This is a genomic window from Solibacillus sp. FSL K6-1554, from assembly GCF_038005185.1.
GTDB classification, from domain to species: Bacteria; Bacillota; Bacilli; order Bacillales_A; family Planococcaceae; genus Solibacillus; species Solibacillus silvestris.
On the sequence record NZ_JBBOSS010000001.1, the window covers coordinates 70,172 to 127,842 of the forward strand.

Consider the following 57,671-nt stretch of genomic DNA (forward strand, 5'->3'; position numbering starts at 1 on the left):
CGGCTCATCGCATCCTGGGGCTGTAGTCGGTCCCAAGGGTTGGGCTGTTCGCCCATTAAAGCGGTACGCGAGCTGGGTTCAGAACGTCGTGAGACAGTTCGGTCCCTATCCGTCGTGGGCGTAGGAAATTTGAGAGGAGCTGTCCTTAGTACGAGAGGACCGGGATGGACATACCGCTGGTGTACCAGTTGTCTTGCCAAAGGCATCGCTGGGTAGCTATGTATGGACGGGATAAGTGCTGAAAGCATCTAAGCATGAAGCCCCCCTCAAGATGAGATTTCCCATTACGCAAGTAAGTAAGACCCCTGAAAGACGATCAGGTAGATAGGTTCGAGGTGGAAGTGCGGTGACGCATGCAGCTGACGAATACTAATCGGTCGAGGACTTAACCACATTTTATTGCTCAATTCAATGAAACGTTTATCCAGTTTTGAAAGAATGATCTTTCTAAGGGTTTCAAGACACAAGCTAGTCGAGGAAACGACTGAGTGATTGAAGGAGCGTACTTAAGTACGTGACTGAAAGAACGAGGGAAGTTGACGAAGGATAGCGCCGTGAATTGGAAGCCGAAAATAGTGAAGTGATGATGGCAAAGAGGTCACACCCGTTCCCATACCGAACACGGAAGTTAAGCTCTTTAGCGCCGATGGTAGTTGGGGGCTTCCCCCTGTGAGAGTAGGACGTCGCTTCGCACAACGCAAACCCGCTGAGGAATCAGTGGGTTTTTTGTTTACTTAAAATCTGTATGCGCTGTAACCATGAGTATGCAAATTCAAGCAAGTACAAAGACCGAGAGCAAAGAAACTTTTGATAATTGAACATAGACATATGAAGTGCCAAAGTCTAAATGCAGTGACGAATGTAGATATTGTTATAGAAAAGATAGTAGTTTGTTTAAAAATTTATTAAGTAACCAATATATGTTTTATGACTAGCTAATGATCAATGTTAGCTAGTTTTTCATTTCTAACGCCAATGGTGGTTTGAGAGGTCGAGACGTCTTATAATAGAGGAACAATGGAAAATGAGGTGAATATGGTGAATAGTAATCGACCAATTGTTCAAGCATTAAAAAAGTTTGTTGCGGATGAGCCGCAATCTTTTCATGTGCCTGGACATAAAAATGGGTTGCTGTCGAATTTGCCTGATGAAATAAAACAGGCATTAAAATATGATGTAACTGAACTGACAGGTTTAGATGACTTCCATCATCCAGAAGAAGCCATTCAACAGGCAGAGCAACTCCTCGCAACTACATATGGGGCAAATCGGAGTTTCTTTTTAGTAAATGGTTCCACAGTTGGGAACTTAGCAATGATCTATGCAACTTGTGAAAAAGGAGATACTGTACTTGTTCAAAGAAATGCACACAAATCTATTTTTCATGCATTGGAACTTGTTGGGGTGAAACCTGTATATGTTTCACCAAAGTGGGATATAAAAAGTCAGACTGCGGGTTGTATTGATTTGGATACATTAGAGCAAGCGATAGCAACTTATCCGCATGCCAAGGCCGCTATCTTTACGTATCCGACTTATTATGGGGTGACAGCAGTTGATTTTGCAGAGCAAATTGAATTATGCCATGAGTATCATATTCCTGTTCTAGTTGATGAGGCACATGGGGCCCATTTAACCGTATCGGAGGATCTCCCCGCTTCGGCCCTTGAGCTAGGTGCAGACATTGTCGTCCAGTCAGCCCATAAAACATTACCCGCTATGACAATGGCTTCCTTTTTACATATGAAATCATCATTAGTAAGCGAACAGAAAGTAAACCGTTATTTACGTATGTTACAATCGAGTAGTCCATCGTATTTACTTTTAGCTTCCCTTGATGATGCAAGAAGTTATGTAGCCAACTATACGCCAGCTGACTATGCGTATCTTATGGAGAAGCGTCTGCAATTTATTGAATCATTGACAACTTTAACGAATTTAAAGGTTATTGAAGTGAGTGATTCATTAAAACTATTAGTACGTGCCCCTGGTTACACAGGTTTTCAATTAAAAGAGGCATTGGAAAAAATGCATGTGTATGTTGAGTTGGCAGATGCAAAACAAGTGCTTTTAATTTTACCGTTATTGAAGCAAGGAGATTGTTATTCGATTACGAATTTATGTAACCGTATGAAAGAGGCAAATACTCATTTAAAACTCTGCGAAAGCAATGAATATATAGATGATACAGAAAGCTTTGAGACGATAGCAATTACGCAACCGGAATATAGCTTTGAGGAAATAGAGCAGGCAGAAAAAGAGTGGACTCCATACAAGCTGACTATCGGGCGAATTGCAGCTAATACAATTATTCCGTATCCACCGGGAATTCCATTACTGGTCCAAGGTGAGAAAATTACGGAAGCACAAATTGGTCAGTTGGAAGAGCTGCTCGCTATCGGTGCACTGTTCCAGGGAGATCACCGATTACAGGAAAAACTAATACAAGTCATAATATAGATGCAGGGAGAATATAAAAATGCAAAGGAATTTATTTATTACGTTTGAAGGCGGGGAAGGTGCCGGTAAAACAAGTGTACTAAAGGCAATTGGGGAGCGTTTAAAAGAAGAGCGTATTGAGGCTTTACTAACACGTGAACCAGGCGGGATTGAAATCGCCGAGAAAATTCGGACGATTATTTTAGACCCGGCACATACGGAAATGCATGAGCGGACAGAGGCATTATTATATGCTGCAGCACGTGCACAGCATTTCTATGAAAAAATTGTGCCTGCATTGGAAGAAGGAAAGCATGTATTATGCGATCGGTTTATTGACTCCTCATTGGCATATCAGGGCTATGCACGGGAAATCGGAGTCGATGATGTACTTTCTATTAATGAATTTGCGATAGGAAAGCGTCTGCCGGATGTAACTATTTTCTTTAATATTGCACCGGAAAGAGGGTTAGCGCGTATTCATGCGACACGTAGTGATGAAATTAACCGATTAGACGCTGAAGGTTTGGCATTCCATCAAAAAGTATATGAAGGGTACGAGGAAGCAATAAGACGTTACCCGGAGCGCTTTAAAATGGTGAATGCAGACCAGGCTCTTGAACAGGTGATTGAAGAAGTGTGGGGGATTTTAAATCCGTTATTAGGGTAAAAGTAAATGAAGTGTACCTTTTATTTTTATTCAGCGGGTTTCTAGAACACCCGCTGAATAAAAATAAGCCTATGGCAGATGTCACAGATTTTTTAATAGAAATTTTTTGAGTAAACTCAAAAAAAATCTGGACACAATTACACCGAGGCGTAATTGATGATATAATAGAGGAACCAATTCAATGAAGGGGTGAGTACGGATGAAGTTAGTAGTAGCAGTAGTGCAAGATCAAGATAGCAACCGCTTATCGAATGCATTAACGAAAAACAACTATCGTGCGACAAAATTAGCGAGTACAGGTGGATTTTTACGATCGGGAAACACGACATTTTTAATAGGTACAGATGATTCTTTAATTCCAAGGTTATTAGAGATTATTCGTGAAAACTGTCGATCACGCGAGCAAATGGTTGCTCCTGTATCGCCAATGGGAGGGAACGCAGATTCTTATATCCCGTACCCTGTAGAAGTTGAAGTTGGAGGAGCGATTGTATTTGTATTACCAATCGAACAATTCCACCATTTTTAATTTCTTTCAAAAGACTGAAGGAAATTAAAGCCCCAATCGGTAATGTTAAATTCACGCAGCCATCATTATTGCGCGCATAAAACCGAGTTCGATAGTAAGTATAGTGGGGCGTTATTTTTTTGGAGGCGAATGGTAAATGAAGATTAATCAAGATCTCCGAACAAATTTGAATGCGAATCGCAATGATTTGCGTCCGGCAAATCAAAACGGGAATCGCTTTGGTGACATGATTGTAAAGCAAGAGTCGAAAATGCAGTCAGAGCAACTCACGAGATTAATGGGTGATATTTCTACAGCGGGTGACCGAGTAGCACGATCACGGAATTTACGTGAATTAGCTCGTTTTAAAATGCTTGTGAAACGTTTTTTACAGGAAGCAGTAGATTATGGGCTTGAGATGAAGCAATCACATACATGGAACCGTTTTGGAGAAGGGCGCCGCTTAAAAATTGTCGAAACAATTGATGAGCGTCTTGTCGAATTGGCAGAAGATATTCTAAATGAAGAAAAAGAGTCTATTGAGTTATTGGCGAAAATTGGCGAGATTAAGGGACTTTTAATAAATCTGTATATGTGAAAAATGCCCGTGTCTTTGTTGTGCACTAGACACGGGCATTTTTCCAAGCAGAATATATATTGTTTGAATTGTACATAGGGCATTCAAATAAATAGAAGCAGGAAATGAAAAAGGTGAGGGAATTGACACGAACTATTGAAGAGCTTACGAAGCTGCAACCTGTAGTGATGAAGCAACTACAAACAATTGTAGATAAAGATCGTTTAGCACATGCCTATATATTCGAAGGTGAAAAAGGTACGGGTAAACGAGATGTCGTCTCTTTTTTTATGAAACTTCTTCTTTGCGGAAATTTGTCAGAAAATGTTCCATGTGAAACATGTCGAAATTGCAGACGAGTTGATTCGGGAAATCACCCGAATATTTGGCAAGTAGAGCCTGATGGACAATTTATTAAAATTGATCAAATAAGAGATTTAGTTGCGGAAATGAAGATGACAGGTGTAGAGAAGGGCAAGAAAATTTATGTGCTTCATCATGCAGATAAATTAAATATTGCTTCTGCTAATATGCTCTTAAAGTTTTTAGAAGAACCTGACGGACAAGTCGTGGCGATTTTATTAACCGAGCAAATTCAATCTATTATTCCGACGATCCGTTCTCGTTGTCAGCATATTAAATTTGCAAAAGCACCCCGTATTACTATGATGGAGCAACTGGTAGAACAGGGAATTACAAATTCAATGGCATCGACAACAAGCATGGTGACAAATGATCTCGAAACAGCTATTGCACTTGCAAATGATGAGCAATTTGTACTTGCACGAAAAACAGTGTTAAAATTAGTAGAGATTGTTCATCAAAATGTTCATGAAGCACTATTATATGTTCATGAAGAATGGCTCCCGCTCTTCAAAGAAAAAGAAGATATGGAGCTAGCACTGGATTTGTTGCTATTTGCATACCGTGATATAGTAGCGATTAAAGCAAACCAGCAAGCAAAGTGCACGTATCCCGATATGTATCAACGATTTAATGAACTGGCACTCGTATTGACATATGAGAAACTGTCACGCCAAATGCAATCTATTTTGCAGGCCCGCACGAATTTAAATCGTAATATGAATCGTACGTTATTGATGGAACAGCTTATGCTGAATCTTCAGGAGGGGTATACATTTGTATAATGTAGTCGGAGTTCGCTTTAAAAAAGCGGGTAAAATATATTATTTTGATCCAGCCGCTTATATTTTGGAAGTTGGCGAATATGTAATCGTAGAAACAGCCCGGGGAATTGAATATGGCAAAGTAGTTGTGCCGATGCGGCAAGTCGGGGAGAATGACGTTGTTTTACCATTAAAACAAGTAGTTCGACCAGCCGATGAACGTGATCGTTTCCAGGTAGAAGAAAATACTATTGAGTCAAAACGTGCCTTTGAATTAGCGAATACGAAAATTGTTGAGCATTCGTTGGATATGAAGCTCGTTGACGTTGAATATACATTTGATCGCAATAAAATTATTTTTTATTTTACAGCAGAAGGGCGTGTAGATTTCCGGGAATTAGTAAAAGATTTAGCTAGCGTTTTCCGTACACGAATAGAGCTACGTCAAATTGGTGTTCGTGATGAAGCGAAACTGCTTGGAGGAATTGGTCCATGTGGAAGAATGCTTTGCTGTTCGACATTTTTAGGTGATTTTGAGCCTGTGTCGATTAAAATGGCAAAGGATCAGAATTTATCGCTGAATCCGACAAAAATATCCGGGTTATGCGGGCGTTTAATGTGTTGTCTAAAATACGAAAATGATGATTATGAGATTGCAAAAGAAGGTATGCCAGACATCGGTGATTTATCAATGACACCAGAAGGCGAAGGCAAAGTCGTCGGATTAAATGTATTAGAGCGACTCATTCAAGTATATTTGACGAAGCAGGAGCGTATGGTTGAATATACGCTTGAAGAGCTTATGCAATATGAGAAAAATCTGATATAGATAGAAATTAATGGGGTGGCTTGAGTGAAGGACCGTAATTTTTTGGATACTGTTATGGAGTTCGAACAACAGCTTGAATCAATGCAACAGCAATTTAGCGCACTTAAGCAATTTGTTGCGCATATGATGGAGGAGCACCAGACGCTTCAAACAGAAAACCTTCACCTACGTACGCGCTTAGAAGAACTATTAGCGAATGAAGCAACTGCAATTAAACGAGTAGAAGAGCTGAAAAAAGAACCAGTAGATATTGGTGAAGGGTACGATAATTTAGCAAGGCTTTATAATGAAGGCTTCCATGTATGCCATGTGCATTTTGGAAGCTCACGTAAAGGTGAAGATTGTTTGTTCTGTCTATCATTTTTAAATAAACAAAATGGTTAAAAACAAAAGGCTGAATCTGCTAAAGTAGATATCAGTCTTTTGTTTAGAAAAGACTGATTATAATAGCAGTTAAGTGGAGGATTTAATAGTGGAGCAATGGTTGAAGGATGATGAGCGATTAGATTATTTACTGGCGGAGGATTTACGAATCATTCAAAGCCCGTCCGTCTTTTCGTTTTCATTGGATGCAGTATTATTGGCGCGATTTGTACAAGTTCCGAAAAATAAAGGACATATTATTGATTTATGTTCAGGCAATGGGGTAATCCCATTATTTTTGAGTGCGCGGACAAATGCAAAAATTACAGGTGTTGAATTACAGCCGCGGTTGCATGATATGGCAACACGCAGTATCGAATACAATAACTTGGCACAACAGATCGACATGCAGCTTGGTGATGTGAAAGATGCACCAGGAAAACTTGGTATTGAAAAATATGATGTTGTGACATGTAATCCTCCTTATTTTTTGGCACATGAGTTGAGCGAAAAAAATACGAGTGAGCATTATGCAATCGCAAGACATGAGCTGTACTTAACGCTGGATGAAGCAGTCGAAGCAACAAGTCGTCTATTAAAACAAGGCGGAAAGGCGGCCTTTGTGCACAGACCAGGCAGGCTTTTGGACATTGTAAGTGCGATGCGCGCAAATCGGCTGGAGCCAAAGCGGATTCAGTTTGTTTATCCAAAACGGGGGAAAGAAGCGAATACATTACTGATTGAAGCAATTAAAGACGGCAAGCCGGATTTAAAAGTATTGCCACCATTATACGTATATGAGGATAATAATGAATATACGCCAGAAGTGAGGGCGCTTTTATATGGAGAAGGAAACTAAACATTACTTTTATGTGGTAGAGTGTAGTGATGCAACACTGTATGCAGGCTATACGAATAATTTAGAAAAGAGAATTGCGGCACATAATGCAGGTAAAGGGGCAAAGTATACACGGGCACGCGGTCCGGTAACGTGTATTTATTTTGAAACATTTGAAACAAAACAGCAGGCAATGTCTGCTGAATATGCATTTAAACAATTAAAGCGTCCCCAAAAAATAAAGTATATAAGGAGTGCTACAGATGAACTCACAAAAAAGTAGCCAGCACGAACAAGGGAGCTGTCTTTACTTAGTAGCGACACCAATTGGCAATTTAGAAGACATGACGATGCGTGCACTGCGTATTTTAAAAGAGGTCGATATTATTGCTGCAGAAGATACACGCAATACGAAAAAGCTATGTAATTATTTTGATATTCAAACACCGCTCATTAGTTATCATGAACATAATATTGAAGTAGGCGGCGAGAAACTGCTTGGCTATTTACAAGAGGGAAAATCCATCGCATTAGTAAGTGATGCAGGTTTGCCTTGTATATCGGATCCAGGTGCAGATATTGTCGTAAAAGCAATTGCTGAAGGATTTGCTGTCGTACCGATTCCTGGAGCAAATGCAGCGTTAACTGCTTTAATTGCATCCGGTCTTTCTCCGCAGCCATTCTATTTCTTCGGCTTTTTAAAACGAAACAAAAAAGAACGCAGAGAACAGCTGGAAAAATTGTCAAAGAGAGAAGAGACGCTGATTTTTTATGAAGCACCACATCGTTTAAAGGAAACATTAAAAGACTTACAGCTCGTATTAGGTGACCGTAAAATTACATTGGCTCGCGAATTAACAAAGAAATTTGAAGAGTTTTTGCGAGGCACAATAGAAGAAGCGATCATTTGGGCAAGTGAAAATGAAATTCGCGGTGAATTTTGCATCGTACTGGAAGGCAATACTTCCGGTGAAGTCGAAGCAGAAGAAGAGGCTTATTGGACGACAATGTCATTGGATGAGCATGTTACTTATATAATAGAAGAAACTCAATTATCTTCAAAAGAAGCTATAAAAGAAGTAGCCAAATTACGAAACTTACCAAAACGTGACGTTTACCAGGCATATCACCAATAAAAAAGCGTTGAAAAGTCGACATACTTTTCAACGCTTTTTATATTTGGTAAAATAATACTTTACATTACATAAAGTGGAACTTCAAATTGCGGGGTTTTCGCCATGCTTAAGTCCAGAGGCGGGATTCTTGCCTCTGCCGCTATGCAATCGATGCAGATAACCTACTGCCCGTTAATACGGGATAAATTAGTAAACCCTATCCACTTTATTTGTGTAAATAAGTATATTATTTTTTTAAGTTTTCTTGAATTTCTTTCATTAATGCTTCTGCACCTTCAGAAGACAAGATTAATTTACCGCCTACTAAACGCATGTTTTCATCAGAAACTTCACCAGTTACTGCACATGTCATGTTAGGCATGTATTTTTTTAAGATGATTTTGTCGTCATCCACATAAATTTCTAAAGCATCTTTTTCAGCAATACCTAATGTACGGCGTAATTCGATCGGAATTACTACACGTCCTAATTCGTCTACTTTACGTACGATACCTGTTGATTTCATATTAATACTTCCTCCTATATAATAAAAGTTATTTAAATTCGTCAAAATTCGACATTCATCTTGATCTAGTTAAAATCATAACAATTAATACCATAAACGTCAATAAATTAGTATTCATATTTTCGTCATTTAAGAAACTTTTTTGTCATATTTGTACTTTTTAAGGAAATTATAAAAAAAACTTATCATTTAATATTTAGAATAGTCGGAAAGATTTAACCAATTACCAACATTTAGTTATCGATTTTTCGACAAAACTGAATTCCAATAAACTTTCATTGAAACAATTTTCGTACTTCGTTAGAATAAGGATTATACTTTAACAAACAAATGGAGGCACTTTCGTGAGTGAACAACAAACATTCTATATAACAACCCCTATTTATTACCCGAGTGGAAAATTCCATATCGGTACTGCATATACGACGGTTGCATCTGATGCAATAGCGCGGTATAAGCGTTTAAAAGGCTTTGATGTCCGCTTTTTAACAGGCATGGATGAACACGGACAAAAAATTCAGGAAAAAGCACAAGAAGCCAATATGCATCCACAAGATTATGTAAATGAAATTGCAGAAGGTGCTAAAAAATTATGGAATACTATGGATATTTCCTATAATGACTTTATTCAAACCACTGAAACGCGTCATACAGATTCTGTAGAGAAAATTTTCCAGAAATTTTTAGACAATGGTGACATTTACAAAGGCGAATATGAAGGACTATATTGTGTACCTTGTGAGTCTTATTATACTGAGACACAATTAGTCGATGGAAAGTGCCCGGATTGTGGACGTGATGTGCAAAAGGTTAAAGAAGAGTCATACTTCTTTAATATGAAGAAATACGCAGATCGCCTGCTTGCTTATTATGAAAATAATCCAGAGTTTATCGAGCCGGAATCTCGCAAAAATGAAATGATCAATAACTTCATTAAACCGGGGCTGGAAGATTTGTCTGTATCCCGTACATCATTTGACTGGGGAATTAAAGTACCTGGAAATCCGAAGCATGTAATTTACGTATGGGTTGATGCATTATCGAACTATATTACTTCTTTAGGATATGGTTCTGACAATGAAGAGCTGTTCAATAAATATTGGCCGGCAGATGTCCATGTAGTAGGGAAGGATATTGTCCGTTTCCATACAATTTATTGGCCGATTTTCTTAATGGCATTGGATTTACCATTACCAAAGAAAATTTTTGCACACGGTTTCATCATGATGAAAGATGGAAAAATGTCGAAATCTAAAGGAAATGTTGTGTATCCGGAAATGTTAATTGAGCGATACGGTTTAGATGCGACACGTTACTTCTTGTTACGTGAGCTGCCGTTTGGTCAAGATGGCGTATTTTCACCTGAATCATTCGTTGAGCGTACAAACTTCGATTTAGCGAACGATTTAGGAAACCTTTTAAACAGAACAGTTTCCATGATGAACAAGTATTTTGATGGGGTAATTCCTACTGAAAATTTGGAAGCTACACAATTTGATGAAGCATTAAAAGAACATGCTGAAAGTGTACGTATTAGATATGAAGAAAGTATGGATAAAATGCAGTTTAGTGTCGTACTTTCTGAATTATGGTCTTTAGTTTCACGCACTAATAAGTATATTGATGAAACATCTCCATGGGTATTGGCAAAAGACGAAGCCGATCATAACAAGCTTGCTGCTGTTATGAATAATTTGGCAGAGAGCTTACGCCATATCGCAGTGATGATTCAGCCATTCATGACTAATGCGCCAAAACAAATTATTGAACAATTAGGTCTTGATGAGAAATCATTACAATGGGACACGATTGAAACATTCGGGAATGTTATTCCGAAAAACATAAAAGTTGCAGAAAAAGGTACTCCAATCTTCCCGCGTCTTGATGCGGAAGTGGAAGTAGCTTACATTCGTGAACAAATGCAAAGTTCTGTAAAAACACCGCAGGAAGAGGAAACTACAACTGTTGAAGCACCTGAAACAGAAGAAATTACAATTGATGATTTCATGAATGTAGATTTACGTGTTGCAACTGTAATGGCATGTGAACCAGTAGCAAAAGCAAAGAAATTATTAAAGCTGCAGGTTGATTTAGGTTATGAACAACGTCAAGTAGTATCAGGTATTGCCGAGCATTATAAACCGGAAGAGCTTATCGGTAAAAAAGTAATAGTCGTTGCCAATTTAAAACCTGTTACATTACGCGGCGAATTATCTCAAGGGATGATTTTAGCAGGTTCACATGATGGAGTTTTAACGTTGGCCACTGTTGATCCAAAATTAGCAAACGGTGCACAAGTGAAGTAATTTGAAAAGAGTCTGTTGGACCAGAAAAGTTCAGCAGACTTTTTCATTATTTTGTAAATAAAAGTAAAATAAAGCTATTCTAGTATAACTTATAAATGGTTGAAAAAGGATGATAAGTGGTTTTATGGTACCTCGTTACTAACTTTATAACAAGTACACAATAATAAATGAATATTTTGTAACCTACATGTAATAATACTGAAAACTAAGAAATATGATCTATGAGTACAATACACGATAGGAGAAATGAAGATGAGCACATTTATAGATACACATGTCCATTTAAACGCAGATCAATATGATGAAGATTTACAGGAAGTAATTGACCGTGCTATTGCTGCCAATGTAGAAAAGATGGTTGTAATCGGCTTTGATAAAAAAACGATAGAGCGTGCGATGCAGCTAATAGAGGATTACGATTTTATTTATGCAGTAATTGGTTGGCACCCGGTAGATGCGGTTGATTGCACAGATGACTATTTAAACTGGATTGAACAATTAGCAAAGCACCCGAAAGTTGTCGGAATAGGTGAGACAGGACTGGATTATTACTGGGATAAGTCTCCGAAAGATGTTCAGCAGTATTGGTTCCGTAAGCAGATTCATTTAGCAAAAAAACTCGAATTACCAATTATAATTCATAATCGTGATGCGACAGGGGATGTCGTACGGATTTTAAAAGAAGAAAATGCAGCTGCTGTTGGCGGAATTATGCATTGTTTCGGCGGTAGTGTTGAAACAGCTCATGAATGCATAAACATGAACTTCATGATAAGTCTTGGAGGACCGGTGACATTTAAAAATGCACGTCAGCCAAAAGAAGTCGCGGCAGAAATTCCGCTTGAGCATTTGCTGATTGAAACAGATGCGCCATATTTAGCACCGCATCCATTTCGAGGGAAACGGAATGAACCGGCATTCGTTACTTTGGTGGCAGAGGAGATTGCTCGCCTAAAGGAATTACCTGTGGAAGAAGTTGCCTATAAAACGACGGAAAATGCAAAACGCTTTTTTAAAATTTGATGATGAAACTATTAAAATAACCGTTGAAATAGATTCGGGATTTTTTCGTTAGGATAGTTTTTTAAAGTGTAAAAACTTTACCATGATAAGTCGCCTCCAATACTAGTTGCAGTACGAGTTCAAGCAAAATGCCCAATTTTTGATAAATTCTTTTTTATTGACAGTAAGAAAACTAGTACGTATAATCCAACTTTGTATTAAGGAGGCGTTATTTTCATGTCAAATCAATCCATGAAAAGCCAGTTCTTAGAATCATTGAGGAGTAAGCAAACAGGGGTCCGAATTTTTTCTGTAGTCCTGTTTGTATCTGTAATTGCATTTGTTCTATACCACGGAACTAAGACTCCCGTTATGTTGACAGCAGACGGGGAGACCACAAAAATTTATACACACGCAACTACGGTTGATGAGCTTCTGACAGCTCAAAATATAGATTATACAAAATACGATAAAGTATCCCCCTCACTGAGTACCAGTATTGATAGTGGAATGTCAATAGAATGGGAACAGGCAAAAGAAGTAGTAATTTCAGTTGATGGAAATCAGTCTAAAGTTTGGACAACTGAAAATGTAGTGAAGAACATTTTGGAAGAAGCAAATATTGAAGTAACAGAGCATGATCTTGTATCACAAAGCTTAGATACAGAAGTAGGAGCCGATAACAAAATCGATATTCAAAAAGCGTTTCAGTTAACGCTTGTCGATGGCAAAAAAGAGAGACAAGTATGGTCCACTTCGACTACGGTCGCTAACTTTTTAAAACAACAAGAGGTTCAATTAGGTGAATCGGATCGTGTCGACAAAGGTTTGGAGGAAGTTATCACTCCAAATGATAAAATCGCAGTTGTTCGCGTAGAAAAGGTTACCGATGTAGTGGAAGAATCAGTAGATTTCGCAATTGAAAAGAAAAATGATTCTTCTTTATTAAAGGGCAAAGAAAAGGTTGTTTCAGAAGGTAAAAAAGGTAAGGTAGAGCGTACATACTCTATCGTAAAAGAGAACGGAAAAGTTGTCTCGAAAAAACTTGCTTCTGAAAAAGTCATTAAAAAACCGAAAACAAAAGTTGTATCTGTAGGGACAAAAGTTGTTACTGCCAATGTTTCCCGTTCTACTGAACCGAGTTCTGGGAAAGAGTTTTATGTAACTGCAACAGCATATACACCAAATTGTGCAGGCTGCTCGGGTATTTCAGCAGCAGGTCTTAACCTGCGCGCAAATCCGGATATGAAAGTCATTGCAGTTGACCCTAACGTTATTCCATTAGGAACAAAAGTATGGGTTGAAGGCTACGGGAATGCTGTAGCTGCTGACACAGGCGGTGCTATAAAAGGTAATAAAATCGATGTTTTAGTACCAACAACGTCCAAGGCAAAAAGCTGGGGACGTAAAAAAGTGCGTATTAAAGTACTGAAATAAAATTTACCTTTATTCAGCAAATTGTTTTTGTGCCGAAGGAGTAGCGGCAGGTACAAAAAAAGCATTCACCTCTGTAGGTGGGTGAAGAGTGCCTTTGTTCGTTTCAACTTCAGCGTAATTGATTATTTAGTTGTTTTATATAAGATCAACAATCCAAAATGTATAATGGCTTTCTCGCTTTTTGACTGATGGCGAGGGAGCTTTTTTCATTGAAGTTAGCACAGCGGAAACAAAGTGCAATCTATGGTAAAATAGCGAAAGACTATGTTGGAAATGAGGAACGTTTCTTGGATATACAAGAGATTATTGTTGTTGAAGGAAAAGACGATACAACAGCGATTAAGCGTGCAACAGGAGCAGATACTATTGAAACAAACGGCTCTGCCATTTCAGACGAAGTACTGCGCCGTATCGCACATGCCCAGAAAAAAAGAGGCGTCATTGTATTCACTGACCCTGATTACCCAGGCCGCCGTATTCGTGCGATTATAGAAGAACGGATACCAGGTGTGAAGCATGCGTTTTTAGCAAAGGCGAAAACAATCGCCAAAAACGGTAAAGGTTTAGGGATTGAACACGCAAACGATGAGGATATCCGTGAAGCATTAAGCAATGTTTATACATTGGCGGATTCACAAATTGAAGAAAAAATTACACTGGAAGATTTAATGACAGCCAAACTGATAGGACACCCGCAATCGAAAAAACGTCGTGACCAGTTAGGTGAAATTTTAAATATTGGCATGACAAATGGTAAACAGCTTCATAAACGGTTGATGATGTTTCAAATTACAATCGAGCAGTTTGCAGAGGCAATTTCGCAATTAGATCAGGAGGATACGCATGCATAAAGACATTGCTACACCGGTACGTACAAAAGAAATTTTAGAAAAATACGGATTTTCATTTAAAAAGAGCTTAGGGCAAAACTTTTTAATCGACCCGAATATTTTACGTAATATCGTCAGCCACGCCAATTTGACGGAAAACAGCGGAGCAATTGAAGTTGGACCTGGGATTGGTGCATTGACAGAGCATTTAGCCCGCGAGGCAAAAAAAGTCGTATCGTTTGAAATTGATCAAAGGCTTTTACCTGTACTCGAGGATACATTAAGCCCTTATGACAATGTAAAGATAGTCCACTCGGATATTTTAAAAGCGGATGTTGCGCAAGTAATTGAAGAAGAAATGCCAGGTATTGAAGATATTATGGTTGTAGCTAACTTACCTTATTACGTAACAACGCCAATCTTAATGAAGCTTTTAAATGATCGTTTACCGATTCGCGGTTTTGTCGTTATGATGCAGAAGGAAGTAGCGGATCGTATTACGGCAAAACCGGGTACGAAGGCATATGGCTCCTTATCAATTGCTATTCAGTATTACGTAACAGCGGAAATCGCAATGGTTGTACCGAAAACGGTATTTATGCCACAGCCAAATGTAGATTCAGCAGTAATCCGTTTGATCAAACATGAAAACCCGCCGGTGAAAGTAATTGACGAGGACTTTTTATTTGAAGTATCCCGTGCTTCTTTTGCGCAACGACGTAAAACAATTTTAAACAATTTACAAAACGGACTTGTAAACGGAAAGCAAAACAAAGAGCTGATCCTTAAAGCATTAGAAGAAGCCGGAATTGAGCCCTCACGCCGCGGCGAAACATTGTCAATTCAAGAATTTGGGAAATTAGCGGACTGCTTATATCCACACTTTTGTGTACGACAATAAAGTGAATTTCCATTAAAAAATTTTAAGAAATCTTAAGAAAAAAGTTGACGACTTTGTATTGCGGTGATAAAATATTATATTTTATTGACATTTTAACTACATCATGGTATACTGTTTTATAGTGAGGTGTATGCAAAAATGCCAAAAACGTTAGCAGACATTAAAAAATCATTGGATAGTCATTTGGGTAAACGTTTGCAATTAAAAGCAAATGGTGGTCGCAAGAAAACAATTGAATGCGAAGGCGTCTTAAGTGACACTTACCATGCAGTGTTCGTCATTGAACTAAAGCAGGAAGATAATGCGTGTAAACGCGTATCTTACAGTTACACAGATATACTTACTGAAGCAGTAGAGATTACTTTTTTAGATGATGCTGTAGCTACCATCAAATAGTTTTTCTAGTACTTATTTTAATATTTTTAAAAAAAGCGCTCATTTAAAGTGAGTGTTTTTTTCTTTTTTGCACATGCTAAAAGCGTCAACAAAAAGGAGGTTTTTTGCATGGCAAGACAAAAAATCATGTCGAGTCGTCTAAAGGAAGAGATTGCAAAAGAACTTGGATTTTACGACGTTGTTCAACGTGAGGGTTGGGGCGGTATTAAAGCCCGTGATGCAGGAAACATGGTAAGACGTGCGGTTGAAATGGCTCAGGAAAACTTAGCTAAACAATCGCAGAATAACCAAAAATAAGTTGACACAAAGATGGCACCATCGTAGGTTCTCGCTTACGGTGGTGTTATTTTGCTTGCAGGTAAAGCGATTTACTCAGCTTACTTAAAATGTCTAACTACTGGATTGTGCAGCATGCATATTTTAACAATAAATTGCAAAGAAAAGTGAATGTTTTCGTGCATAATACAACGCTTTCATATGGTAAAATAGGGGCAATAGAATTTTAATCGCGTATTACATATTATGCGTGCCTTATACAGTAGGAGGAATTTTCAATGTTATACGTAAAAGCACCCGCAAAAATTAACTTAACACTCGATGTGCTTTATAAACGTCCAGATCAATATCATGAAGTCGAAATGATTATGACAACGGTCGACTTAGCCGATCGAATTGGACTAGAATCACGAGCAGATGGCCAAATTAAAATTGTTTCGACAGATAATTTTGTTCCGGATGATCAGCGGAATTTTGCTTACCAGGCAGCAGAGCTTTTAAAAAATACATACGGTATTAAAGAAGGCGTAACTATTTCAATTGAGAAGCAAATTCCTATAGCGGCGGGTCTAGCGGGTGGAAGCAGCGATGCAGCGGCTACATTGCGCGGTTTAAATGAGCTTTGGAATCTAAATTTAACATTGGACGAGCTGGCGGAACATGGAGCGAAAATTGGTTCTGATGTATCTTTCTGCGTTTATGGCGGTACAGCATTGGCTACTGGGCGCGGAGAAAAGATTAAAGAACTATCGGCACCTCCAACTTGTTGGGTTGTTTTGGCCAAGCCGAAAATTGGCGTATCGACAGCTGATGTATACGGTGGGCTGAATATTGAAGGGTTACAACATCCAAACACGAGTGAAATGATAAAGGCGATTGAAACAGAAGATTATGAGCTAATGTGCAATTCACTTGGAAATGTTTTGGAAACTGTAACATTTAATCTTCATCCGGAAGTTATTACAATTAAAGAGCAAATGCAACGTTTTGGTGCTGACGCAGTACTTATGAGCGGCAGTGGTCCGACAGTATTTGGGCTGGTGGAAAATGAAGCACGTGTCAGCAGAATCTACAATGGATTACGTGGTTTTTGTGAGGAAGTTTATGTAGTACGTATGTTGGGGGAACGAAATCCACTTGCATAAATACGTATAATTATGGTAATTTGACTATTAAATATTCGTATTTTAATAATTAATGTTTAGGAGAGGGTCGCATGAAATGGAAGCGCAGTGAACGCCTTGTGGATATGACTTATTATCTACTTGAGCATCCACATCAGTTGATCCCGCTAACTTATTTTTCTGAGCTTTACAGTTCTGCAAAATCTTCAATTAGTGAAGATTTAACAATTGTAAAGGAAACATTCGAAGAAAAAGGAATTGGGCTTTTAATTACCGTACCTGGGGCAGCAGGCGGTGTTAAATATATCCCTAAAATGGCGGAACAAGAAGTTCGTGATATAATTGGGGAATTTATGGGAGAACTTAGTCAATCCGATCGACTGTTACCTGGTGGCTATTTGTTTATGACGGATCTTTTAGGAAATCCGGAATTAATGAACCGTGTAGGTAAAGTATTTGCAAGCGTGTTCGCGGATCGGCAGATTGATGTCATTATGACTGTTGCAACAAAAGGGATTTCAATTGCACATGCGATTGCAAGACATTTGAATGTTCCGGTTGTAGTTGTGCGTCGTGACAGTAAAGTGACTGAAGGTTCAACGGTGAGTATTAATTATGTATCAGGATCTTCTCGTCGTATTCAAACGATGGTTTTATCAAAACGTAGTATGAAAAGTGGCCAGCGTGTATTAATTACCGACGATTTCATGAAAGTCGGAGGCACAATGAATGGTATGAAGAACTTATTGGAAGAATTCGAATGTGAATTGGCAGGTATCGCTGTATTAGTAGAAGCACAGCATGCTGATGTAACATTAGTAGATGATTACTATTCTTTAGTAAAACTACAAGAAGTAAATGAGAAAGATCGCACAATTGCATTAAGTGAAGGTAATTTTTTTTCAAAAGGAGAGAAATTAAAATGAAAACTGTTTCAACAACAAATGCACCAGCAGCAATCGGTCCATATGCACAAGGTATTGTAGTAAATAATATGTTTTATTCTTCAGGCCAAATTCCACTTACAGCTTCAGGGGAACTTGTAGAAGGCGATATTGAAGTACAGACTCACCAAGTTTTCGAAAACTTAAAGGCAGTTTTAGCAGCAGCCGGTTCTTCTTTAAGCCAAGTTGTTAAAACAACAGTATTTATGAAAGATATGAATGATTTCGCTATAATGAATGAAGTGTATGCAAGTCATTTTGGTGAGCACAAGCCAGCTCGTTCAGCAGTGGAAGTTGCTCGTTTACCAAAAGATGTAAAAGTTGAAATTGAAGTCATTGCATTAGTGAAATAATATTTTATTAGGAATAATTATTTTGATTTATATTAGTTATAGCTTAAATCCACGGCTTTCGGACTTTAGAAAAGGCGTGGATTTTTTTTATTAAAAAAATATTTTGACTCTATTTACAGCAATTATTAAGAAAATTCTCATAAATAAGTAGAATATTTAGTTTATTTTAATAATTATAAAAATTGTAGATAGAAAAAAATTACATTATATTGTATTCTATTGATAAATGATGAATTTTTAGAAATTTAATGGATGATAGAAGGAATCTATACTTTCATCCCGAATACTAAAAATAACACATCAAACTACAGGGGGTATAAATAATGGAAGTAACTGACGTAAGATTACGACGTGTTCAAACAGAAGGGCGTATGCGTGCGATTGCCTCAATTACGCTAGATGATGAATTTGTTATCCATGATATTCGTGTAATTGATGGAAATACTGGTTTATTTGTAGCAATGCCTAGCAAAAGAACACCAGATGGCGAATTCCGCGATATTGCGCATCCGATTAATTCAAATACGCGCAACAAAATTCAGGAAATCGTTTTGGAAGCTTTCCATGCATCTGCTGAGGAAAATACAGAGGAAACTTTGGAATTAGAAGAAGTGAATGTTTAATATAAATTAGGGTCACTCATATGAGGAGGCTCTTTTTTTTATGAATTTTTTTATAGGCAGAAATGTTCTATAACAGAAAAGGAAAAATGAGAATATGGTCGGAAAAATACTGATTAATTACTTTTTATCGTTAAAATTTGCTGAATTAGTACACAAAAGAAAATGTGTCAAACTATTATAGATATTTTAAATTCAAAGATTTGTCAAGTCTGAATACCTTGAAAAGATTATGAAATTGCTTTATAGTCATAAGAGAAAATGAGCTAAATTGGAGGACTTGTAATATGACGAATATTTTTGCGGTCGTGTTAGCGGCTGGTCAAGGTACACGAATGAAGTCCAAATTATATAAAGTGCTCCACCCAGTATGCGGAAAGCCAATGGTGGAACATGTAATTGATCATATCAGTTCATTAAATGTTGAACGTGTCGTAACTGTTGTAGGACATGGTGCAGAGCTGGTAAAAGAAACACTTGGAAATAAGAGTGAATATGTTTTACAAGAAGAGCAATTAGGCACAGCGCATGCGGTTCAACAGGCAGAGCCGATTTTAAGCGGACTTAGCGGAACTACGCTTGTCGTATGTGGAGATACCCCTTTAATTCGCCCTGAAACAATGCAGGCACTGCTGGATCAGCATGCTTCTCAAAATGCAAAAGCAACTATTTTGACAGCGGTTACAGATGATCCGACAGGCTATGGTCGTATTTTACGTGACGAACATGGTCAAGTTTCGCAAATTGTTGAACAAAAAGATGCAACATCTGAACAACAGCTTGTGAAAGAGATTAATACAGGAACATACTGCTTCGATAATGAAGCACTGTTTGAGGCACTTAAGCTCGTTAAAAATGAAAATGCACAAGGTGAATTCTATTTGCCGGATGTTATTGAAATTTTACAGAAGCAAGGTGAAACAGTTGCAGCCTATGTAACAGAAAACTTTGATGAAACGCTTGGTGTCAATGATCGCTTTGCTCTATCTCAAGCAGAGGAACTAATGCGTGCACGTATTAACGAACGTCATATGCGTAATGGTGTAACGATTATTAATCCGATTTCTACACATATTAGTGCAGACGCAGTAATCGGCAGTGATACGGTTATTTTACCTGGAGTGATTATTGAAGGTAAAACGGTTATTGGCGAAGATTGTAAAATTGGTCCGAATAGTCATATTGTGGACAGTCAAATTGGCAATGCAACTACGATTCATAGTTCAGTCGTGCTAAACAGCCAAGTGGGCAATGAAACAGCAGTAGGTCCGTTTGCACATTTACGTCCGGAATCTTCATTAGGAAACCATGTAAAAATCGGTAATTTCGTTGAAGTGAAGAAGAGTACATTAGGTGATGATACGAAAGTTTCTCATTTAAGCTATATTGGCGATGCAGAAGTCGGCAAGAACGTAAATATTGGCTGCGGTTCAATCACTGTTAACTATGACGGTAAAAACAAATATAAAACAACTATTGAAGACGATGTATTCATTGGGTGTAATTCAAATTTAGTTGCACCGGTAACATTGAAAAAAGGTTCCTTTATTGCAGCAGGATCGACAATTACTAAAGAAGTTCCTGAAGATGCATTGGCGATTGCGCGTGCTCGCCAGGAAAACAAATTAGGCTATGTGAGTAAATTAAATTCAAAATAAAATTAACTAAAATACAGGAGGCCATCATGCCGTATCAATACGCTGACTCAAAATTAAAAATCTTCTCATTAAATTCTAACAATCCACTTGCCAAAGAGATTGCTGATGAAATGGGTTTAGAACTAGGGAAATCATCCGTTAAACACTTCAGTGATGGAGAAGTCCAAATTAGCATTGAAGAAAGTATTCGAGGAATGGATGTATTTATCGTTCAATCTACTTCTGCGCCTGTTAATGAGCATTTAATGGAACTTTTAATTATGATTGATGCTGTTAAACGTGCATCTGCTCGTACAGTAAACGTTGTTATGCCTTACTATGGCTATGCACGTCAAGACCGTAAAGCAAAAGCGCGTGAACCAATCACTGCTAAATTAGTAGCAAACTTACTTGAAACTGCCGGTGCAACTCGTGTAATCGTATTAGATCTACATGCACCTCAAATCCAAGGTTTCTTTGATATTTTAATCGACCATTTAGTGGCTGTACCACTACTTGCTGAACATTTCGGGACAAAAGGATTCAATGAAGAGGAACTAGTTATTGTTTCTCCAGACCATGGTGGTGTAACTCGTGCGCGTAAATTAGCAGAGCGCTTAAAAGCTCCGATTGCTATTATTGATAAGCGTCGTCCAAAACCAAACGTGGCAGAAGTAATGAACATTGTTGGTAATGTAGATGGCAAAATCTGTATCCTAATTGATGATATCATCGATACGGCAGGTACGATTACGATTGGTGCAGAGGCATTAATTAAGAGCGGTGCTAAAGAAGTTTACGCATGTTGTTCACACCCTGTATTATCAGGTCCAGCAATTGAGCGTATTGAAAATTCTCCAATTAAGGAATTAGTTGTAACAAACACTATTCAATTGTCTGAAGAAAAACTTTCTCCAAAAATTCAGCAATTATCAGTTGCGAAATTAATGGCAGATGCAATCTCTCGTATTTATGAAAATAAATCTGTTAGTACATTATTCGACTAATCCATTGCAAAACAAGAAGCAAACAGCATTTTCCTCAATAGAGGAAGATGCTGTTTTTTTATACCCTCACTCATGAAATCTCTACGGCTGTCGCAACTAAATTTTCATTCTTCGTATTTCTATATGCGAATATTTGCAAAAAATCTGACAATTTTTATGTTTAGTGTGGACAAAGGTAGGGTAAATGTATCTTTGTATAACTATTTAAGGGGGACGATGGAATATGACTACAGTATTACAAGCAACAAAGCGAGAAACTGGGAAACGTTCGATACTATCCCAACTTAGAAACGAAGGCCAGCTGGCAGGTGTGCTGTATGGCTATGAAACAGAAACAACACCAATATCGTTGGATTATAGAGATACCGCTAAAGCAGTTCAAACATATGGTACAACTAGCGTGTTTAAAATTGAAGTAGGCGGGAAAAGAGTAAATGCAGTACTTACTGATATCCAACGTGATGCACTAAAAGGACATGTGAAGCACGTTGACTTCCTTGCTATCAATATGAAAGAAGAACTTGAAGTGGATGTTCCAATTGCATTTATCGGGACTTCAGTTGGTGTAAAAGAAGGTGGAGTAATTACTCAACCTAACCATACATTGAAGATTAAAGTGAATCCAAGTAAAATTCCAGACACAATTGAAATCGATGTATCCGATTTAGCAGTTGGTGAATCGTTATCTGTGGGTAATGTTCGCGATCAATTTACAGCGTTTACGATTGTAGATAATGACGACTATACATTAGCAACGGTAACACCGCCAGCAGCACCAGTTGAAGATGTCGATGCAAATGCAGAAAATGTAACAGCCGATGATCTTGATGCAACGGGAGAAAAATTATCGCCTGAAAAACCAGGTAGAGAAGATTAAGAAATTGGACGGACCGCCCTATTTATTAGGGCGGTTTTTTAGTGTAAAAAAATACTTCGACATCCGAAAGGAAATCAGTATAATAATATGGAGATGAGTAAATATTAAGAAAAATTAGAGGTCTTTATGAGAACACATAATGAAAAAATGAGTATTTACCACGGGATGGCATCTGCTGTTGCACAAAATACATCAAACAGCTACATTCCGATTTTTGCGATGACGATTCTTGGTGCAACAAATTATCAGGTAGGGTTGATCAGTTCTTTGCCACCGTTAATTACATTGCTAATGACATTACCGGCTGCTATTTTACTAAATCGTGCATTCGAACAAAAAAGGCTCGTTGCTTTTTCCGTTTTGGCAGCACGCTTTGTTTTCCTACTAATTGCCTTTATTAGTTATGTACCAGGAAGTTTTGGTTCTTGGTTGCTGCTGGCTCTGATCGCTGCAATGAGTGTGCCGAATACGATGGCGAACATGGGCTGGCAATCTTTTATCGGTAATATTATTGAGGAAACACGTCGAGCCCAATTTTTTAGTGACCGTAATCGCTTGCTGACAGTGGTAGGCTTATTCGTTACATTAACGATTGGTATTGTCATGAAAGATATAACCGCCAATCGGATAGCTTATCAAGTACTATTCATGTTTACTTTTGTCGTCGGGGTTGTTGAGCTGTATTTTCTGTTAAAGCATGATGAACCGGTACGTGAACGGAATGTAGAAAATAAACGTGCAATGGATTGGTCAATTTTTAAAAACAATAAATATGTCCTGTTTTTAATAGTTGCACTTGTTTTTAACTTTGGCTGGCAAATGGCATGGGGGATTTTTAATATTTATAATGTCCGGTATGCAGAAGCGACGATCTTTTGGATTAGTATGTTCAATGTGGCAAATATGATTGCTCAAATTTTATCATTTTCGTTTTGGCGTAAATGGTCGCAAAAATATGGCAATATGAGTGTATTTGTCTGGGTTGCCTTTGGGATGTCAACAGCACCATTACTGATGGTTTTATCGACGAATCTTTATTATTTAGTCGCGATGTCCTTTATTTCAGGGTTGTTTGTTTCAGGGACGGTTTTAATATTATTTAATTTATTGCTTGAAAATTCACCGCAGGAAGTGCGCACGTATTGTATTACGACTTATAATGTGCTGCTTGCAGTCATTGCTTTTTCTTCTCCGCAAATAGGAATATGGCTGCTCGAAACTTACTCGATGGAAACAGCGATGTATTTATCGACAGCAGTTCGATTTTCTGCTGCAGTAGGCTTTTTAGTACTTTATATTGTAAGGAAAATGCGCGAGAAATCATTGGCGTCATACTAGTGGACGATACATACTTTTCATGAGGATATATGATAAAATAAAGGCGATCAGAGAAAAAGGATGCGATTACTAGTGAAATTAATTATTGGTTTAGGAAATCCGGGAAAACCATATGAACATACACGCCACAATATAGGTTTTGATATAATTGATGAATTAGCCAATCGATGGAATGCGCCATTAAACCAAACTAAATTTAATGGTATGTATGCAACGGTTCATCGTCCTGAGGGAAAAGTCATTTTATTGAAGCCACTAACATATATGAATTTATCAGGAGAATGTGTTAGACCTCTAATGGATTATTTTGATATAGAAATTGAAGATATTATTGTTATTTATGATGATTTAGATCTGGAAACGGGTAAGTTAAGATTACGCGGCAAAGGAAGTGCTGGTGGACATAACGGGATTAAATCATTAATTCAGCACTTAGGGACACAGGAATTTAACCGAATCCGTGTCGGAGTAAGCCGCCCGCCGGCAGGTATGAAAGTTGCGGATTATGTATTGGCAAAGTTTTCAAAAGAGGATCAGCCCATCGTAAAAGAAGCTGTTGAAAAGAGCTGTGATGCTGTAGAAACAGCTTTGACAAAGCCGTTTTTAGAAGTGATGAACAAATTTAACGGCGCATAAATTAATCAAAAAATGGTTAGACTTTAATATACATAAGTGTTTAAAGGAGGCCATGGGAGATGCCTGTACGCTACCGCTGTAGACATTGTGAGGTAGAGATTGGTACTTTGCCTTTCGATGCAGAAGAAACGGTTCAAAAGCTTCACTTGTTTGAAATAGGTGAAATCGATGAATTCATTAAAAAAAATGAACGGGGAGAAACGACCGTTTACAGCATTTGTGAGCATTGTGAAGAATCATTGCGTCAGTTTCCCGATTACTATGCGTTAAAAAGATGGTTACAGTAGAGGAGTTGCTTTGGTCGCATAAAATGCGCCAAGGCTTTTTCCATTTCCGTTTTCATTTATCGAAAAAGAGAAGGGGGACTAGACGTGGATACGATACATCAAATATTTATAAAAGATAAACAGATTGATAATATGATAGAGCAAATTCGAAAAAATCAAGCAAACGATCACCTTATTACAGGGTTAACGGGAAGTGCAAGACCTGCGCTGATCCATACAATCTATCAAGAGACAAATAAATCGATTTATATTATGTCCTCAAACCTATTGCAGGCACAAAAATTAGTAGATGATCTGACTGCGTTAGTTGGTGATGGGCATGTCCATTATTACCCGGCCGAGGAATTTATCGCTGCAAATATGACGACTTCTTCCCATGAGCTGCGTGCACAGCGTATTGCAACTTTAGGGCGCTTAGTTAATCAGGAACGCGGAATCTATATTATTCCGGTAGCAGGAATGCGCAGTATGCTAAATGCGCCTCAAAAGTGGCTTGGATATGAACTTTCTACTTCTTTAGGTCAAGATGTCGACATCAATACTTGGCTAGATAAGCTTGTTGAAATGGGCTATACGAGAAGTGAAATGGTTACAACACCAGGTGAGTTTGCAATGCGCGGCGGAATTCTGGATATTTATCCGCCATATGCACAAGATCCGATCCGTATTGAATTATTTGATACGGAAGTGGATTCGATTCGTACGTTTTCTGCCGATAATCAGCGCTCGATTGAAAAGTTAAAGGAAATCAAAATTTTCCCTGCGACAGAGCTTCTTTTAACGAAAGAAGAGCGCATAAAACTTGCGGAACGCCTTGAAGCATCATTGGCAGTGAGTTTAAAAAAGGTCCGTAAACAGGAAACACAGGAATTGCTCATGCAAAACATTCAGCACGATATTGAGCTGCTGCGTCTTGGTCATCTACCGGATCATATTGCAAAATATGGCTCGTTATTATTTGATCAGCCGTATTTTTTAGGTGATTACTTCAATGAGGACGGCCTTGTCTTATTTGATGAACTAGGTCGTATTCAGGAAGTGATGGAAGCTTGGGAACGCGAAGAAAATGAATGGTTTATTTCATTGATTGAGGGGGGCAAAATGCTTCATGATGTAAAGCCCTCCCATTCATTAAAAGAAGTGCTTTCAATGCTGAAACAGCAGAAAATGTATTTCGCATTATTTACAAGAACATTTGCAGGTGTCTCTCTTAAAAAGACAATCAACATTTCCTGCAAGCCGATGCAGCAATTCCACGGACAAATTGCTTTACTGCAAAATGAAATTGAGCGTTGGACGCATGAAAAATTTGTCGTGTTATTTACGGCTAATTCAGATAGCCGGATAAAGGCCATGCAAAATTTACTGGATGACTACCATATTGCGTCAACAATCGGCTATGCCGATGCACCGGGCATTTATCTGGTCAATACGGCATTGTCTTCTGGCTTTGAGCTACCATTACAAAAAATAGCGGTTGTTACAGATGATGAACTCTTTAAACAACAGGCCAAGAAAAAATCACGACCACAGCAGATGACTAATGCTGAGCGTATTAAGTCTTATACAGAAATTAAATCAGGCGACTATGTTGTACACGTGCATCATGGAATCGGGAAATATATTGGCATCGAAACACTTGTTGTGAATGGTACACATCAAGATTATTTGCATGTACGTTACCGTGAGGACGATAAGTTATATGTACCTGTGGATCAAATTGAACTGATTCAACGTTACGTGCCTTCAGGCGAAAAGGAACCGAAACTTCATAAACTCGGTGGTACGGAATGGAAGAAAACACATAAGAAAGTTTCGAATGCGGTACAGGATATTGCGGACGATTTAATCAAACTTTATGCAAAGCGCGAAGCAGAAAAAGGTTATGCCTTTTCTCCGGATTCCGATGAGCAACGGGGCTTTGAGGCTGCTTTCCCGTACGAAGAAACAGAAGATCAGTTACGCACAATCGCCGAAGTGAAAAAAGATATGGAACGAGAACGTCCAATGGATCGCCTCGTTTGCGGGGATGTAGGATACGGAAAAACAGAAGTTGCAATTCGTGCTGCATTTAAGGCTATTTTAGACGGCAAACAGGTTGCCTTTTTAGTGCCGACTACTATCTTGGCGCAGCAGCACTATGAAACGATCTCGAAGCGTTTTGAAGACTATGCGATCAATGTAGGTCTGCTCAGTAGGTTCCGCTCCAAAAAGCAGCAAACAGAGACGTTAAAAGGTCTAAAAGAAGGAACAGTAGATATAGTGATCGGTACACACCGTATTTTATCGAAGGATGTAGTGTATCAAGACCTAGGATTGCTTATCGTCGATGAGGAGCAACGTTTCGGTGTTACGCATAAAGAAAAAATTAAGCAGCTTCGAACGAATGTCGATGTGCTGACATTAACGGCAACACCAATCCCGCGTACCCTTCATATGTCGATGGTTGGGGTGCGTGATTTATCGGTCATCGAAACACCGCCACAAAACCGTTTCCCTGTCCAAACGTATGTAATGGAGCATAACGGAGCACTTGTACGTGAAGCGATCGAGCGTGAAATGGCACGTGGTGGACAAGTATTTTATTTATATAATCGGGTAGAGGATATTACAAGAAGAGTTGAAGAAATTCAGATGCTTGTTCCGGATGCACGAGTCGCTTTTGCACATGGTAAAATGACGGAGGCGAAGCTGGAATCGGTTATTTTATCGTTTATTGAAGGTGAGTATGATGTGCTTGTCACGACAACGATTATTGAAACCGGTGTAGATATTCCAAATGTAAATACATTAATTGTTCATGATGCAGATCGTATGGGACTTTCTCAACTGTATCAGCTGCGGGGACGTGTAGGGCGTTCAAATCGAATTGCCTATGCATATTTCATGTATGAACGTGATAAAGTTCTTACTGAAGTCGCAGAGCAGCGTTTGCAGGCCGTAAAAGAATTTACGGAATTAGGTTCAGGTTTTAAAATTGCGATGCGGGATTTATCGATCCGTGGTGCCGGGAATTTACTTGGTGCTCAGCAGCATGGCTTTATCGACTCAATCGGTTTTGATTTGTATTCACAAATGCTGGAAGAAGCAGTGGAAGAACGTCGAACAGGTGTAAAGAGAGAAGAGAAGCAGGATGTCGAGATTATGCTGCATGTTGATGCGTATATTCCGGATGCGTATATTCCCGATGGCTACCAAAAAATCCAGATGTATAAACGAATTAAGGCGATGGAACACATCGAAGATTATTCGGAAATTATCGATGAACTGCAAGACCGCTTTGGAGATTTACCAGTTGAAACAGAGCGTCTGATGCGTGTGGCCCGTATGAAAGTTTGGGCTAAGGAAGCGAATGTGCTTTCAATAAAAGAAAAGCAGCAAGTTGTATCTATTATTCTTTCAGAAGAAGGAACAGCCAATACAAATGGTGCACAGATTGTCGAGCAGTCGATGGAGTTTGGTCGGGCGGTCGGTTTTGGAATGGAAGGAACACAGCTTGTAATAACAATAGATTACAACAAATGCGGAAATCACCTGCCATTTGATGTAGTAGAAAAAATGATGCAAATTATCGCATCTGCAAAAAAAGAATCATAAAAAAAGAGAGGAAATATTAAAAGTTTTGGGCTTTTAATATTTCCTCTCTTTTCGATTGCATACAACATATGAATTATAAGAAAGATTGTTGCACACTATAATGTACTCCGTTCGAATAATTTAAACGTTGGAGCAATTCTTCGCGGTTACTATGTTCTTCACGCTTTGCCAATAGCTGTTTCTCTCTTGTAGTGGAAGCAGAAACTAAATCGCGCTGACCATTTGGCTTTTCTAAATAACGTTTGAAAATGCCGTTTTCAAATTTTGAAATAACAGTAGAACGCTCTTTCGATAAATCCGGGTAATAAGCTAAATGAGTACCTGCATAATATTGATGCTGACGATATGCATCTGGTGTTGATGTAATACGATCGACTCTTACCATTACTGCACCTCCAAAAAGATTGTTTTATTTTGTCTATTGCCTCTTTCATAAAAACAAAACATAAAATGACCGAAAACGTTGTAATTTCCTATATCATGTTGAGGAAAAATAGGTACTTCATCATACATATACGAAATATTATTTTATCCTTTTCGAACAATGCATAGTTTCATGTATTTCTTTCCATACTAGGAGCATCATGCTGTGAATTGATGGAAAGTGAGGGAACATGAACGATGAAAGCAACAGGAATAGTTCGCCGCATCGATGATTTAGGTCGTGTTGTTATCCCAAAAGAAATCAGAAGAACACTTCGTATCCGTGAAGGGGATCCCCTTGAAATTTATACGGACCGCGAAGGAGAAGTGATTTTAAAAAAGTATTCGCCAATTAATGATTTAGGCGAATTTGCACAACAATATGCGGAATCATTATTTGAAACATTAGGTACTCCAACATTAATAAGTGACCGAGATGAAGTAATAGCCGTTGCAGGCGTTTCGAAAAAAGATTATGTGGCGAGACGTTTAACAGTTTTTGCGGAAGATATTATTAAAAACAGGTCACTTGTAAGTGAGAAGCTGGAGATGTCGATTGAACTTGTAGCAGGACAGTATGAACAAGTGAAATCATATTGCATCGTACCGATCGTTTCGAATGGAGATCCGATTGGTGCTATTTATTTAATATCACGGGCCCATTTTATCGGTGAAATTGAACAAAAAACTGCTGAAACAGCAGCCAATTTTTTAGCAAAGCAAATGGAAAACTAAAATCACTTTAAAACGTCCATATTAATGGGCGTTTTTTTAATTCCTCGAGTAAAATTAGCAAATGGTTTTCATGATATAATTAGTTTATTGTATGAAATAGAGGAAGGAAATAGAATGACTTCGCAAAGTTTTGGTATGAAAAATTATATGAAGGGCGCCCTTCTCCTGACAGTTGCGGCGCTATTAGTAAAAATATTAAGTGCAATTTACCGAGTACCCTATCAAAACTTAGTAGGTGACCAAGGATTTTATGTATATCAGCAAGTGTATCCGTTCATCTCGTTTTTTGTCGTATGGACATCAAGCGGATTTGCTGTTGCCATTTCCAAAATGCTCGCGGATATTGAAGGGCGTGGTGGTACATATGGAGAAAAACGATCTGTATCGCGCATCATCTTTTATTATTTAACAGCATTAGCTCTTATCTTCTTCTGTCTTTTATTCTTTGGTGCACAGCCATTAGCTAATTTGATGGAAGATCCCCAGCTTGCGGGGCTATTAAAAGTAGGCTCATTCATTACGTTATGTATGCCGCTGCTTGCTGTTTTAAAGGGTAATTTTCAATCGGAAAGTAAGATGCAGCCGGTTGCTTATGCGCAAGTGTTCGAACAAATGGTTCGGGTAGCGATTATATTAGTCGGAACAATTGTGTTGCTGCAATATACACAATCTGTTTACACAGCCGGGAAAATGGCGATGCTCGGTACAGTTGTAGGGGAAATAGCAGGGATTTTACTACTGCTTTACTTTTTGAAACGGCAGTATCAGCCAACTGGAGAAATAGCCAATGTAAAAGTCTGGCCAATCTTAAAAGAGGTCACATTATACAGTATCGCGATCAGTATGAGTGCACTGCTATTATTATGCTTCCAGCTTGTGGATTCCTTTACGATTTACAAAATGCTTGTCCATTCAGGGATGAATACGCTTGAAGCGATGGAAGTGAAGGGGATTTATGACCGCGGCCAACCGCTTGTGCAGCTCGGAATTGTAATTGCAACTTCTTTATCGCTGGCTATTGTACCGCTCGTTGCATTAAAGGCAAATCAGCCAAACGGTCGTGGTGCAAAGCCGTTTATTCAATTGACATTCCGGAGCTCCCTCATATTCGGAGTAGCTGCGGCACTCGGATTAATACTTGTTATGCCATATGTAAATCAAATGCTGTTTAAGACAGATGCCTATTCGAATGTGCTGAAGCTTTATTCGTTTCAGATTGTTCCATTATCGATAATTTTAACGTTTACAGCTATTTTACAAGGCTATAGTAAATTAAAAGGACCTGCCGTATTTTTAGGAATCGGAATCGTATTAAAATATATAGGGAACATTATTTTTATTCCGCGTTATGATGTGATGGGCGCGGCAATTGCGAGTAATATCGGGCTGATTTTTACAGCAGCTGCCCTTATCGTTTATTTAAAAAAACTGACGTCTATCAGCCTGGCGAATCGTACGTTTTATAAAAAACTGGCCATCGCCTGCCTCATTATGATAGTCGTTGTACAAGGCGCTGTTTACAGTTTAAACAGTCTGTTTACCGGCCTGTTTAGTCGTTTTGATGCACTCATTTACAGTGGGGTGCTCGTCATGCTTGGCGCAGGTGCTTTTATAACAGCAGTCGCAAAAATGCGAGTATTGACAGAAAAGGATTGGTTTTTAATCCCACTCGGCAGGAGAATGGCTGCATATCAACTAATGTTAAATCGAAAGAAGTAGGTGTATAACTTGAATCAATTAACCGTTATTGGCTTAGGAGCAGCCGATTTTGAACAAATGCAAATGGGTGTTTATAAAAAAATTAAAGCAGCCAAAAAAATATATGTCCGAACAGAGGACCATCCTGTCATTCAAGACTTAAAACTGGAAGGTATCGAGTTTACGAGCTTTGATGATGTGTATATTAAGCATGGTTCGTTCGGTCCTGTTTATGAAGAAATTGCACAGCGTCTTATTGAAGCCGTTTCACAGGAAGATGTTATGTATGCTGTGCCAGGACATCCGCTCGTAGCAGAGCAGACCGTCCAGCACTTAATTGAAGCGGACCAGAACGGGCAGATTAAGCTTGTAATTGAAGGCGGGCAAAGCTTTTTGGATCCGATTTTCGGCGCCTTAAAAATTGACCCGATTGAAGGGTTTCAGCTGTTGGACGGTACGAGCATGTCCATCCATGATATGAATATGCGTCAACACATTTTAATAGCCCAAGTCTATGATTCGTTCAGTGCGTCAGAAGTAAAGCTCACGCTAATGGAAAAATACCGTGATGATTACCCGGTAACAATTGTGACAGCAGCAGGTTCCTCACAGGAATCATTGCGTACTGTTCCGCTTTATGAGCTTGATCAAGCAGCAGAAATCAACAATTTAACGACTGTCTATGTACCGCCTGTTGAATCTGATGAGGAAGCATTGCGTGATTGGACAACATTCCGTCAAATCATAGCGACATTGCGAGGTCCAGATGGCTGTCCTTGGGATCAGAAGCAAACACATGAATCATTGAAAAAGTACTTATTGGAAGAAGCACATGAGTTTTTAGCAGCGGTTGATGCCGAAGATGATTTTGCTATGGTTGAAGAGCTCGGCGATGTCCTTTTACAGGTGTTTTTGCATGCGCAAATCGGGGAAGATAATGGTTATTTCACATTGGAAGAAGTGCTTGCATCGATTAGCGAAAAAATGATTCGCCGCCACCCGCATGTTTTTGGGGATGTGACTGCAGAAGATGCAGAAACGGTTGTAGCTAACTGGGAAGCAATTAAAAAGCAGGAAAAAGACAATGTAGATGGCGAACCACTATTAAAGAACGAATATAGTCCTTACTCATCGCTTCAAACATCGTACAATTACCAGAAAAAAGCAGCGACAGTAGGTTTTGATTGGCCGAATGCTGACGAAGCGTGGAAGAAGTTTACGGAGGAATGGCAAGAGTTCCAGGATGAAATAAAGCAAGGTAACGAATTAAGCCGTACCGATGAATTCGGGGATGTATTATTCACCCTTGTGAACATCGCACGATTTTATAAAATTTCACCGGAAGAAGCGATGCTACATGCCAATGAAAAATTTGCACGTCGCTTTCATTACGTTGAGCAAAGTGTAGCAAAGAGCGGCAAGGCATTCAGTGATTTTACATTAGAGCAGTTAGATTCATTTTGGAATGAAGCAAAACAAATAGAAAAAGGGGAGTAAATGGGATGCGCTTAGATAAGTTTTTAAAAGTTTCACGTTTAATTAAACGTCGTACATTAGCGAAGGAAGTGGCGGTGCAGGGCCGTATAACGATTAATGATAAAGTGGCAAAAGCCAGCAGTACTGTAAAAGTTGGCGATGAGCTGGCAATTCGTTTCGGTCAAAAAATTGTAACGGCACGTGTCGAAGAAATTCGTGAAAATGTGAAAAAAGAAGATGCTTTAAAAATGTTTACAATTATAAAAGAAGAGCGTTTAGAGAAAGTTGAACCAGAATTTATTGATGATGAAGATTAGGGCATGACCAACTTTTGAGTCATGCTTCCTTCCGTTGATGCATATAGTGTACAACTATAAGCTCAAAGGGGGACTTGCATTGACTATTCATCAAGAAAGCGCACGCTATACCATTTCGTCTGGGGATCACTTAGTAACGGTACGTAATCGTAAACGGATGGACATGACATCTGTTAAAAGTATCGAACGGTTCGATCAGGAAGAATTTTATGTGAATACATCACAGGGTCATTTATTGATTCGTGGTGAGGAACTGCGTATTGTTCATTTAGATGTGGACAAGGGATTACTGACGTTAGAAGGGGAAGTGAAGCAATTCCAATACGATGAAAGCGAGAGTGGCTTATCGAAAAGTTTCCTTCATAAATTGTTTGGATGATGATGAGTGCGCAGCTTATAAGCATTCTTGTCATGTTTATAAGCGGAGTTGCTGTAGGTGCAATAATCGATTGTATCCGAATTAATGTAAATCGTATCCCTTTAAAAAATATTCGACGTATTACATGGATTTTAGAATGGATTGTCTGGTTAATATTAGGGGTTACTACGTTTTATTTATTATTTTTAGTAAAAGGAGGGCAATGGCGGGTAGTTGATCCACTTGCCCAAATCGCCGGAATTGCAACATATGAATTGCTGTTCCAAAAAATTATCCGCTTTGTTGGAAGAGTATGTATAAATTTATTTGTGAAGCCGGTTTTTTTCATTGGACATGTAGTAGTTAAAATGGTCAAAGGTATTATAAAATTATTGGTAGGGATTGTATTATTTATCTGTCGTCCCTTTATTAAGTTTTTCAAGAAATATTTGTTAAAAAACTTTAAAACACAGCAGTGAACTCGTATAATGATTACAACTATTGATTGTGAGGGAGGAGACGGAAAATGGGAAGAAGAAATGTGCAAGAAGAGCTACATAACCAAAATGTCCAGTCGTTGAATAACGATTATGTCCGCTCAAATCCGCAAGCAAAAGCTCAAATAAAAGCAAAAATTGCAGTACGTCGTCGCAGAAGATTAGCAGTATTTTTCATTTTAGCAACTGTAGTAATAGCAGGATTAGTAAAAGCTAACATGGTCCAAAGTGAACGCCTCGCCGCAAAGGAAGAAACGAAAGCGGCGGTGGAAGAACGATTGGAAGAAGCGCTTCACAGACAAGAGCTACTAAATTTGCAGATTGCGAAGCTGGAAGATGATGAGTATATTGCGAAGCTGGCAAGAAAAGAATTTTTCCTTTCTGAAGAGGGCGAAATTATTTTTACAATACCGAATAAATCGGATAAAGAAAATAAAGACAAGCCTGAAGATGACAAAGAATAATTTTAACGCGATAATAAAAGAAAAAAATGTGACTTTAAAAAATAATAAAAAACCAGTAAGCATGGTAATTTCGTGATAAAAATTTTGGTATTAATTGCCTTTAGGTAGAGTGTCTTGTTGACACTCTTTTTATGTTAGCTATAATTAGAGAAGAAGCTATTGAACAAAAGTTTCATTATAATTGATAAATGGCTTTTCAATCGAAGAGTCTCTTAAAATTTAAGGAGGAGCATTTTTTTTATGTCAATTGAAGTAGGCAGCAAAGTACAAGGTAAGGTAACAGGAATCACAAATTTCGGTGCATTCGTTGAGCTTCCAGATGGGAAAACAGGTTTAGTTCACATTAGTGAAGTGGCAGATAACTACGTAAAAGATATTAACGAGCATCTTAAAGTAGGCGATGAAGTCGAAGTTAAAGTGATGAATGTTGAAGCGGATGGAAAGATTGGTCTTTCAATTCGTAAAGCAAAGCCTCAAGCTGAGCGACCAGAGCGTCCACAGCGTCCTCGTCGCGAAAACAACCGTTCTAACGATCGTAATGATCGTCAACCAAAAGAGAACTTTGAACAGAAGATGGCGCGTTTCTTAAAAGATAGCGATGAGCGTTTAACTACATTAAAGCGTGCAACTGAGTCTAAGCGCGGTGGCCGTGGAGCTCGCAGAGGATAATTTTGCTGGCTGTTTGAACGTAGAAAAAGTGTCAAATAGATGATAAAGCGATGGATTGTAAGTGTATATCTTACAATCCATCGCTTTTTTTCATTAATAAAATGTTGTGTTGGAGTGCAAAATCAGATTATTCTTTTTCAGTATTATGCCTTATGAGTACACGGATGAGGGTAATAAAACAAAAAATACCTCCGATTAATCCGATTGTAATCATAAGAATCTGCAATGCGAGCGGCAAATTTGTCAAGATGACGCCTCCAACGACTAGAAACATGCTAATACCGCAAAGAAAAGCTAAATATGTAAAGTTTTGGACCAAAGAAAACGCCTCCTCTTATAGTTACAAGTATAATGGATAAGGGAGAAAGTGTGTCAGGAATTTACAGAATAGAAAAAAGAACAAAATAAAAGCCGCCTAGGAACACTAAGTTCCTAAACAGCTTTTGAGATGACCCGTACGGGATTCGAACCCGTGTTACCGCCGTGAAAGGGCGGTGTCTTAACCACTTGACCAACGGGCCTATAAATGGTGGCGGCAGAGGGAGTCGAACCCACGACCTTTCGGGTATGAACCGAGTGCTCTAGCCAACTGAGCTACACCGCCAAATTTAACAACAGAACTAATAATACATTGCAGTCTATATAGTGTCAATACTATTTTTTAATTATTTCCTCTATCATAATATGCAGGAAATTACTGCGTATTATTTTTTGTAATTACTAATAAAAAAAGCGTAAAAACGCGCATATTACCGTAAAAAAACCGTCGAACAATTTTTTGGTGTCAATCCTACAAACAGACAAAATTCACTTTTTCAGCTTTATATAATAGCGTTAAAAAGAAAAGGTGATAGTAAAAATGGTGACATTAAATAATCAAAATGAGTTTCAAACACTAAACTTAGACTTATTCTTATATAAAGAAAAAACGAGAATAATAATAGCAAGTGTTATAGCGTTTGCAGCTTTCTGTTTTGCTCAGGCGGTATTCTTTGAAGCTGTTACTCCGTTGTTTTTACCTTTTTGGCTTGTTATTCGAACGAGATTTGCCTCATTTCAAAAGAGTGCTTTACTAGGGGGAATCCTCGGAACGCTCTTTATTGGGTTTGGACAGGCAGCCGTTGTGTTAGTGCAGTTACTCTTCATGGAATGTCTCGTCCGTTTTAAGTTTATAAAACTATCACCGTACTTTTTACTAGGAAGTACAATTATCGCTATTCAGCTAGCATGGCAAATGCTGCTTCATAGTGGTATGCCATCTGTCATGACATTATTTTATATCGTATATGAATGTCTTTTTGCAGTTTCGATTTTATTCTTTATGCGTATTTTGACATTTCCAAGTAAAGAAAACGGAACCATTGAATGGACAAGAGAAAAAATAACGGCAATTATTGTCGTTTTGGCCGGTATGCTAATCGGCATGGAAAGCTTGACTCTATTTTACTTTTCAATGTCACTGATTGTTCTTCATTTCCTCATCTGCCTTGTAGCCTATGCCTCGACAGTTGGAGCTACGGTTATTTTTTCATTATCTCTTGGCTTTTTTATAGGCTTAGCTAATTTATCATTCACAGGTATGATGATCCTATATGCATGTACAGGGCTGGTCGCCGCTTTTGTACAAAACCAGGGACGTTATGCCGTTGCGCTTTTTAGTTTTCTGCCGAGTATTTTTTTCTTCTTTTATGATGCAACATTACCGATCGATAGCGTTTATTTTATGTCGATGCTTACAGGCGCAATTATTTTCCTGCTTATGCCGAAAAATATACTTGAGTATTGCAAAATGTATTACAAACAAAATACGGTTAGTATAATCCAGGTGAACCGCAATGAAGTAGTGGAAGTGCAGCTCAAGCAATTTCAGCAATTTGTATCTTTTATGAAGGAGCTTGTGTTTGATCATTTTACACAAAATAAAACTAAAAGTAAGACAACTGCAGAACCGTTTCTAATTTGCTCCAGCTGTTTCAAATATGAAGAGTGCTGGGGGAGAAACGGGGAGATGGAAGGAATTATTGATTCTTGGCGGTTAGCGAAAAGAAGTACGAAACCAGTCAGCTGGATTCGGGTAGAAGAGCAGCTGAAAGGGAAATGCATTAAATCTTCTAAATTGCTGGAAGAACTAGAGTCGGCTTTACACAAAGAGCATATGGAGAGACAGTTCTATCATGGTAAAAAAATGATTGCCTTACAGCTTCGGGATTTAAGCAGCCACTTTGAAAAGCTGTTAAACAGCCAGCGATTAGAAATCGGCACATCGGAAATGGATGGGGAGATGCAGCAGTTTTTAAAGGAACATGATATTCATTGTTTGCATATTCAGTGGATAAAAAATGAAATAGGGAATCGAGAGTTCGTTTGTTATGTCGCAGATCATCGTGATGCACATGTCGTTATCCAGCAATTAGAACAGCAACTGTTTGAATTTTTGCATGAACCATTGAAAGGTGAACAGATTTACGAGCAGCACTCGCCAATTTTTTATCGCCAAATTAAGTTTACTTCAGCAATTCGTTATCAGTTGGAGTATGATATATATACGTATTCCCATGCAAACCATGCAATTTCCGGAGATTCTTACCGGGTATTTCCGATTCATCCAGGACTTATGGCGATCATGCTGTCGGATGGTATGGGGACGAATGTGAGAGCAAATCGTGAAAGTGAACGCTTAATTCAAATGATGCAGGATTGTCTTACGTACAACATGGATCCTGAAACAGCGATGCACACAATGCATTATGTCATGTCGCTTAAAAATGATTCGGACATGTATGCGACAATGGATTTTGCACTTGTCGATTTACAGTTCGGCCATTTATGGTGTTGGAAAGCGGGAGGCATGACGACATATGTATTAAGAGGGAATGATTTATTCAAAATAGAAAGTACAAGTGCTCCAATTGGCTTTTTGCCTAACTTCGCAATCGATACAGAAATGACACAATTATTGTCAGAGGACGTTATTTTAATGATTTCCGACGGGTTATTTTCACCATCTGCACAATGGGATGCACAGGAACAATTATTTATCCGGCTGATTCGTCAAGGGCTGGAAAATGGTGCTTCCATCCAAGTTGTACTATTTGATGTCATGACGCAATTCAAACAAAAATACCCGATTGCAGACGACTGCACTGTGATGTTATTCCGTTTGCAGCATGTCATAAAACCGTGGCAAGTATTCAGACCAGCAATCACACATTGAAATGTAATATGAGGTGAGTAAATGCACACTTTAGAGCATCAAGTTTTAGCGTATATAAAAGAGCAGCAGCTTATTAAAAGCGGAGATAAACTATTAATTGCTTGTTCAGGAGGCGTTGATTCAATGGCGCTTCTTTCTTTTTTTTATCATTTTCAGCACTATTTTAATATTGAGCTCGCCGTTGCGCATGTTGACCATATGCTTCGCGGCGAACAATCTGCTCAAGACCGCCAATTTGTTGAGCAGGCATGTGAAGACTGGGCTATTCCTTTTTATAGCTGTGCGATTCCGATTGCGGAAATCCAAAAAAAAGAAGGCGGAAACATGCAGGCTATTTGCCGGAAGGAACGCTATCATTTCTTTGAAACCGTCATGCATACACATAAGTTTACAAAATTAGTAACTGCCCATCATGCGGACGATCAGCTCGAATCAATGTTAATGGCCATGACGAAAGCGAGTTCACTAAACGGATTAAAAGGCATATTACCTTCCCGTAAATTTCAACAATTTACTGTAATTCGTCCTTTTTTGATGGTTACAAAAGACGAAATTGGGGAATATTTACATAGTAAAGGTCATTTGTACCGTGAAGATCCGAGCAATGCAAAGAATGATTATACCCGCAATCGTTTCCGTCACAATGTCGTACCAGTTTTAAAGGAAGAAAACCCCCTTGTTTCCCGACACGCAGTCCACATTGCCCAGCAGCTTTTAGAGGATGATACGTATTTAATGGAGCTTGCAGAAGAGCGTTTTTCAAAGCTTTTTCTGAAAGTTGATAAAAATTGTTATAAAGTCAAGGTTTCGGAATTACAAAAAGAGCCACTTGCTTTACAAAGAAGGCTCATTTTAATACTATTAAGTTATCTTTATAACGATTCAAATACGATTCAAAGCTACGCACTTTGCACGACGATTTTGACGTTATTCTCAATGTCGGATGGAAGTCGTGCACTTGATTTACCGGAGAATTTTATTGCGCGTCAACAATACGATGAAGTTGTATTTGAATATAAGCAGCAAAACTTGCGAACATCAAATCAACAAATCGCTTTGAATGAGTGGTGTGTGCTTGGAACGATGCGCATATATATTGGGGAACTTGCACAATGTGATGAGGACTTACTTCAAAAGTATCCGCATCACTTTTTCGCCGCATCATCTGTTTCGTTTCCTTTATTCGTAAGGGCTCCCAAACAAGGGGATCGTATTTTGCTACAAGGTATGCAGCATCAGAAAAAAGTATCTCGCATTTTTATTGATGACAAGATTCCTTTCACCAAAAGAGCTAGTTGGCCGTTGTTAGTCGATGCTAATGATGACCTTTTAGCGATAGTAGCTGTACGCGTTAACAATAAATTTTCTAATGTAAAGTCGGCGGAGCATGAAATGGTGCTTCTTGTCGATAGCAATGAACGTCTTTAGAAAGTTTGAAAAATAAAAGGAGGAATCTACTCATGATTCAAAATGACATCGAAAAAATAATGATTACAGAAGAACAAATCCAGGAACGTATTAAAGAGCTTGGCGCTCAACTGACAGAGGAATATAAAGAAATGTTCCCATTAGCTGTCGGAGTGTTAAAAGGTGCAATGCCATTTATGACGGATCTGATGAAACGTTTCGATTCATATGTGGAACTGGACTTTATGGATGTTACTTCATATGGAAATGCAACTGTTTCATCTGGGGAAGTAAAAATACTTAAAGACTTAAATACAAGTGTGGAAGGTCGCGATGTCATTATTATTGAAGACATTATCGACAGTGGTTTAACATTAAGCTATTTGGTGGATTTATTTAAATACCGTAAAGCTAAATCGATTAAAATCGTAACATTACTGGATAAGCCATCTGGCCGTAAAGTGGAATTGAATGCAGATGTTGTAGGCTTCGAAGTACCGGACGGTTTTGTTGTGGGCTACGGATTAGATTATGCAGAGAAATATCGTAACTTACCTTACATCGGAATTTTAAAACGCGAAGTATACTCATTTTAATATTTCCTAGACTGTACAAACCTTCAATTTTGAGGTAAGCATTTAGGCATAAGCAGTAATTGAGCGGATTTTGTCATAATTCGTTTCAACGTTTAAAATGTGTGGTGCTTTTTATTGTATGAAAATTTCAACGTATGTTAAGATTTTACTTATAGTTTTTCTGTAACGTTGTGAGGAGGCTGGGGATGAATCGAATATTTCGATACACCATATTTTATTTACTAATATTTCTCGTGATTATCGGGATTTTTGGAACATTTAATGGTGGAAAAAAGACAACTGAAAACCTTGATTACTATGCGTTTTTTGAGGCTTTAGAGAGCAATGAGATTGCTTCTATGGATATACAGCCTGAAAGAGGCGTGTATAAAATTGTAGGTCAGATGAAAGGCGCTGAAGAGGGCGAAACTTTCACAGTAAACGTTTTACAAAATGACCAAACTACTGTAGACCGTATTCTGCAAATTGAAGAACAAGTTGCAAACGGTGAATATCCAGGAGTGGAAATTTTAGAACAACCACAAACAAGTGGGTTCGTAACATTCCTTACGAGCATCATTCCATTTGTCATCATTATTATTTTATTCTTCTTCTTACTAAGCCAATCGCAAGGTGGCGGTAATAAGGTGATGAACTTCGGGAAGTCAAAAGCTAAGCTATTTGATGACACGAAGAAAAAAGTTCGTTTCAATGACGTGGCAGGTGCCGACGAAGAGAAACAAGAACTTGTTGAAGTAGTAGATTTCTTAAAAGATCACCGTAAATTCACTGATATCGGTGCACGTATTCCGAAGGGGATTCTATTAGTAGGTCCTCCAGGTACAGGTAAAACATTACTTGCACGTGCTGTTGCCGGTGAAGCGGGCGTACCATTCTTCTCGATTTCAGGTTCTGATTTCGTAGAGATGTTTGTCGGTGTCGGTGCATCTCGTGTTCGTGACTTATTTGAAAACGCTAAGAAAAATGCCCCATGTATCATTTTCATCGATGAGATTGATGCGGTAGGTCGTCAACGTGGTGCGGGTCTTGGTGGTGGTCACGATGAGCGTGAACAAACATTAAACCAATTACTAGTTGAAATGGATGGTTTCGGTGCAAACGAAGGTATTATTATCATCGCTGCAACAAACCGCCCTGACATTCTAGATAAAGCATTATTACGTCCTGGTCGTTTCGACCGTCAAATTACGGTTGGTCACCCAGACGTAAAAGGCCGTGAAGCAATCCTTAAAGTACATGCTCGCAATAAGCCATTATCAGATACAGTTGATTTAGCTGCTGTTGCACAACGTACACCAGGATTCTCAGGTGCAGATTTAGAAAACTTGTTAAACGAAGCAGCTTTAGTTGCAGCTCGTAAAAACAAAAAATCAATAAACATGGCTGATATTGATGAAGCATCTGACCGCGTAATTGCCGGTCCTGCAAAAGCAAGCCGTGTGTATTCTCCAAAAGAGAAAAAGCTTGTTGCATTCCATGAAGCCGGTCACGTAGTTGTCGGTCTTGAATTGGATGAAGCTGATACTGTTCATAAAGTAACGATTGTCCCTCGTGGTCAAGCAGGTGGTTATGCCATCATGTTACCGAAAGAAGAGCGTTTCTTCACAACGAAGCAAGAGTTACTAGACCGTATCGCCGGATTACTAGGCGGACGTGTTGCGGAAGAAATTGTACTTGGTGAAGTATCTACTGGTGCACATAATGACTTCCAGAAAGTAACGAGCATTGCGCGTGCAATGGTTACAGAATACGGAATGAGCAATAGTCTTGGTGCTGTTCAATACGGTTCAAACCAAGGCGGTAATCCATTCCTAGGTCGTGACTTCGGTTCAGATCAAAACTACTCTGATACTGTAGCATATGAAATCGATAAAGAAGTTCAGCGTATCGTTGATGAGCAATATGCTCGTACGAAACGTATTTTAACAGAGCGTCGTGACTTACTAGATTTAATCGCAAATACGTTAATTGATAAAGAAACGTTAAATGCACAGCAAATCGAACATTTACGCGACCACGGTATATTACCTCCTGAAGAGGCGGTAGTAGAATCGGAGCTTCAACAAAAAGATCAAAAAGAAGCAACACCAACAATTGAAACGGCTGGTAATGCATCGATTAATGAAGATGTTCAAGGTGAAAAGAAATCACCAACAGTTGAAGATCTACCGAAAGACGTGTCAGATGATCGCCCGCAAGGCATCGATGAAGACCGTCCAAAATAATACAACACAACTGACTATTTCCTGGGAAAAGGAGATAGTCAGTTTTTTCTTCTTAAAATCTTGCCTTTAAATAAACGCGATTTGGTGAGCTGGTTGAAAAGGAGGGTGGTAGACTCTAGCGGAAAGCCTTTACCCCTATGGAGATCAACAGGTTTTAGTTGAAAGGGAATGATTGCCGACTAAAAATACTGAATACTGTATAGTAGATGGCCAAATATGGTATGATTTTTTTCAGTATAAGAAAAGTAGGTGCCACTTGTGATTTTAGTAATGAATGCGGGTAACTCCAATATCATTTTAGGTATTTATGATCAAGATAAACTTATCCATCATTGGCGGACAGAGACAAATATACGAAAAACTGAAGATGAATATGCGATGCAATTTAAGGCGTTTTTTTCTCATGAAGGCATTTCATTTGAACAAGTAAAAGGGATTATTATATCCTCAGTTGTGCCACCTATTATGTTTGCACTTGAATTAATGTGTAAAAAGTATTTCAATATCCAGCCTTTGATTGTGGGACCCGGTGTAAAAACAGGCTTGAATATAAAGTATGAAAATCCGCGTGAAGTAGGCGCAGACCGTATTGTAAATGCGGTTGCCGCTTTACAGCAATATAGTGGGAGACCACTGATTATTATCGATTTTGGTACAGCGATTACGTATTGCTTTATTAATGAACGAGGCGATTATTTAGGGGGCGCCATTGCACCCGGTATTGCCATATCAACAGAGGCGCTCTATACACGTGCAGCAAAGCTACCTCGAATTGAAATTGCCCATACATCGCAAGTTGTGGCAAAGAATACGGTAGCTGCTATGCAGGCAGGGGTTTTTTACGGGTTTTTAGGACAAGTAGAAGGCATCGTCAGTCGTATGAAAGCGCAAAGTAAAGAAGAGCCCCTCGTAATTGCAACTGGGGGACTAGCAAAATTGATTGCGAATGAAACCCAGATGATTGATGTCGTCGATCCGTTTTTGACGCTCAAGGGACTAGCAACGATTTATAAAAGAAATCAATAGAAAAGAGGAATTTCAACATGAAAGACTACTTAGTAAGAGGAATTGCATATGACGGACAGGTACGTGCGTTTGCAACAAATACAACTGCAACTGTAGGAGAAGCACAACGCCGTCATAATACATGGCCTGTTGTATCTGCTGCGTTAGGCCGTTCAATGACAGCATCTGTAATGATGGGTGCGATGTTAAAAGGTGACGACAAAATTACCGTAAAAATCGAAGGGAACGGTCCAATCGGTCCAATGGTTATCGATGCAGATGCCAAAGGAGATGTGCGTGGCTTCGTTACAAATCCACATGTTCACTTTGAATTAAATGAACAAGGAAAACTGGATGTACGTGCTGGTGTCGGTTCTGAAGGTGCTTTGACAGTTGTTAAAGACTTAGGTTTACGTGATATGTTCTCAGGTCAAACACCGATCGTCTCAGGAGAAATTGCTGAGGACTTCACATATTACTTCGCTACATCTGAACAAGTACCTTCATCAGTAGGTTTAGGTGTGTTAGTAAATCCGGATAATACAATTTTAGCAGCGGGCGGCTTTATTATTCAATTAATGCCAGGCTGTGAAGAAGAAACAATCGAAGCAATTGAAAAGCATTTATCATCAATTGAGCCTGTTTCTAAAATGATTGAAAAAGGATATACACCTGAGCAAATTTTAGAAGCAGTATTAGGCGAAGGCAATGTTCAAATTCTTTCAACAATGCCTGTACAGTTCCAATGTCAATGTTCAAAAGAGCGTTTCGGTGCGGCAATTATCGGTTTAGGTGTCGGTGAAATTCAGGAAATGATTGACGAAGATGGCCAAGCAGAAGCGCAATGCCACTTCTGTTTAGAAACTTATCACTTCGATAAAAGTGAACTTGAAGGCTTTGTGAATGAAATCCAATCGTAATTTACACAAAACACCACAACCACCGCAAAATAATTTACCGTATACACAACGACGCTTAAAAACAAAACCTACGTTGCTGTTATTACTGCTATTGTTAATCGGAAATCTATTTTGGTTTGTGTTATGGGTACTCCCATCTGATGAAACAACATCAGAGAAAGAAGACGGCGGCGAAAAAATTGCTGCCGTCGAGGGAGATCCAATTACACGCCAACAATGGCTTGCTGAAATGGAAAACCGTTACGGAAAAGAAACATTGCAGAGTTTAGTAAATGAAGCTGTTATGGAAAAAGCGGCGGAAAAATATAAACTCGATGTAAAAGAGGAAGAGATTGATTTAGAAATAGCCTTATTACGTTCGGCACAAGATTCAAATGATTCAACTCTACATAGTTTATCCCCAGAGCAACTGCGTCAAAAAATGCGTGCTCAGCTCATCTTAGATAAAGTACTGACAAATGATATTGTAGTAAAAGAGAATGAAGCTAAAAAGTATTACGAAGATAATAAGTCGATCTATAATATTCCAACTACACACCGAACAAGTATCATTATCGTGAATTCAAAAGAGGATGCGGAACGGGTGGAAAAAGAGCTGAAGGACGGCTCTGATTTTGCGGTTCTGGCACGCGAGCATTCATTGGATACAGCATCGGCAAGTTTAGGTGGAGACATTGGCTTTATTTCATCAAGTCAATCGGCAGTGGATCCTGCCATTTTACCAGAAGTGGAAAAGCTGAAGGAAAAGGAAACTTCCAAACCTTTTGTATTAAGCGATGGGCGCTATGCAATCGTCAAGGTTACTGAGAACATGGAAGGGCAGTCATTCAGCTTTGATGAAGTAGAAGGGCATGTGAAACGTCAGCTCGCTTTGGAACAGCTGTCGCCTTCCATTACACCGGAAGCTTTCTGGGCAGAATTTAATGCAACATGGATCTACGGAGAATCTAAAAATTAACACCAGATTTATATGGGCCAGGACAGAAGTTGAAGTTTAAGTGAAAGAGGAACTTTTAACTGTCTTTGCCCTTTTTCCTATTTAATAAGTAAAACTAAATAGTCAGAAATTTTACAAAAATTTCGTTTCAATTAATTGACAAGTACTATGAAAAATTGATAAGATACAAATTAAGTAAAACCTATTGATTTGGTAGGGATTTGGAGAGGAATGGATAAAATGAGTAAATTAGCAAATTCAGTGGCGGACTTAGTAGGTCGCACACCAATCGTAAAATTAAACAATGCAACAAGTGAAAATGAAGGTACAGTTTACGTAAAGCTTGAATACTTTAACCCAGGTTCTTCAGTAAAAGACCGTTTAGCTTTAGCAATGGTTGAAGCAGCAGAAAAAGACGGCACATTAAAGCCAGGCGGTACAATCATCGAGCCAACTTCTGGTAACACAGGGATCGGTTTAGCGATGATTGCTGCAGCAAAAGGCTATAAAGCGATTTTAGTAATGCCAGAAACTATGTCACTAGAGCGTCGCAACCTTTTACGTGCTTATGGTGCTGATTTAGTATTAACACCAGGCCCAGAAGGTATGAAAGGTGCAATTGCAAAAGCAGAAGAATTATCAAAATCAGAAGGCTACTTCTTGCCACAACAATTCAAAAACGAAGCAAACGCAGAAATTCACCGTTTAACAACAGGTCCTGAAATTGCGGAAGCATTCGAACAAGAAGGCTTAAAATTAGATGCATTTGTTGCTGGTGTAGGTACTGGCGGTACAATTACTGGTGCAGGTGAAGTACTGAAAAGCAAATTCCCTGAAATTGAAATTATTGCGGTTGAACCTAAAGATTCTCCAATTCTTTCAGGCGGTAACCCTGGTCCACATAAAATTCAAGGTATTGGTGCAGGTTTCATTCCGGACGTATTAAACACAGAAGTATATGATTCTGTATTACCGGTTGAAAACGAAACGGCATTCGAATATGCTCGTAAAGTAGCCCGTGAAGAAGGCATTTTAGCTGGTATTTCTTCAGGTGCAGCAATTTATGCAGCAATCGAAACAGCAAAACGTTTAGGCAAAGGCAAAAACGTATTAGCAATTATCCCATCAAACGGTGAGCGCTACTTATCAACGCCTTTATACCAATTTGAAGATTAATTAAATTTTACCTAAGTGATTTTAAAAGCTATTTTGCGAGTTTAACCTCGTAAAATAGCTTTTTTTCTTAGAAACTGCTAAGTTAAAAATGGATTTTTAAAGTGTTATCGAGTTTAATTAAGAAAAAGGTAAAGCAGGTGTAAATTGATGCAACAACTAGAAACACATACATTTTACATGACAAAAGATGAGTTTTATTATAGTTTCCAGGAACAGACAGCAATGGAAAAACAGCGTGCATTTCTGGAAAGCGGTAGGGGCGGGCATTTTTCAATTGCTGCATGGCAGCCAATTGCAACAGCAAAGTCAGTGGAACACGGTCTGGAACTGAAGTGGAAAAATGGAGAGACAGAACTGAAAACAGGTGAGGCACTGGCGGAATTAGAAAAAGTAATCGCAGAGTATAAGCTTGAAGCGAATCCGAATCTGCCTGATTTCCAAGGTGGAGCAATTGGATTTATTTCGTATGACTATGCTCGCACGATTGAAGTTCTTCCAAATAATGCGGAAGATGACTTACACGTACCGGATCTTTATTTTTATTTGTTTGATCATTGGGCAGTCCGGAATGTCCAAACAGGTGAAGTAACATTGATGAAGTTGTCTACTAGTGAAGTCGATTTACTTTCATGGCAATCGGATTGGCAACAGCATGCCGAATCCGGGTTGGGAAAGCGTCATTTTAATCAGGAAACAGCTAAAAACATGCAGCAGGATGAAGCGGAATTACAAGTTTCCTTCAGTGGGGATGCATTTGAATCTGCTATACATAAAATTCAGCACTATATTGGACAAGGTGATGTGTTCCAGGTGAACTTGTCGGTGCGCCAGGCGAAAAAACTTTCTGCAGCACCGATTGCGATGTATGAGGCAGTTCGTTCGTTTAATCCTTCACCGTATATGGCTTATATTGAAAGTGAGGATTTTGCGGTTGTTAGCGGCTCGCCGGAATTGCTTGTAAAACGTAAAAACAATGAGCTGTCAACAAGACCAATTGCAGGAACACGTCCGCGCGGAGCATCGGAAGAACAGGATGTGGCTTTAGCCAATGAACTGATTGAGCATGAAAAAGAGCGTGCAGAACATGTCATGTTAGTTGATCTAGAGCGCAATGATTTAGGAAGAGTAAGCAAATACGGAACGGTAGAAGTAAATGAGTTTATGGTTATCGAGCATTACTCGCATGTGATGCATATTGTTTCGAATGTGCGCGGGGAAATTGCACAAGGAAAAACAAATGCGGATGTCATTCGGGCAATGTTCCCCGGTGGTACGATTACAGGGGCACCGAAAATCCGTACGATGGAAATTATTGAAGAGCTGGAGCCGGTACGCCGTGGTCTTTACACAGGATCAATCGGATGGATTGGCTACACAGGTGACTTAGAGCTAAATATCGTTATCCGTACAGCGTATATTCAAGATGGTATTGCGTACATTCAGGCGGGTGCCGGTATTGTCATCGATTCCATACCGGAAAACGAGTATATTGAATCGATGAATAAAGCGAAGGCAATGTGGCAGGCAAAAGCGATGGCAGAAGAGGTGAGCAAATGATTTTAATGATTGATAACTATGATTCGTTTACATATAACTTAGTGCAATACTTCGGTGAATTCGGTCATGAATTGGTCGTAAAGCGCAATGATGAGATTACGGTCGAGGAAATTGAAAAACTTCGGCCAATGATGCTTGTCATCTCACCAGGGCCGTGTACACCAAACGATGCCGGAGAAAGTCTCCGTATCATCGAACATTTCACAGGCAAGCTTCCGATTTTAGGTGTGTGCTTAGGTCATCAGGCGATTGCACAAGTATTTGGCGGCGATGTTGTGCGTGCTGAGAGATTGATGCACGGGAAAACTTCCCCTGTTCTTCATAAGGGGATTGGTCTGCATAGAAAAAATGCGAACCCATTTTTTGCAACACGCTACCATTCACTGATTGTAGAACCGACAACTTTACCGGACTGTCTGGAAGTGACTGCTTGGACAGCGGAAGGCGAAATTATGGGGCTGCGACATAAAGAATATCCGATTGAAGGGGTTCAATATCACCCGGAATCAATTATGACCGAAGACGGCAAGCAGCTGTTACGCACATTTATTGAGTCGTATTGTTAGGGGGAAAGGCAATGCTATGTTGGATGAATGGACAGTATATCGATGAACAAGATTTGAAAATTTCTCCGTTTGATCACGGTTTTTTATATGGACTCGGTTTTTTTGAAACATTTCGTACATATGAGGGAAAGGCTGTCTATTTGCATGAACATTTCAGCCGTCTGCTTGAAGCATTAAAAGAATACCGTATTCATTTTCCGTATACGTTACAGAACATAGAAGAGGTCATTGAAAAGCTCAATGCACAGGACGGCAAAGAAGGGTATTTTCGTTTAAATGTATCAGCCGGTGTGCATCCAATTGGACTTGCACCCTCCGAGTATACCGAACCGACCGTTATTCTGTTTCGTAAAGAACTGCCAGAAATGGTACGCGGGACAGAAAAAGAAGCGGTGTGGCTGAAAACAGCCCGTAACTCTCCGGAACAGCAGACCCGCTATAAAAGCCATCACTACGGCAATAATGTACGAGCGCGGTTAGAGTTACCGAGTTTAGCTTCTCAAGAAGGTTTCTTTACCAATCAGAATGGTGTTATCGCAGAAGGCATTACGTCAAATGTCTTTTGGATAAAAGATGGTATACTGTATACGCCTTCTACTAATTTAGGTATTTTACCGGGGATTACACGTAAAAAAGTCATTCAACTCGCTGAAGAACTCCAAATGCCGGTACGAGAAGGCCGCTTTATGGCATGGGAATTGGAACAGGCGGATGAATGCTTTATTACAACAGCTGTACAGGAGCTCGTACCGATTTCCCGTATTGGGGAGGTACGCTTTGCGGGCAGTGAAGGCAGACTTTATAAAAAGTTGCATCAAAAATATTTACAAAAAATTGTTATGTGTTTAGGAGACCGTCATGTTAGAAAACTATAAAGTACTCACATTAAATGGGATCGAACTGGATTTTCGTAAAGAAACATTCGTGATGGGCATTTTAAATGTAACACCGGACTCATTTTCGGATGGCGGCAGGTTCAATTCAGTTGAAAAAGCAGTTGCACAGGCAAAAAAAATGGTGGCAGATGGCGCAAAAATTATCGATGTTGGCGGGGAATCAACACGCCCTGGCTATACACGGATTTCAGATGAGGAAGAAATTGCACGTGTTGTACCGGTAATTCGGGCGCTTTTAAAAGAAGTACCTGCGATTATTTCAATTGATACGTATAAATCAAATGTTGCGCGTGCTGCAATTGAAGCAGGGGCACATATTATTAATGATATATGGGGCGCAAAGGCGGATCCGGAAATGGCAAGTGTCGCGGCAGAACTCGATGTGCCGATTATTTTAATGCATAACAGACTGTCAGATCAGTACGATAACTACTTCAACGAATATATGGCCGATATGCAGGAAAGTATTGCGATTGTAAAAGCAGCAGGTGTACGTGACGAGCATATTTTCCTTGATCCTGGTATCGGTTTTGTGAAAAGTTTAAGTGAAAGTATTGAAACGATGCAGCGCCTTGATGAGCTTGTTGCATTAGGCTATCCAGTATTGCTTGCGACATCACGCAAGCGTATGATCGGATCGATTTTGGAACTACCCGTAGATGACCGAGTGGAAGGGACAGCCGCTACTTGTGCATTTGGTGTCCAAAAGGGCTGCCATATGATGCGTGTTCATGATGTAAAGGAAGTGGCGCGAACAGTGAAGATGATGGATGCGCTTGTAGGGAAATTTGAAGTACAAGGTGAATTGGCACCGAGACATTAAGGAGTTTGCAATGGATTATATTCATTTAAAAGAAATGCAGTTTTTTGGTTATCACGGTGTATTACCGGAAGAAAACGTATTAGGACAACGCTTTCGGGCTAATGTTTCGCTTGCTGTTGATATGAAACGTGCAGGTGAGACGGATGAGCTGGATCAGACGGTTAGCTATGTGGGCGTTTATGATATTTGTAAAGAAGTAATTGAAGGGAAGCCGTTTAAATTGATTGAAGCAGTAGCGCAAAAAGTTGCTTCAAGCATTTTAACGCAATATGAAGGTCAGATTTTTGGGTGCCGCGTCGAAATTATTAAGCCTGACCCTCCAATTCCGGGACATTACAAAGAAGTCGCGGTTGAAATTACAAGAGGACAATTCGTATGATGACGACAGCGTACTTATCGATCGGTACAAATATAGGTGAGCGTGAGCAAAACTTGCAAGACGCAGTAAAGCTGCTCACCGCACATGAGGCGATATCTGTAACAGCGATTTCTTCAATTTATGAAACAGCAGCAGTAGGCTATACAGATCAGGCAGATTTTTTGAATATCGCAGTTGCTCTTGAAACGGAACTCGATGCCTTTGAGCTTCTTGCGGAGTGCCAAAAAATCGAAAATGATCTTGGCCGTGTCCGTGAATTTCGGTGGGGACCACGAATAATCGATTTGGATATTTTGCTGTATGGTCAACAACTGTATGAAACCGAAAAATTAATAATTCCACATCCTCGAATGTACGAACGTGCATTTGTGCTTGTACCGTTAGAAGAGATTATGACGCAAAATTATGATATGCTTGTAGGCGTGCAAAAAGCGTTACATGCACTTGATATAGAGAAAGAAGGCGTCAATCTGTGGAAGAAAATCAATACGGTCGCAGAATTCGTGCCTTTCGAAAACTAAAACGAATTCAGCAAACCGAATTTGCAAAACATATTGGTATATCTGTAACAATTTTAGGGCGAATTGAACGAGGCGAAAAGAAACCCTCTGAAGAACAACTTCAAACAATTGCAGATGTATTACAAATAGATATAAAAGAATTAAAAGGTGAGTAACCGAGTGGAGGGAACAGAAAAGGTGTCAAACATCGACCAAAAGCCATTCCAAATAGGCGATATTATTATGGATAACCGGGTCGTTCTTGCTCCGATGGCAGGAATTTGCAACTCTGCTTTCCGGTTAACGGTAAAAGAGTTTGGAGCGGGGTTAGTCTATGCGGAAATGATCAGCGATAAAGCGTTGAACACCCGCAACAAAAAAACATTGGATATGCTTTATATTGATGAGCGGGAAAACCCGATGACGCTGCAAATTTTTGGAGGAGACAAAGAAAATTTAGTAGAGGCGGCGAAATTTGTAGACAAACATACAACAGCCGACATTATAGATATCAATATGGGTTGTCCTGTAAACAAAATTATTAAATGTGAAGCTGGCGCAAAATGGCTTCTTGATCCGAATAAAATTTACGAAATGGTTTCATCAGTTGTCGATGCAGTTGATAAACCCGTTTCGGTAAAAATGCGTATTGGTTGGGATGAAGAGCGTGTATTCGCTGTGGAAAATGCCCAGGCAGCAGAACGTGCAGGCGCAGCCGCTATCGCGATGCATGGCCGAACTCGTGTGCAAATGTATGAAGGTAAAGCAAACTGGGACGTTTTAGCCGAAGTGAAGAAAAATATTAGCATCCCGTTTATCGCAAATGGAGATGTGGAAACACCGGAAGATGCTAAGCGCATTCTGGAACATACAAAGGCAGATGGGGTCATGATTGGTCGTGCTGCTTTAGGAAATCCATGGATGATCTATCAAACGGTAAAATACTTGGAATCAGGTGTTCAAATTCCAGAGCCTTCAGTTCGTGAAAAAATGGATGTTTGTTTATTGCATTTTGAACGTCTAAAAGCACTTAAAGGTGAAAAAGTGGCGGTTAGAGAAATGCGTAAACATGCATCATGGTACTTAAAAGGTATTCGTGGAAACGGAAAGATCCGTAATGCCATCAATTTAACGGAGACCGAGCAAGAATTACGTATTCTTCTAAACAGTGTTGCAGATGAATACGAAGAAGAAGCAGTAATTGTATAAAAATCATTGAAGGCATCAGACGATGGTGCCTTTTTCTTATGTAAAGAAAAATCACCTGTCATAATTATCTGATATTTAAAATTAATTCGAAACAGGTGAATCAACAAAAGAAATACTGTACAATAGAAACATTATGGACTATTGTGCCGTTTTGGAGCGCAAAAACATTAAGGAGTGAAATACGTGTCAAATATCGAAGAATTAAACGACCAACTTTTGGTGAGACGCCAGAAGATGACAGATATTCGTGAAAACGGTATGGACCCATTCGGCAGCCGTTTTGAACGCACACATTTATCGAACGAAGTTATTGCAGAAAATGAGCAATTTAATAAAGAACAGTTAGAAGAAAATCCACGTGAAGTAGTAATCGCCGGACGTATTATGACAAAGCGCGGTAAAGGTAAAGCAGGTTTTGCGCATATCCAGGACTTAGCAGGCCAAATCCAAATTTATGTACGTAAAGATGCAATTGGTGAAGAAGCATATGAATTGTTCAACAAAGCAGATCTTGGTGATATCGTAGGGGTAAAAGGAAACGTATTCCGTACGCAAGTTGGAGAGTTGTCTGTTAAAGCGACAGAGTTCACTTTCCTAACAAAAGCGTTACGCCCGTTACCCGATAAATTCCACGGTCTGACAGACGTAGAACAACGCTACCGTCAACGCTATGTAGACTTAATGACAAACGACGAATCAAAAACAACATTTATCCAACGTTCAAAAATCATCCGAGCAATCCGCAACTATTTAGATAACAATGGTTATTTGGAAGTGGAAACACCAATGCTGCATACAATTGCAGGTGGTGCTGCGGCTCGCCCGTTCATTACACACCACAATGCGTTGGATATGGAATTATATATGCGTATCGCAATCGAGCTGCATTTAAAACGTTTAATCGTTGGTGGCTTGGAAAAAGTATATGAAATCGGCCGTGTATTCCGTAATGAAGGAATTTCAACTCGTCACAACCCGGAATTCACAATGATTGAATTATATGAAGCGTATGCAGACTACAACGATATTATGGACTTAACAGAAAACCTTATTGCACATGTAGCCCAAGATGTTCTTGGTACGACAACTGTACAATATGGTGAAGATACAATTGAATTAGGTGTTGGCTGGAAACGTGTGCATATGGTAGATGCAGTTAAAGAAGCAACGGGTGTAGACTTCTGGGCTCCGATGACTGTAGAAGAAGCACGTAAACATGCTGCTGAACACGGCGTGGAAATTAAAGATGCACATGAAGTAGGTCACATCATCAATGAATTCTTTGAGCAAAAAGTAGAAGAAACATTAGTACAACCTACATTCGTAACAGGTCACCCTGTGGAAATTTCTCCGTTAGCGAAGAAAAATCCTGAAGATCCACGCTTCACAGATCGTTTTGAGCTATTCATTGTTCGTCGTGAGCACGCTAATGCATTCACAGAATTAAATGATCCAATCGATCAACGCGAGCGCTTTGAAGCCCAAATGGCCGAAAAAGAGGCAGGAAATGACGAAGCACATGAAATGGATAATGACTTCATCGAAGCATTAGAATACGGTATGCCGCCAACAGGTGGTTTAGGTATCGGTATCGACCGCTTAGTAATGTTATTAACGAACTCACCATCAATTCGTGATGTATTGTTATTCCCGACAATGCGCCATACAACAAAATAAGTTTAGTTTAATTAGGGCCTTGCGCTATTCGCAAGGCTCTTTTCTTTATTATAGGAAGATGAGAGTGGCTGCTTGGCAGAGGTGAACGATGGGAGTCACGGCGTATAAATTATTACTGGGGGATTATACAGATGTATTGTGGGAAGAATGGTCATTCCTTTCTATATATTGGAGTGGATATAGGAGAAACAATAAATATTATAAAAAAATATAATATTTTTTAAAATAACTATTGCAATATAATTGTAGGGGTGGTATATTATTTCTTGTCGCTAAAACGCGGCGCACTAAACTACAAAGTTCTTTACTTTTCGACTTTAGAGTGGTAAAGTGTAAGAGTTACCGAATTTACAGTGATTATGAGTTTGAAACTTTTTTGAAAAAGTTGTTGACAAATGATTCGTGAAAATGGTAAGATATAAAAGTTGTCACAAAGACAACGCAATGAACCTTGAAAACTGAACAAGCAACGTTAATGAAACAAGCTTCTTAAATGAAGCAAACAATAGATTTCAACTTCTAACGAAGTTGGATCGCTAGCAAAGCAAATGAGCTTTCAAACTACTTTTATGGAGAGTTTGATCCTGGCTCAGGACGAACGCTGGCGGCGTGCCTAATACATGCAAGTCGAGCGGAAATTTTATTGGTGCTTGCACCTTTAAAATTTTAGCGGCGGACGGGTGAGTAACACGTGGGTAACCTACCTTATAGATTGGGATAACTCCGGGAAACCGGGGCTAATACCGAATAATACTTTTTAACACATGTTTGAAAGTTGAAAGACGGTTTCGGCTGTCACTATAAGATGGACCCGCGGCGCATTAGCTAGTTGGTGAGGTAACGGCTCACCAAGGCAACGATGCGTAGCCGACCTGAGAGGGTGATCGGCCACACTGGGACTGAGACACGGCCCAGACTCCTACGGGAGGCAGCAGTAGGGAATCTTCCACAATGGACGAAAGTCTGATGGAGCAACGCCGCGTGAGTGAAGAAGGATTTCGGTTCGTAAAACTCTGTTGCAAGGGAAGAACAAGTAGCGTAGTAACTGGCGCTACCTTGACGGTACCTTGTTAGAAAGCCACGGCTAACTACGTGCCAGCAGCCGCGGTAATACGTAGGTGGCAAGCGTTGTCCGGAATTATTGGGCGTAAAGCGCGCGCAGGTGGTTCCTTAAGTCTGATGTGAAAGCCCCCGGCTCAACCGGGGAGGGTCATTGGAAACTGGGGAACTTGAGTGCAGAAGAGGATAGTGGAATTCCAAGTGTAGCGGTGAAATGCGTAGAGATTTGGAGGAACACCAGTGGCGAAGGCGACTGTCTGGTCTGTAACTGACACTGAGGCGCGAAAGCGTGGGGAGCAAACAGGATTAGATACCCTGGTAGTCCACGCCGTAAACGATGAGTGCTAAGTGTTGGGGGGTTTCCGCCCCTCAGTGCTGCAGCTAACGCATTAAGCACTCCGCCTGGGGAGTACGGTCGCAAGACTGAAACTCAAAGGAATTGACGGGGGCCCGCACAAGCGGTGGAGCATGTGGTTTAATTCGAAGCAACGCGAAGAACCTTACCAGGTCTTGACATCCCGGTGACCACTATGGAGACATAGTTTCCCCTTCGGGGGCAACGGTGACAGGTGGTGCATGGTTGTCGTCAGCTCGTGTCGTGAGATGTTGGGTTAAGTCCCGCAACGAGCGCAACCCTTATTCTTAGTTGCCATCATTCAGTTGGGCACTCTAAGGAGACTGCCGGTGATAAACCGGAGGAAGGTGGGGATGACGTCAAATCATCATGCCCCTTATGACCTGGGCTACACACGTGCTACAATGGACGGTACAAACGGTTGCCAACCCGCGAGGGGGAGCTAATCCGATAAAACCGTTCTCAGTTCGGATTGTAGGCTGCAACTCGCCTACATGAAGCCGGAATCGCTAGTAATCGCGGATCAGCATGCCGCGGTGAATACGTTCCCGGGCCTTGTACACACCGCCCGTCACACCACGAGAGTTTGTAACACCCGAAGTCGGTGAGGTAACCTTTATGGAGCCAGCCGCCGAAGGTGGGATAGATGATTGGGGTGAAGTCGTAACAAGGTAGCCGTATCGGAAGGTGCGGCTGGATCACCTCCTTTCTAAGGATTTTTCGGAATCATTCCTTCGGGGAATGAAACATTAACGGTTGCTGTTCAGTTTTGAAGGTTCATTCTTAAATGAATGAAATACTTCAAAACACTTCGTTCTTTGAAAACTGGATAAAACGACATTGAAAGCAATAAATCAAATTTCTATTTTATAGATTTTTAAACAAGTCAAGCAATTGACGTGTAAACTTAAATCTTAGATCTCTGATCTAAGTGTTAACTTTTGGTTAAGTTAATAAGGGCGCACGGTGGATGCCTTGGCACTAGGAGTCGATGAAGGACGGCACTAACACCGATATGCCTCGGGGAGCTGTAAGTAAGCTTTGATCCGGGGATTTCCGAATGGGGGAACCCACTATCTTTAATCGGATAGTATCTTCACGTGAATTCATAGCGTGTTGAAGACAGACGCAGGGAACTGAAACATCTAAGTACCTGCAGGAACAGAAAGAAAATTCGATTCCCTGAGTAGCGGCGAGCGAAACGGGAAGAGCCCAAACCAAAGAGCTTGCTCTTTGGGGTTGTAGGACACTCTATACGGAGTTACAAAAGAATGAATTAGACGAAGCGACTTGGAAAGGTCCGCGAAACAAGGTAAAAGCCCTGTAGTCAAAAGTTTATTCCCTCCAGAGTGGATCCTGAGTACGGCGGAACACGTGAAATTCCGTCGGAATCCGGGAGGACCATCTCCCAAGGCTAAATACTACCTAGTGACCGATAGTGAACCAGTACCGTGAGGGAAAGGTGAAAAGCACCCCGGAAGGGGAGTGAAATAGATCCTGAAACCGTGTGCCTACAAGTAGTTAGAGCCCGTTAATGGGTGATAGCGTGCCTTTTGTAGAATGAACCGGCGAGTTACGATTACGTGCGAGGTTAAGTTGAGAAGACGGAGCCGCAGCGAAAGCGAGTCTGAATAGGGCGAATTAGTACGTGGTCGTAGACCCGAAACCAGGTGATCTACCCATGTCCAGGGTGAAGGTGAGGTAACACTCACTGGAGGCCCGAACCCACGCACGTTGAAAAGTGCGGGGATGAGGTGTGGGTAGCGGAGAAATTCCAATCGAACCTGGAGATAGCTGGTTCTCTCCGAAATAGCTTTAGGGCTAGCCTCGTGATTGAGAATACCGGAGGTAGAGCACTGTTTGGACTAGGGGGGCATCTCGCTTTACCGAATTCAGACAAACTCCGAATGCCGGATATTTATACACGGGAGTCAGACTGCGAGTGATAAGATCCGTAGTCAAGAGGGAAACAG

General features: G+C 39.6%; 56 protein-coding genes, 2 tRNA genes and 4 rRNA genes (2 of these 62 running past the window's edge). 57 read left to right on the forward strand and 5 right to left on the reverse strand.

The features are described from left to right. From MHB58_RS00300 to rsmI, 12 genes are all read left to right on the forward strand, one after another. Positions 1-393: ribosomal RNA gene (locus tag MHB58_RS00300) — 23S ribosomal RNA — on the forward strand (it extends 2,536 nt beyond the left edge of the window). Positions 394-576: 183 nt separating this feature from the next. After that, positions 577-692 (forward strand): 5S ribosomal RNA (gene rrf / locus MHB58_RS00305). 343 nt (positions 693-1,035) lie between these two features. Next, positions 1,036-2,460 (forward strand): aminotransferase class I/II-fold pyridoxal phosphate-dependent enzyme, encoded by a 1,425-nt coding sequence (locus MHB58_RS00310; RefSeq protein ID WP_081483466.1) that lies wholly within the window; start codon positions 1,036-1,038, stop codon positions 2,458-2,460. Between the two features lie 19 nt (positions 2,461-2,479). Then, positions 2,480-3,109 carry a dTMP kinase gene (gene tmk / locus MHB58_RS00315; RefSeq protein WP_014822310.1) on the forward strand — a complete coding sequence of 210 codons (630 nt, stop codon included), beginning with the start codon at positions 2,480-2,482 and terminating at the stop codon, positions 3,107-3,109. 199 nt (positions 3,110-3,308) lie between these two features. Beyond that, complete coding sequence (locus MHB58_RS00320; RefSeq protein ID WP_008408314.1) at positions 3,309-3,638, forward strand: cyclic-di-AMP receptor; 330 nt, start codon at positions 3,309-3,311, stop codon at positions 3,636-3,638. Positions 3,639-3,774: 136 nt separating this feature from the next. Further along, positions 3,775-4,215 carry a YaaR family protein gene (locus MHB58_RS00325; RefSeq protein WP_008408313.1) on the forward strand — a complete coding sequence of 147 codons (441 nt, stop codon included), beginning with the start codon at positions 3,775-3,777 and terminating at the stop codon, positions 4,213-4,215. A gap of 104 nt (positions 4,216-4,319) precedes the next feature. Further along, on the forward strand, positions 4,320-5,342 hold the full coding sequence (gene holB, locus MHB58_RS00330; protein WP_014822309.1) for a DNA polymerase III subunit delta': 1,023 nt from the start codon (positions 4,320-4,322) through the stop codon (positions 5,340-5,342). After that, the gene (locus tag MHB58_RS00335) at positions 5,335-6,150 is read left to right on the forward strand and encodes a PSP1 domain-containing protein (RefSeq protein WP_008408311.1); all 816 of its coding nucleotides are present in this window, start codon (positions 5,335-5,337) and stop codon (positions 6,148-6,150) included. The genes holB and MHB58_RS00335 overlap by 8 nt, the downstream gene beginning before the upstream one ends. 24 nt (positions 6,151-6,174) lie before the next feature. Continuing rightward, on the forward strand, positions 6,175-6,534 hold the full coding sequence (gene yabA / locus MHB58_RS00340; RefSeq protein WP_008408310.1) for a DNA replication initiation control protein YabA: 360 nt from the start codon (positions 6,175-6,177) through the stop codon (positions 6,532-6,534). Between the two features lie 88 nt (positions 6,535-6,622). Continuing rightward, positions 6,623-7,372: a tRNA1(Val) (adenine(37)-N6)-methyltransferase gene (locus tag MHB58_RS00345; RefSeq protein WP_014822308.1), complete on the forward strand. Its 750-nt coding sequence runs from the start codon at positions 6,623-6,625 to the stop codon at positions 7,370-7,372. Beyond that, positions 7,356-7,634 (forward strand): GIY-YIG nuclease family protein, encoded by a 279-nt coding sequence (locus MHB58_RS00350; protein ID WP_014822307.1) that lies wholly within the window; start codon positions 7,356-7,358, stop codon positions 7,632-7,634. The genes MHB58_RS00345 and MHB58_RS00350 overlap by 17 nt, the downstream gene beginning before the upstream one ends. After that, positions 7,615-8,487, forward strand: coding sequence for a 16S rRNA (cytidine(1402)-2'-O)-methyltransferase (rsmI, locus tag MHB58_RS00355; RefSeq protein ID WP_014822306.1), 873 nt, complete (start codon positions 7,615-7,617; stop codon positions 8,485-8,487). Before MHB58_RS00350 ends, rsmI begins: the two co-directional genes overlap by 20 nt. Positions 8,488-8,713: 226 nt before the next feature. Here the strand turns inward: rsmI and MHB58_RS00360 are convergent, their stop codons facing one another. After that, positions 8,714-8,992 (reverse strand): AbrB/MazE/SpoVT family DNA-binding domain-containing protein, encoded by a 279-nt coding sequence (locus tag MHB58_RS00360; protein ID WP_008408305.1) that lies wholly within the window; start codon positions 8,990-8,992, stop codon positions 8,714-8,716. 344 nt (positions 8,993-9,336) lie between these two features. On the opposite strand from MHB58_RS00360, the gene metG reads away from it, so the two are divergent. From metG to mfd, 18 genes are all read left to right on the forward strand, one after another. Then, a complete protein-coding gene (gene metG, locus MHB58_RS00365; protein WP_014822305.1) occupies positions 9,337-11,298 on the forward strand; it encodes a methionine--tRNA ligase in 1,962 nt (653 codons plus the stop codon). A 252-nt stretch (positions 11,299-11,550) separates the two neighbouring features. Then, positions 11,551-12,321, forward strand: a complete 771-nt coding sequence (locus tag MHB58_RS00370) for a TatD family hydrolase (protein WP_008408303.1) — start codon at positions 11,551-11,553, stop codon at positions 12,319-12,321. 216 nt (positions 12,322-12,537) lie between these two features. Then, positions 12,538-13,737, forward strand: a complete 1,200-nt coding sequence (locus MHB58_RS00375) for a G5 and 3D domain-containing protein (RefSeq protein ID WP_014822304.1) — start codon at positions 12,538-12,540, stop codon at positions 13,735-13,737. Between the two features lie 287 nt (positions 13,738-14,024). Continuing rightward, positions 14,025-14,588, forward strand: a complete 564-nt coding sequence (gene rnmV / locus MHB58_RS00380; RefSeq protein WP_039967429.1) for a ribonuclease M5 — start codon at positions 14,025-14,027, stop codon at positions 14,586-14,588. Next, complete coding sequence (rsmA, locus tag MHB58_RS00385) at positions 14,581-15,468, forward strand: 16S rRNA (adenine(1518)-N(6)/adenine(1519)-N(6))-dimethyltransferase RsmA (RefSeq protein WP_340734493.1); 888 nt, start codon at positions 14,581-14,583, stop codon at positions 15,466-15,468. The genes rnmV and rsmA overlap by 8 nt, the downstream gene beginning before the upstream one ends. A gap of 138 nt (positions 15,469-15,606) precedes the next feature. Beyond that, on the forward strand, positions 15,607-15,864 hold the full coding sequence (veg, locus tag MHB58_RS00390; protein WP_008408296.1) for a biofilm formation stimulator Veg: 258 nt from the start codon (positions 15,607-15,609) through the stop codon (positions 15,862-15,864). Between the two features lie 108 nt (positions 15,865-15,972). Next, positions 15,973-16,161, forward strand: a complete 189-nt coding sequence (locus MHB58_RS00395; RefSeq protein WP_008408295.1) for a small, acid-soluble spore protein, alpha/beta type — start codon at positions 15,973-15,975, stop codon at positions 16,159-16,161. 257 nt (positions 16,162-16,418) lie between these two features. Further along, positions 16,419-17,285: a 4-(cytidine 5'-diphospho)-2-C-methyl-D-erythritol kinase gene (gene ispE / locus MHB58_RS00400; protein WP_008408294.1), complete on the forward strand. Its 867-nt coding sequence runs from the start codon at positions 16,419-16,421 to the stop codon at positions 17,283-17,285. 71 nt (positions 17,286-17,356) lie between these two features. Continuing rightward, positions 17,357-18,190, forward strand: coding sequence for a pur operon repressor (gene purR, locus MHB58_RS00405; RefSeq protein ID WP_014822300.1), 834 nt, complete (start codon positions 17,357-17,359; stop codon positions 18,188-18,190). Continuing rightward, positions 18,187-18,561 (forward strand): RidA family protein, encoded by a 375-nt coding sequence (locus MHB58_RS00410; protein ID WP_008408291.1) that lies wholly within the window; start codon positions 18,187-18,189, stop codon positions 18,559-18,561. Before purR ends, MHB58_RS00410 begins: the two co-directional genes overlap by 4 nt. A gap of 323 nt (positions 18,562-18,884) precedes the next feature. Next, the gene (spoVG, locus tag MHB58_RS00415) at positions 18,885-19,184 is read left to right on the forward strand and encodes a septation regulator SpoVG (protein WP_008408289.1); all 300 of its coding nucleotides are present in this window, start codon (positions 18,885-18,887) and stop codon (positions 19,182-19,184) included. A 284-nt stretch (positions 19,185-19,468) separates the two neighbouring features. Next, positions 19,469-20,839, forward strand: coding sequence for a bifunctional UDP-N-acetylglucosamine diphosphorylase/glucosamine-1-phosphate N-acetyltransferase GlmU (glmU, locus tag MHB58_RS00420; protein ID WP_014822299.1), 1,371 nt, complete (start codon positions 19,469-19,471; stop codon positions 20,837-20,839). A 26-nt stretch (positions 20,840-20,865) separates the two neighbouring features. Then, the gene (locus tag MHB58_RS00425) at positions 20,866-21,825 is read left to right on the forward strand and encodes a ribose-phosphate diphosphokinase (RefSeq protein ID WP_008408287.1); all 960 of its coding nucleotides are present in this window, start codon (positions 20,866-20,868) and stop codon (positions 21,823-21,825) included. Positions 21,826-22,048: 223 nt separating this feature from the next. Beyond that, positions 22,049-22,702 carry a 50S ribosomal protein L25/general stress protein Ctc gene (locus tag MHB58_RS00430; protein ID WP_008408286.1) on the forward strand — a complete coding sequence of 218 codons (654 nt, stop codon included), beginning with the start codon at positions 22,049-22,051 and terminating at the stop codon, positions 22,700-22,702. 126 nt (positions 22,703-22,828) lie between these two features. Continuing rightward, positions 22,829-24,040 (forward strand): MFS transporter, encoded by a 1,212-nt coding sequence (locus MHB58_RS00435; RefSeq protein WP_340734494.1) that lies wholly within the window; start codon positions 22,829-22,831, stop codon positions 24,038-24,040. Between the two features lie 72 nt (positions 24,041-24,112). Continuing rightward, positions 24,113-24,676, forward strand: a complete 564-nt coding sequence (gene pth, locus MHB58_RS00440) for an aminoacyl-tRNA hydrolase (RefSeq protein WP_340734495.1) — start codon at positions 24,113-24,115, stop codon at positions 24,674-24,676. Between the two features lie 59 nt (positions 24,677-24,735). Further along, complete coding sequence (locus MHB58_RS00445) at positions 24,736-24,963, forward strand: anti-sigma-F factor Fin family protein (protein WP_008408283.1); 228 nt, start codon at positions 24,736-24,738, stop codon at positions 24,961-24,963. Positions 24,964-25,047: 84 nt separating this feature from the next. Next, the gene (gene mfd / locus MHB58_RS00450; protein ID WP_340734496.1) at positions 25,048-28,560 is read left to right on the forward strand and encodes a transcription-repair coupling factor; all 3,513 of its coding nucleotides are present in this window, start codon (positions 25,048-25,050) and stop codon (positions 28,558-28,560) included. Positions 28,561-28,633: 73 nt separating this feature from the next. Here mfd and MHB58_RS00455 read toward each other — a convergent pair whose 3' ends face one another. Continuing rightward, entirely contained in the window at positions 28,634-28,945 is a 312-nt protein-coding gene (locus MHB58_RS00455) for a hypothetical protein (RefSeq protein ID WP_014822295.1), read from the reverse strand. A 236-nt stretch (positions 28,946-29,181) separates the two neighbouring features. Between MHB58_RS00455 and spoVT the strand changes: the two genes are divergently transcribed. The 8 genes from spoVT to MHB58_RS00495 all read left to right on the forward strand — a co-directional run bounded on the left by spoVT (position 29,182) and on the right by MHB58_RS00495 (position 35,197). Beyond that, positions 29,182-29,718 carry a stage V sporulation protein T gene (gene spoVT / locus MHB58_RS00460; RefSeq protein ID WP_014822294.1) on the forward strand — a complete coding sequence of 179 codons (537 nt, stop codon included), beginning with the start codon at positions 29,182-29,184 and terminating at the stop codon, positions 29,716-29,718. Positions 29,719-29,832: 114 nt separating this feature from the next. Further along, complete coding sequence (locus MHB58_RS00465; RefSeq protein ID WP_340734497.1) at positions 29,833-31,437, forward strand: putative polysaccharide biosynthesis protein; 1,605 nt, start codon at positions 29,833-29,835, stop codon at positions 31,435-31,437. A gap of 9 nt (positions 31,438-31,446) precedes the next feature. Next, the gene (mazG, locus tag MHB58_RS00470; RefSeq protein ID WP_340734498.1) at positions 31,447-32,913 is read left to right on the forward strand and encodes a nucleoside triphosphate pyrophosphohydrolase; all 1,467 of its coding nucleotides are present in this window, start codon (positions 31,447-31,449) and stop codon (positions 32,911-32,913) included. 5 nt (positions 32,914-32,918) lie between these two features. Further along, positions 32,919-33,209: an RNA-binding S4 domain-containing protein gene (locus MHB58_RS00475; protein ID WP_014822291.1), complete on the forward strand. Its 291-nt coding sequence runs from the start codon at positions 32,919-32,921 to the stop codon at positions 33,207-33,209. A gap of 37 nt (positions 33,210-33,246) precedes the next feature. Further along, on the forward strand, positions 33,247-33,588 hold the full coding sequence (gene yabP, locus MHB58_RS00480) for a sporulation protein YabP (protein ID WP_051032350.1): 342 nt from the start codon (positions 33,247-33,249) through the stop codon (positions 33,586-33,588). A gap of 2 nt (positions 33,589-33,590) precedes the next feature. Continuing rightward, positions 33,591-34,046, forward strand: a complete 456-nt coding sequence (gene yabQ / locus MHB58_RS00485; RefSeq protein WP_340734499.1) for a spore cortex biosynthesis protein YabQ — start codon at positions 33,591-33,593, stop codon at positions 34,044-34,046. A gap of 47 nt (positions 34,047-34,093) precedes the next feature. Next, positions 34,094-34,528, forward strand: a complete 435-nt coding sequence (locus tag MHB58_RS00490) for an FtsB family cell division protein (RefSeq protein ID WP_008408267.1) — start codon at positions 34,094-34,096, stop codon at positions 34,526-34,528. Positions 34,529-34,768: 240 nt separating this feature from the next. Next, entirely contained in the window at positions 34,769-35,197 is a 429-nt protein-coding gene (locus tag MHB58_RS00495; RefSeq protein WP_008408265.1) for a S1 domain-containing RNA-binding protein, read from the forward strand. 127 nt (positions 35,198-35,324) lie between these two features. Here the strand turns inward: MHB58_RS00495 and MHB58_RS00500 are convergent, their stop codons facing one another. The 3 genes from MHB58_RS00500 to MHB58_RS00510 all read right to left on the reverse strand — a co-directional run bounded on the left by MHB58_RS00500 (position 35,325) and on the right by MHB58_RS00510 (position 35,801). Then, the gene (locus MHB58_RS00500) at positions 35,325-35,516 is read right to left on the reverse strand and encodes a sodium:potassium antiporter (protein ID WP_340734500.1); all 192 of its coding nucleotides are present in this window, start codon (positions 35,514-35,516) and stop codon (positions 35,325-35,327) included. A 130-nt stretch (positions 35,517-35,646) separates the two neighbouring features. Further along, a tRNA-Glu gene (locus MHB58_RS00505) sits at positions 35,647-35,718 on the reverse strand. A 6-nt stretch (positions 35,719-35,724) separates the two neighbouring features. Continuing rightward, positions 35,725-35,801: transfer RNA gene (locus tag MHB58_RS00510), tRNA-Met, on the reverse strand. A 255-nt stretch (positions 35,802-36,056) separates the two neighbouring features. Here MHB58_RS00510 and MHB58_RS00515 point away from each other — a divergent pair. The 19 genes from MHB58_RS00515 to MHB58_RS00605 form a co-directional block, all read left to right on the forward strand. Continuing rightward, positions 36,057-38,411, forward strand: coding sequence for a SpoIIE family protein phosphatase (locus MHB58_RS00515; protein ID WP_014822290.1), 2,355 nt, complete (start codon positions 36,057-36,059; stop codon positions 38,409-38,411). Between the two features lie 21 nt (positions 38,412-38,432). Next, positions 38,433-39,839: a tRNA lysidine(34) synthetase TilS gene (tilS, locus tag MHB58_RS00520; protein WP_014822289.1), complete on the forward strand. Its 1,407-nt coding sequence runs from the start codon at positions 38,433-38,435 to the stop codon at positions 39,837-39,839. A 32-nt stretch (positions 39,840-39,871) separates the two neighbouring features. After that, positions 39,872-40,414: a hypoxanthine phosphoribosyltransferase gene (gene hpt / locus MHB58_RS00525; protein WP_008408259.1), complete on the forward strand. Its 543-nt coding sequence runs from the start codon at positions 39,872-39,874 to the stop codon at positions 40,412-40,414. A gap of 185 nt (positions 40,415-40,599) precedes the next feature. Beyond that, a complete protein-coding gene (gene ftsH / locus MHB58_RS00530; protein WP_008408256.1) occupies positions 40,600-42,639 on the forward strand; it encodes an ATP-dependent zinc metalloprotease FtsH in 2,040 nt (679 codons plus the stop codon). Positions 42,640-42,897: 258 nt separating this feature from the next. Then, positions 42,898-43,665 (forward strand): type III pantothenate kinase, encoded by a 768-nt coding sequence (locus MHB58_RS00535; RefSeq protein WP_008408254.1) that lies wholly within the window; start codon positions 42,898-42,900, stop codon positions 43,663-43,665. 17 nt (positions 43,666-43,682) lie between these two features. Beyond that, positions 43,683-44,564: an Hsp33 family molecular chaperone HslO gene (gene hslO, locus MHB58_RS00540; protein ID WP_008408253.1), complete on the forward strand. Its 882-nt coding sequence runs from the start codon at positions 43,683-43,685 to the stop codon at positions 44,562-44,564. After that, positions 44,548-45,522 carry a peptidyl-prolyl cis-trans isomerase gene (locus tag MHB58_RS00545; protein ID WP_339263468.1) on the forward strand — a complete coding sequence of 325 codons (975 nt, stop codon included), beginning with the start codon at positions 44,548-44,550 and terminating at the stop codon, positions 45,520-45,522. The genes hslO and MHB58_RS00545 overlap by 17 nt, the downstream gene beginning before the upstream one ends. Positions 45,523-45,741: 219 nt before the next feature. Further along, positions 45,742-46,677 (forward strand): cysteine synthase A, encoded by a 936-nt coding sequence (cysK, locus tag MHB58_RS00550; protein WP_008408251.1) that lies wholly within the window; start codon positions 45,742-45,744, stop codon positions 46,675-46,677. 147 nt (positions 46,678-46,824) lie between these two features. After that, on the forward strand, positions 46,825-48,234 hold the full coding sequence (locus MHB58_RS00555; protein WP_340734501.1) for an anthranilate synthase component I family protein: 1,410 nt from the start codon (positions 46,825-46,827) through the stop codon (positions 48,232-48,234). Continuing rightward, a complete protein-coding gene (pabA, locus tag MHB58_RS00560; protein WP_340734502.1) occupies positions 48,231-48,800 on the forward strand; it encodes an aminodeoxychorismate/anthranilate synthase component II in 570 nt (189 codons plus the stop codon). Before MHB58_RS00555 ends, pabA begins: the two co-directional genes overlap by 4 nt. Before the next feature lie 11 nt (positions 48,801-48,811). Next, complete coding sequence (gene pabC / locus MHB58_RS00565) at positions 48,812-49,675, forward strand: aminodeoxychorismate lyase (protein WP_340734503.1); 864 nt, start codon at positions 48,812-48,814, stop codon at positions 49,673-49,675. Beyond that, positions 49,659-50,519, forward strand: coding sequence for a dihydropteroate synthase (gene folP / locus MHB58_RS00570; RefSeq protein WP_340734504.1), 861 nt, complete (start codon positions 49,659-49,661; stop codon positions 50,517-50,519). The genes pabC and folP overlap by 17 nt, the downstream gene beginning before the upstream one ends. Before the next feature lie 10 nt (positions 50,520-50,529). Further along, entirely contained in the window at positions 50,530-50,898 is a 369-nt protein-coding gene (gene folB / locus MHB58_RS00575) for a dihydroneopterin aldolase (RefSeq protein ID WP_340734505.1), read from the forward strand. Beyond that, positions 50,895-51,419: a 2-amino-4-hydroxy-6-hydroxymethyldihydropteridine diphosphokinase gene (gene folK, locus MHB58_RS00580; protein ID WP_065216282.1), complete on the forward strand. Its 525-nt coding sequence runs from the start codon at positions 50,895-50,897 to the stop codon at positions 51,417-51,419. The genes folB and folK overlap by 4 nt, the downstream gene beginning before the upstream one ends. Continuing rightward, positions 51,371-51,574, forward strand: coding sequence for a helix-turn-helix domain-containing protein (locus MHB58_RS00585; RefSeq protein ID WP_008408244.1), 204 nt, complete (start codon positions 51,371-51,373; stop codon positions 51,572-51,574). The genes folK and MHB58_RS00585 overlap by 49 nt, the downstream gene beginning before the upstream one ends. Positions 51,575-51,596: 22 nt before the next feature. After that, positions 51,597-52,607 carry a tRNA dihydrouridine synthase DusB gene (gene dusB / locus MHB58_RS00590; RefSeq protein ID WP_340734506.1) on the forward strand — a complete coding sequence of 337 codons (1,011 nt, stop codon included), beginning with the start codon at positions 51,597-51,599 and terminating at the stop codon, positions 52,605-52,607. 174 nt (positions 52,608-52,781) lie between these two features. Continuing rightward, complete coding sequence (gene lysS, locus MHB58_RS00595; protein WP_340734507.1) at positions 52,782-54,284, forward strand: lysine--tRNA ligase; 1,503 nt, start codon at positions 52,782-52,784, stop codon at positions 54,282-54,284. Between the two features lie 566 nt (positions 54,285-54,850). Next, a 16S ribosomal RNA gene (locus MHB58_RS00600) occupies positions 54,851-56,407 on the forward strand. A gap of 234 nt (positions 56,408-56,641) precedes the next feature. After that, a 23S ribosomal RNA gene (locus MHB58_RS00605) occupies positions 56,642-57,671 on the forward strand; it runs 1,899 nt beyond the window's last position. Together the 16S and 23S rRNA genes form the textbook arrangement of a ribosomal RNA operon.

Coding starts and splice junctions, on each gene's coding strand:
- MHB58_RS00310 (WP_081483466.1), top strand. CDS start 1,036: ATGGTGAATAGTAATCGACCAATTGTTCAAGCATTAAAAAAGTTTGTT.
- tmk (WP_014822310.1), top strand. CDS start 2,480: ATGCAAAGGAATTTATTTATTACGTTTGAAGGCGGGGAAGGTGCCGGT.
- MHB58_RS00320 (WP_008408314.1), top strand. CDS start 3,309: ATGAAGTTAGTAGTAGCAGTAGTGCAAGATCAAGATAGCAACCGCTTA.
- MHB58_RS00325 (WP_008408313.1), top strand. CDS start 3,775: ATGAAGATTAATCAAGATCTCCGAACAAATTTGAATGCGAATCGCAAT.
- holB (WP_014822309.1), top strand. CDS start 4,320: ATGAAAAAGGTGAGGGAATTGACACGAACTATTGAAGAGCTTACGAAG.
- MHB58_RS00350 (WP_014822307.1), top strand. CDS start 7,356: ATGGAGAAGGAAACTAAACATTACTTTTATGTGGTAGAGTGTAGTGAT.
- rsmI (WP_014822306.1), top strand. CDS start 7,615: ATGAACTCACAAAAAAGTAGCCAGCACGAACAAGGGAGCTGTCTTTAC.
- MHB58_RS00360 (WP_008408305.1), bottom strand. CDS start 8,992: ATGAAATCAACAGGTATCGTACGTAAAGTAGACGAATTAGGACGTGTA.
- MHB58_RS00370 (WP_008408303.1), top strand. CDS start 11,551: ATGAGCACATTTATAGATACACATGTCCATTTAAACGCAGATCAATAT.
- MHB58_RS00375 (WP_014822304.1), top strand. CDS start 12,538: ATGTCAAATCAATCCATGAAAAGCCAGTTCTTAGAATCATTGAGGAGT.
- rsmA (WP_340734493.1), top strand. CDS start 14,581: ATGCATAAAGACATTGCTACACCGGTACGTACAAAAGAAATTTTAGAA.
- veg (WP_008408296.1), top strand. CDS start 15,607: ATGCCAAAAACGTTAGCAGACATTAAAAAATCATTGGATAGTCATTTG.
- MHB58_RS00395 (WP_008408295.1), top strand. CDS start 15,973: ATGGCAAGACAAAAAATCATGTCGAGTCGTCTAAAGGAAGAGATTGCA.
- ispE (WP_008408294.1), top strand. CDS start 16,419: ATGTTATACGTAAAAGCACCCGCAAAAATTAACTTAACACTCGATGTG.
- purR (WP_014822300.1), top strand. CDS start 17,357: ATGAAATGGAAGCGCAGTGAACGCCTTGTGGATATGACTTATTATCTA.
- MHB58_RS00410 (WP_008408291.1), top strand. CDS start 18,187: ATGAAAACTGTTTCAACAACAAATGCACCAGCAGCAATCGGTCCATAT.
- spoVG (WP_008408289.1), top strand. CDS start 18,885: ATGGAAGTAACTGACGTAAGATTACGACGTGTTCAAACAGAAGGGCGT.
- glmU (WP_014822299.1), top strand. CDS start 19,469: ATGACGAATATTTTTGCGGTCGTGTTAGCGGCTGGTCAAGGTACACGA.
- MHB58_RS00425 (WP_008408287.1), top strand. CDS start 20,866: ATGCCGTATCAATACGCTGACTCAAAATTAAAAATCTTCTCATTAAAT.
- MHB58_RS00430 (WP_008408286.1), top strand. CDS start 22,049: ATGACTACAGTATTACAAGCAACAAAGCGAGAAACTGGGAAACGTTCG.
- MHB58_RS00435 (WP_340734494.1), top strand. CDS start 22,829: ATGAGAACACATAATGAAAAAATGAGTATTTACCACGGGATGGCATCT.
- MHB58_RS00445 (WP_008408283.1), top strand. CDS start 24,736: ATGCCTGTACGCTACCGCTGTAGACATTGTGAGGTAGAGATTGGTACT.
- MHB58_RS00455 (WP_014822295.1), bottom strand. CDS start 28,945: ATGGTAAGAGTCGATCGTATTACATCAACACCAGATGCATATCGTCAG.
- spoVT (WP_014822294.1), top strand. CDS start 29,182: ATGAAAGCAACAGGAATAGTTCGCCGCATCGATGATTTAGGTCGTGTT.
- MHB58_RS00465 (WP_340734497.1), top strand. CDS start 29,833: ATGACTTCGCAAAGTTTTGGTATGAAAAATTATATGAAGGGCGCCCTT.
- MHB58_RS00475 (WP_014822291.1), top strand. CDS start 32,919: ATGCGCTTAGATAAGTTTTTAAAAGTTTCACGTTTAATTAAACGTCGT.
- yabP (WP_051032350.1), top strand. CDS start 33,247: ATGCATATAGTGTACAACTATAAGCTCAAAGGGGGACTTGCATTGACT.
- yabQ (WP_340734499.1), top strand. CDS start 33,591: ATGAGTGCGCAGCTTATAAGCATTCTTGTCATGTTTATAAGCGGAGTT.
- MHB58_RS00490 (WP_008408267.1), top strand. CDS start 34,094: ATGGGAAGAAGAAATGTGCAAGAAGAGCTACATAACCAAAATGTCCAG.
- MHB58_RS00495 (WP_008408265.1), top strand. CDS start 34,769: ATGTCAATTGAAGTAGGCAGCAAAGTACAAGGTAAGGTAACAGGAATC.
- MHB58_RS00515 (WP_014822290.1), top strand. CDS start 36,057: ATGGTGACATTAAATAATCAAAATGAGTTTCAAACACTAAACTTAGAC.
- tilS (WP_014822289.1), top strand. CDS start 38,433: ATGCACACTTTAGAGCATCAAGTTTTAGCGTATATAAAAGAGCAGCAG.
- hpt (WP_008408259.1), top strand. CDS start 39,872: ATGATTCAAAATGACATCGAAAAAATAATGATTACAGAAGAACAAATC.
- ftsH (WP_008408256.1), top strand. CDS start 40,600: ATGAATCGAATATTTCGATACACCATATTTTATTTACTAATATTTCTC.
- hslO (WP_008408253.1), top strand. CDS start 43,683: ATGAAAGACTACTTAGTAAGAGGAATTGCATATGACGGACAGGTACGT.
- MHB58_RS00545 (WP_339263468.1), top strand. CDS start 44,548: ATGAAATCCAATCGTAATTTACACAAAACACCACAACCACCGCAAAAT.
- cysK (WP_008408251.1), top strand. CDS start 45,742: ATGAGTAAATTAGCAAATTCAGTGGCGGACTTAGTAGGTCGCACACCA.
- MHB58_RS00555 (WP_340734501.1), top strand. CDS start 46,825: ATGCAACAACTAGAAACACATACATTTTACATGACAAAAGATGAGTTT.
- pabA (WP_340734502.1), top strand. CDS start 48,231: ATGATTTTAATGATTGATAACTATGATTCGTTTACATATAACTTAGTG.
- pabC (WP_340734503.1), top strand. CDS start 48,812: ATGCTATGTTGGATGAATGGACAGTATATCGATGAACAAGATTTGAAA.
- folP (WP_340734504.1), top strand. CDS start 49,659: ATGTTAGAAAACTATAAAGTACTCACATTAAATGGGATCGAACTGGAT.
- folB (WP_340734505.1), top strand. CDS start 50,530: ATGGATTATATTCATTTAAAAGAAATGCAGTTTTTTGGTTATCACGGT.
- folK (WP_065216282.1), top strand. CDS start 50,895: ATGATGACGACAGCGTACTTATCGATCGGTACAAATATAGGTGAGCGT.